This window comes from Dickeya sp. NCPPB 3274 (assembly GCF_000406205.1).
Lineage (GTDB): Bacteria > Pseudomonadota > Gammaproteobacteria > Enterobacterales > Enterobacteriaceae > Dickeya > Dickeya fangzhongdai.
The window spans coordinates 3,266,595-3,324,265 of the sequence record NZ_CM001979.1; the positions used below are offsets into that span (position 1 = coordinate 3,266,595).

46 protein-coding genes and 2 pseudogenes (1 of these 48 only partly in view) are annotated in these 57,671 nt (G+C 56.7%); 25 read left to right on the forward strand and 23 right to left on the reverse strand.

Translation table 11 applies throughout. The features are described 5' to 3' along the window. Positions 1–62 precede the first annotated feature (62 nt). The 14 genes from DXX3274_RS14625 (at position 63) to mobC (ending at position 13,762) form a co-directional block, all read left to right on the forward strand. Entirely contained in the window at positions 63–296 is a 234-nt protein-coding gene (locus DXX3274_RS14625) for a hypothetical protein (protein WP_042860410.1), read from the forward strand. A 69-nt stretch (positions 297–365) separates the two neighbouring features. Then, entirely contained in the window at positions 366–1,013 is a 648-nt protein-coding gene (locus tag DXX3274_RS14630; protein WP_042862138.1) for a lytic transglycosylase domain-containing protein, read from the forward strand. Positions 1,014–1,032: 19 nt separating this feature from the next. Next, on the forward strand, positions 1,033–1,308 hold the full coding sequence (locus DXX3274_RS14635; RefSeq protein WP_035044784.1) for a TrbC/VirB2 family protein: 276 nt from the start codon (positions 1,033–1,035) through the stop codon (positions 1,306–1,308). Positions 1,309–1,318: 10 nt separating this feature from the next. Beyond that, positions 1,319–4,066 (forward strand): VirB3 family type IV secretion system protein, encoded by a 2,748-nt coding sequence (locus tag DXX3274_RS14640; protein WP_042860412.1) that lies wholly within the window; start codon positions 1,319–1,321, stop codon positions 4,064–4,066. A 24-nt stretch (positions 4,067–4,090) separates the two neighbouring features. Further along, entirely contained in the window at positions 4,091–4,810 is a 720-nt protein-coding gene (locus DXX3274_RS14645; RefSeq protein ID WP_042860413.1) for a type IV secretion system protein, read from the forward strand. A 10-nt stretch (positions 4,811–4,820) separates the two neighbouring features. Continuing rightward, positions 4,821–5,096 (forward strand): EexN family lipoprotein, encoded by a 276-nt coding sequence (locus tag DXX3274_RS14650; protein ID WP_042860414.1) that lies wholly within the window; start codon positions 4,821–4,823, stop codon positions 5,094–5,096. A gap of 75 nt (positions 5,097–5,171) precedes the next feature. After that, the gene (locus tag DXX3274_RS14655; RefSeq protein ID WP_042860415.1) at positions 5,172–6,200 is read left to right on the forward strand and encodes a type IV secretion system protein; all 1,029 of its coding nucleotides are present in this window, start codon (positions 5,172–5,174) and stop codon (positions 6,198–6,200) included. Between the two features lie 220 nt (positions 6,201–6,420). Beyond that, entirely contained in the window at positions 6,421–7,104 is a 684-nt protein-coding gene (locus tag DXX3274_RS14660; protein ID WP_042860416.1) for a virB8 family protein, read from the forward strand. Beyond that, positions 7,101–7,994: a P-type conjugative transfer protein VirB9 gene (virB9, locus tag DXX3274_RS14665; RefSeq protein WP_193747036.1), complete on the forward strand. Its 894-nt coding sequence runs from the start codon at positions 7,101–7,103 to the stop codon at positions 7,992–7,994. Before DXX3274_RS14660 ends, virB9 begins: the two co-directional genes overlap by 4 nt. Then, complete coding sequence (virB10, locus tag DXX3274_RS14670; protein ID WP_042860418.1) at positions 7,991–9,199, forward strand: VirB10/TraB/TrbI family type IV secretion system protein; 1,209 nt, start codon at positions 7,991–7,993, stop codon at positions 9,197–9,199. The genes virB9 and virB10 overlap by 4 nt, the downstream gene beginning before the upstream one ends. Next, the gene (gene virB11, locus DXX3274_RS14675; RefSeq protein WP_042860419.1) at positions 9,189–10,205 is read left to right on the forward strand and encodes a P-type DNA transfer ATPase VirB11; all 1,017 of its coding nucleotides are present in this window, start codon (positions 9,189–9,191) and stop codon (positions 10,203–10,205) included. Before virB10 ends, virB11 begins: the two co-directional genes overlap by 11 nt. Positions 10,206–10,245: 40 nt before the next feature. Continuing rightward, positions 10,246–10,548, forward strand: coding sequence for a TrbM/KikA/MpfK family conjugal transfer protein (locus DXX3274_RS14680; RefSeq protein ID WP_042860420.1), 303 nt, complete (start codon positions 10,246–10,248; stop codon positions 10,546–10,548). Positions 10,549–11,243: 695 nt separating this feature from the next. Further along, positions 11,244–13,007, forward strand: coding sequence for a type IV secretory system conjugative DNA transfer family protein (locus tag DXX3274_RS14685; protein WP_084478794.1), 1,764 nt, complete (start codon positions 11,244–11,246; stop codon positions 13,005–13,007). A gap of 8 nt (positions 13,008–13,015) precedes the next feature. Continuing rightward, positions 13,016–13,762: a MobC family replication-relaxation protein gene (gene mobC, locus DXX3274_RS14690; RefSeq protein ID WP_042860421.1), complete on the forward strand. Its 747-nt coding sequence runs from the start codon at positions 13,016–13,018 to the stop codon at positions 13,760–13,762. Between the two features lie 137 nt (positions 13,763–13,899). Here mobC and DXX3274_RS14695 read toward each other — a convergent pair whose 3' ends face one another. Further along, positions 13,900–14,658 (reverse strand): hypothetical protein, encoded by a 759-nt coding sequence (locus DXX3274_RS14695; protein WP_042860422.1) that lies wholly within the window; start codon positions 14,656–14,658, stop codon positions 13,900–13,902. Positions 14,659–14,906: 248 nt separating this feature from the next. Between DXX3274_RS14695 and DXX3274_RS24290 the strand changes: the two are divergent. Continuing rightward, a pseudogene (locus DXX3274_RS24290) lies at positions 14,907–15,050 on the forward strand (mobilization protein mobC); the annotation flags it as partial. Between the two features lie 100 nt (positions 15,051–15,150). On the opposite strand, the gene DXX3274_RS14700 reads toward DXX3274_RS24290, so the two are convergent. The 3 genes from DXX3274_RS14700 to DXX3274_RS14710 all read right to left on the reverse strand — a co-directional run bounded on the left by DXX3274_RS14700 (position 15,151) and on the right by DXX3274_RS14710 (position 16,969). Continuing rightward, complete coding sequence (locus DXX3274_RS14700) at positions 15,151–15,465, reverse strand: CcdB family protein (RefSeq protein ID WP_042860423.1); 315 nt, start codon at positions 15,463–15,465, stop codon at positions 15,151–15,153. Positions 15,466–15,467: 2 nt separating this feature from the next. Continuing rightward, on the reverse strand, positions 15,468–15,704 hold the full coding sequence (locus DXX3274_RS14705; RefSeq protein WP_042860424.1) for a type II toxin-antitoxin system CcdA family antitoxin: 237 nt from the start codon (positions 15,702–15,704) through the stop codon (positions 15,468–15,470). A gap of 320 nt (positions 15,705–16,024) precedes the next feature. After that, positions 16,025–16,969: an ArdC family protein gene (locus DXX3274_RS14710; protein ID WP_042860425.1), complete on the reverse strand. Its 945-nt coding sequence runs from the start codon at positions 16,967–16,969 to the stop codon at positions 16,025–16,027. Between the two features lie 347 nt (positions 16,970–17,316). Between DXX3274_RS14710 and DXX3274_RS23800 the strand changes: the two genes are divergently transcribed. Both DXX3274_RS23800 and DXX3274_RS14715 read left to right on the forward strand, forming a co-directional pair. Continuing rightward, positions 17,317–17,556 (forward strand): sce7726 family protein, encoded by a 240-nt coding sequence (locus DXX3274_RS23800; RefSeq protein ID WP_152495269.1) that lies wholly within the window; start codon positions 17,317–17,319, stop codon positions 17,554–17,556. Positions 17,557–17,686: 130 nt separating this feature from the next. After that, on the forward strand, positions 17,687–17,938 hold the full coding sequence (locus tag DXX3274_RS14715) for a hypothetical protein (protein WP_042860426.1): 252 nt from the start codon (positions 17,687–17,689) through the stop codon (positions 17,936–17,938). Here DXX3274_RS14715 and DXX3274_RS14720 read toward each other — a convergent pair. From DXX3274_RS14720 to DXX3274_RS14730, 3 genes are read right to left on the reverse strand one after another with little or no spacing between them, the layout of a single operon-like run. Next, on the reverse strand, positions 17,921–18,946 hold the full coding sequence (locus DXX3274_RS14720) for a beta family protein (RefSeq protein WP_042860427.1): 1,026 nt from the start codon (positions 18,944–18,946) through the stop codon (positions 17,921–17,923). The genes DXX3274_RS14715 and DXX3274_RS14720 overlap by 18 nt on opposite strands. Beyond that, positions 18,943–19,488, reverse strand: coding sequence for an ImmA/IrrE family metallo-endopeptidase (locus tag DXX3274_RS14725; protein ID WP_042860428.1), 546 nt, complete (start codon positions 19,486–19,488; stop codon positions 18,943–18,945). The genes DXX3274_RS14720 and DXX3274_RS14725 overlap by 4 nt, the downstream gene beginning before the upstream one ends. Before the next feature lies 1 nt (position 19,489). Further along, a complete protein-coding gene (locus DXX3274_RS14730) occupies positions 19,490–20,203 on the reverse strand; it encodes a hypothetical protein (protein ID WP_152495270.1) in 714 nt (237 codons plus the stop codon). A 1,048-nt stretch (positions 20,204–21,251) separates the two neighbouring features. Here DXX3274_RS14730 and DXX3274_RS14735 point away from each other — a divergent pair. Both DXX3274_RS14735 and ggt read left to right on the forward strand, forming a co-directional pair. Then, positions 21,252–22,499: a glycosyltransferase gene (locus DXX3274_RS14735; RefSeq protein WP_042860430.1), complete on the forward strand. Its 1,248-nt coding sequence runs from the start codon at positions 21,252–21,254 to the stop codon at positions 22,497–22,499. 365 nt (positions 22,500–22,864) lie between these two features. Further along, a complete protein-coding gene (gene ggt / locus DXX3274_RS14740; RefSeq protein WP_042860431.1) occupies positions 22,865–24,628 on the forward strand; it encodes a gamma-glutamyltransferase in 1,764 nt (587 codons plus the stop codon). Positions 24,629–24,779: 151 nt separating this feature from the next. Here ggt and DXX3274_RS14745 read toward each other — a convergent pair whose 3' ends face one another. Further along, positions 24,780–26,381, reverse strand: coding sequence for a methyl-accepting chemotaxis protein (locus DXX3274_RS14745; RefSeq protein WP_042860432.1), 1,602 nt, complete (start codon positions 26,379–26,381; stop codon positions 24,780–24,782). Between the two features lie 358 nt (positions 26,382–26,739). Between DXX3274_RS14745 and DXX3274_RS14750 the strand changes: the two genes are divergently transcribed. Further along, the gene (locus tag DXX3274_RS14750; RefSeq protein ID WP_042860433.1) at positions 26,740–27,756 is read left to right on the forward strand and encodes a S66 peptidase family protein; all 1,017 of its coding nucleotides are present in this window, start codon (positions 26,740–26,742) and stop codon (positions 27,754–27,756) included. Here the strand turns inward: DXX3274_RS14750 and DXX3274_RS14755 are convergent. Next, entirely contained in the window at positions 27,747–28,643 is an 897-nt protein-coding gene (locus DXX3274_RS14755) for a LysR substrate-binding domain-containing protein (RefSeq protein WP_042862140.1), read from the reverse strand. The genes DXX3274_RS14750 and DXX3274_RS14755 overlap by 10 nt on opposite strands. A 357-nt stretch (positions 28,644–29,000) precedes the next feature. Between DXX3274_RS14755 and DXX3274_RS14760 the strand changes: the two genes are divergently transcribed. Together DXX3274_RS14760 and DXX3274_RS14765 are read left to right on the forward strand one after the other, a co-directional pair. Then, positions 29,001–30,176 carry a pyridoxal phosphate-dependent aminotransferase gene (locus tag DXX3274_RS14760; protein ID WP_042860434.1) on the forward strand — a complete coding sequence of 392 codons (1,176 nt, stop codon included), beginning with the start codon at positions 29,001–29,003 and terminating at the stop codon, positions 30,174–30,176. A gap of 118 nt (positions 30,177–30,294) precedes the next feature. Continuing rightward, positions 30,295–31,071, forward strand: a complete 777-nt coding sequence (locus DXX3274_RS14765; protein ID WP_038667583.1) for an ABC transporter substrate-binding protein — start codon at positions 30,295–30,297, stop codon at positions 31,069–31,071. 113 nt (positions 31,072–31,184) lie between these two features. On the opposite strand, the gene DXX3274_RS14770 is transcribed toward DXX3274_RS14765, so the two are convergent. Beyond that, positions 31,185–32,303 (reverse strand): hypothetical protein, encoded by a 1,119-nt coding sequence (locus tag DXX3274_RS14770; protein WP_238556045.1) that lies wholly within the window; start codon positions 32,301–32,303, stop codon positions 31,185–31,187. Between the two features lie 263 nt (positions 32,304–32,566). On the opposite strand from DXX3274_RS14770, the gene DXX3274_RS14775 reads away from it, so the two are divergent. Beyond that, complete coding sequence (locus tag DXX3274_RS14775; RefSeq protein WP_042860436.1) at positions 32,567–33,112, forward strand: NADPH-dependent FMN reductase; 546 nt, start codon at positions 32,567–32,569, stop codon at positions 33,110–33,112. 42 nt (positions 33,113–33,154) lie between these two features. Here the strand turns inward: DXX3274_RS14775 and cobA are convergent, their stop codons facing one another. The 11 genes and pseudogenes from cobA to DXX3274_RS14830 form a co-directional block, all read right to left on the reverse strand. After that, positions 33,155–33,985, reverse strand: coding sequence for a uroporphyrinogen-III C-methyltransferase (cobA, locus tag DXX3274_RS14780; RefSeq protein WP_042860437.1), 831 nt, complete (start codon positions 33,983–33,985; stop codon positions 33,155–33,157). A gap of 28 nt (positions 33,986–34,013) precedes the next feature. Then, positions 34,014–36,662, reverse strand: a complete 2,649-nt coding sequence (locus DXX3274_RS14785) for a nitrate reductase (RefSeq protein ID WP_042860438.1) — start codon at positions 36,660–36,662, stop codon at positions 34,014–34,016. After that, on the reverse strand, positions 36,659–40,831 hold the full coding sequence (nirB, locus tag DXX3274_RS14790) for a nitrite reductase large subunit NirB (RefSeq protein ID WP_084478796.1): 4,173 nt from the start codon (positions 40,829–40,831) through the stop codon (positions 36,659–36,661). The genes DXX3274_RS14785 and nirB overlap by 4 nt, the downstream gene beginning before the upstream one ends. 15 nt (positions 40,832–40,846) lie before the next feature. Further along, positions 40,847–41,641, reverse strand: coding sequence for an ABC transporter ATP-binding protein (locus tag DXX3274_RS14795; protein ID WP_042860439.1), 795 nt, complete (start codon positions 41,639–41,641; stop codon positions 40,847–40,849). A 10-nt stretch (positions 41,642–41,651) separates the two neighbouring features. Beyond that, a pseudogene (ntrB, locus tag DXX3274_RS14800) lies at positions 41,652–42,588 on the reverse strand (nitrate ABC transporter permease). Positions 42,589–42,600: 12 nt separating this feature from the next. After that, a complete protein-coding gene (locus DXX3274_RS14805) occupies positions 42,601–43,866 on the reverse strand; it encodes a CmpA/NrtA family ABC transporter substrate-binding protein (RefSeq protein ID WP_042862143.1) in 1,266 nt (421 codons plus the stop codon). A 469-nt stretch (positions 43,867–44,335) separates the two neighbouring features. Further along, positions 44,336–45,622, reverse strand: coding sequence for a nitrate regulatory protein (locus tag DXX3274_RS14810; protein ID WP_042860440.1), 1,287 nt, complete (start codon positions 45,620–45,622; stop codon positions 44,336–44,338). A 293-nt stretch (positions 45,623–45,915) separates the two neighbouring features. Next, entirely contained in the window at positions 45,916–47,478 is a 1,563-nt protein-coding gene (locus DXX3274_RS14815) for a right-handed parallel beta-helix repeat-containing protein (RefSeq protein ID WP_050569884.1), read from the reverse strand. A 374-nt stretch (positions 47,479–47,852) separates the two neighbouring features. After that, positions 47,853–49,247 carry an efflux transporter outer membrane subunit gene (locus DXX3274_RS14820; protein WP_042860441.1) on the reverse strand — a complete coding sequence of 465 codons (1,395 nt, stop codon included), beginning with the start codon at positions 49,245–49,247 and terminating at the stop codon, positions 47,853–47,855. Continuing rightward, complete coding sequence (locus tag DXX3274_RS14825) at positions 49,247–52,414, reverse strand: efflux RND transporter permease subunit (protein WP_042860443.1); 3,168 nt, start codon at positions 52,412–52,414, stop codon at positions 49,247–49,249. The genes DXX3274_RS14820 and DXX3274_RS14825 overlap by 1 nt, the downstream gene beginning before the upstream one ends. 2 nt (positions 52,415–52,416) lie before the next feature. Further along, complete coding sequence (locus tag DXX3274_RS14830; protein WP_042860444.1) at positions 52,417–53,562, reverse strand: efflux RND transporter periplasmic adaptor subunit; 1,146 nt, start codon at positions 53,560–53,562, stop codon at positions 52,417–52,419. A 122-nt stretch (positions 53,563–53,684) separates the two neighbouring features. On the opposite strand from DXX3274_RS14830, the gene DXX3274_RS14835 reads away from it, so the two are divergent. Beyond that, complete coding sequence (locus tag DXX3274_RS14835; protein WP_042860445.1) at positions 53,685–54,281, forward strand: TetR/AcrR family transcriptional regulator; 597 nt, start codon at positions 53,685–53,687, stop codon at positions 54,279–54,281. Further along, a complete protein-coding gene (locus tag DXX3274_RS14840) occupies positions 54,278–55,495 on the forward strand; it encodes a multidrug effflux MFS transporter (RefSeq protein WP_042860446.1) in 1,218 nt (405 codons plus the stop codon). The genes DXX3274_RS14835 and DXX3274_RS14840 overlap by 4 nt, the downstream gene beginning before the upstream one ends. Before the next feature lie 102 nt (positions 55,496–55,597). Here the strand turns inward: DXX3274_RS14840 and DXX3274_RS14845 are convergent, their stop codons facing one another. Further along, positions 55,598–56,581 (reverse strand): alpha/beta hydrolase, encoded by a 984-nt coding sequence (locus DXX3274_RS14845; protein ID WP_042860447.1) that lies wholly within the window; start codon positions 56,579–56,581, stop codon positions 55,598–55,600. A 594-nt stretch (positions 56,582–57,175) separates the two neighbouring features. Then, positions 57,176–57,671: the 3' portion of a formate dehydrogenase accessory protein FdhE gene (gene fdhE / locus DXX3274_RS14855; protein WP_042860449.1), read on the reverse strand. It continues 458 nt past the right edge of the window; only the last 496 of its 954 coding nucleotides appear in the window; the start codon falls outside the window, past its right edge — the gene reads right to left on this strand; its stop codon occupies positions 57,176–57,178.

Below are 57,671 nucleotides of genomic sequence, written 5' to 3' on the forward strand. Positions count from 1 at the left end.
TGCAGAATCGGGATGTGACCTATTAAGTTAATTCACCATGAGTTTTTATTAAAGGAAATACCATGCGAAAACCTACCTATCATGTGTTTGTCACGCAGGAAAGCCCGCCCGACTCACGCGGAGAAAAAAACACATTCTGGACTAAGGTCGGCGTGGCCTTCGCCCATCACGGTAAACCCGGATTGAATATCGTCCTGACACCCGGCCTTGCGGTCTTCGGTAAGCTGGTGCTTCTCGAACCCCGGGATGACAGCGACACACCACCCGAGCCCGGCACGATGAACGCCCAGCCGTAACGCACCGTTCCCCCGCCATCGGACAGACTGATGGCAATCTGTAACCTGAATGACGTCACCGAGGCAACCATGCTTTCCCCGACAGCGTTTCTGGCGGCGGCAATGCAGTGTGCCGCCAGCATTCACCCATCCACCGCGTTCGATGTGGCGAAGGTGGAATCCGGCTTGAATCCTTACGCCATCGCTGAAATCGTGCCAAAGCAAGAGAGAATGCCCGGCAGCGCCGGTGTCATTTCTCATCAGCCCACCCGCCATGAAACGGCCGTCAGTATCATCAACCGGATAGAGGCCAGAGGTCGCCGCTATTCAGTCGGGCTGATGCAAATCACTAGCACCAATTTTCAGCATTACGGCGTGACCGCCCAGGCGTTGTTAGACCCGTGTACCAACCTGTCTGTTTTTGAGCGCATCCTTACCGACTGCTATCAGCGCGGTGGCACGCTGCAACGCGCACTCAGTTGCTACTACGCCGGTAATTTCACTGCTGGTCAGCAGCACGAATCCACTGTCGACCAGACCAGCTATCTCCAGCGTATTGGCTATGCCGTCCCGTCAACGCGGGAAGACCGCGCGCGTAGGCGCGCCAGTCAGACCACGTCAGAGACTCATTATCCAGCCACCGTGCTGCGCGGTGAGCTTGCCGCCCCCTCTACCCCGGTTTCGACCACCCTGCGCTACCCCAACGCCGTCCTTCGCGGCGATGTATCCCCCCTGTGAACCATGAGGAGAGATGACGATGCAAAAACGTAACCACTTACCGGCCTTTTTTCCCGCCTTCATGTCCGGCCAGACGCTGGCGGCAGGCAGCGGATTTACCAAAGCCAACGACACGCTGAGCAACACGTCCACTGGCCTGCTGGGGCTGGCCGCCGTCACCATCACACTGGCCACCATGTGGGTGGGTTACAAGGTGCTGTTTGACGGTAAAAGCCTGCATGACATGCGCAACGTCATTATCGGGGCCATCCTGATCGTCGGCGCATCCGGTTTTGGCGCGTACTGGGCATCCTAGAGGAAAACCGATGACCACCCTGAATAAAGCGCTCACCCGGCCCGCCGCGATCATGGGCATCCCCCTCGTCCCGTTCGTTCTCGTCAGCGGGGCCATCGTCCTGCTGTCGGTCTATGTCAGCTATTACCTGGCGCTATTACTGATCCCGGCCTGGCTGGAAATGCGGGCGAAGGCCCGAGCCGATATCCATCATTTCGGGTTGTTATGGCTGGCGTTTAAAACCCGTGGCCGGTTTGCCACCAATCGCTATTTCGGTGCGACGGCGATGCTGGCAAACCAGTATGACGCCGTCGATATTTCGGAGTTTACCGACAAGATGAAATTAAACGCGCGCATCACGCTGGATAAATACATCCCCTACTCTTCCCACCTTCACCCGCACGTCATCAGAAACCGCCACAGTGACTTCGTCGCTTCTTGGGAGCTGGGCGGCACCCTGTTTGAATGTGAGGATGAACATCATCTGACGCTGATGGCAAGCCATCTCAACAACCTGATCCGCGCCTATGAAGGGCTGCCGGTCACATTCTATATTCACCGTATCCGGGAAACCTATCAGGATGCCTTTGAGGCGGCATCGGGTATTCCGTTTTCCGACGAGGTCACAACGCGCTATTACCGGGCACTCAACGCAAAGCCGCTCTGGCGGCATCGGCTGTTTTTCACCGTCTGTTATGCGCCCTTCTCCGCGCTGGAGAAAAAGGCCATGAAGACACAGCCCGCCGGAAAAAGGCAGGCGGCGCTGGATCAGGCGCTGAGGGTCATGCTGGAGCACCATGCCGCACTCGGCAGCGCACTGTCACGCTATATGGCAACCCCGTTGGGAACCTATGAGGAGAAAGGACGGGTCTACTCCTCGCAACTGGCGTTCTACCATCGCCTGATCACCGGCCAATGGCAGCCGGTGGCGGTGACACGCTCACCGTTTTACCTCACGCTCAGTACACCGGATGTATTTTTTACCACCGACACCGCCGAATGCCAGACCGTCGGCGGCTCCCGTTTCTTTCGCAGTCTGGAAATTAAGGACTATTCGCCGGAGACCGCGACCGGCCTACTGGATGCGCTGTTGTATGCCGAAAGCGAGTACGTACTGACGCAGTCTTTCACCTGCATGGCGCGGGATGAAGCACAACACCATATCCGGCTGGCGGAAAAACGGCTGAATGCAACCGACGATGACGCCCTGTCACAGCGTGAAGAGCTGGTTGTCTTGCGCGACCTGCTCCAGTCCGGGCATGTATCCTGCGGCAAATACCATTTTTCCCTGCTGGTGTCCTCGGCCAGTGCCGATCAGGTGGTCAGGGAGACCCACGCGCTGACCCAGCCGTTTACCGACCTCGGTATCATGACCTCGCTGTCCACGCTGTCGTTGCCTGCTGCGTATCTGGCTCAACTGCCCGGCATGTATACCTTTCGCCCCCGGCTGGTGGTCGTCAGCAGCCAGAATTACGCGGATCTGGGCAGCCTGCATAACTTTCACCCTCACAAGCGCAGCGGCAACCCGTGGGGCGACGCCATCGCCATTCTGACATCGCCTGGCGGCGGAGGTTATTACCTGAACCTGCACGACAGCCAGGTCGGGCGGGATGATTTCAACGAAAAAACGCCGGGGAATACCGCCATCATCGGCAAAACCGGCTCAGGGAAGACCCTGCTGATGACGATGATGCAACACCTGATGCAGAAGTACCGCCACCCGGCGACATTTTCCGCTGCGGCCCCCGGTAAACGGCTGACCACCGTTTACTTCGATAAAGACCGCGCCGCCGAGATGTCGATCCGCCAGATGGGCGGGCGTTACTTTCGCATCCGCACCGGTACGCCTGCCGGGTTCAATCCGTTTTCACTGACGCCAACCCGACGTAACCTCAGCTTTATCAAGCAATTGGTCCGCATGTTGTGCCGTCGCAACGGCAAACCGCTTGACCCACGCGATGAAGCGCGCATCAGCGCCGCCGTGGATACCCTGATGCAGGACTACCCGCCGGAATTGCGCCGTTACGGTATAACCCGGCTGCTGGAGGTGTTGCCCGAGCCGCCGACCCGCGAGGCCAGAACCAACGGGCTGCGCATCCGTCTGAAACAGTGGGCGCAGGGCGGCGAATTCGGCTGGATTTTCGATAACGCGGAGGACAGCTTTAACATCGGCGAGAGCGATAACATCGGCATTGATGGAACCGAATTTCTGGATGACGACGACATACGCGGCCCGATCACCTTTTACCTGCTGTTCCGCGTCACCAGCCTGCTGGACGGTCGCCGGTTGGTGATGTTCATGGATGAATTCTGGAAATGGCTGGCGGATGTCGAGTTTTCTAAATTCTCCCTCAATATGCTTAAGGTGATCCGCAAACTGAACGGCATTTTTATCCCCGCCACCCAGTCCCCCGATGAAATTGTCAGGCATCCCATCGCCCCGGCGATTATTGAGCAGTGCAGCACGCAACTCTTTCTCGCCAATCCCAAAGCCAGCCGGGCGGATTACGTGGAGAAAATGAACATCCCCGACAGCGTGTATGACACCGTCCGTCGTCTGGACCCAGGCGAGCATTATATGGTCATCGTGAAAACACCGCTGCGCGCCGGTGAAACCCGGCCTTTTGTCGCCCTGGCAAGAATGGATTTATCGGGCCTCGGCAACCTCACCACACTTTTGAGCGGGAGCGAAGACAACCTGAAACGGTTTGATGCGCTTTATCAGGAAGGGATGTCCCCTCAGGACTGGAAAGCAGTCTTCCTTGAACAGGCCATCTGAGATTCACTTCGGAGGTAAATCACCATGCAAACCCGCACTCTCTTTCTGGCGCTCTTGCTATGGCTGTCCGCACCGGCGATAAGCGCCGGTATCCCGGTGTTTGATGCCGTCAACAATGCCGAGTCGATTAATCAATGGATGCAAAAACTCAAACAATGGCAGGAAACTGTTACCCACTATAAAGACGAGCTGGATGCCTATAAACAGCAATTGGCGACTGCCACCGGGATACGGGATATTCAGGGGTTTCTCCGCGAGGCGAAAAGCCTGAAAGACGATATCGACGCGCTTCGCAAGAACGGTATTTCACTGGATGACCTGCTGACCAATCCAGACGGTTCCTATTCTTCCGCGCTTCAGGGGTTATATAAAAAATACCAATCGTTTGATAGCTGTAACCCGTCCCGCTCATCCCTGCGTTATCAGGACAGTTGCAAACAGCTGTTACTCAATCAGGCACTGGCGATTGAGAATACCCGCGAGGTTCAGGACAGGATGACGGGCACGTTGAACGACATCGCAGACCTGTCTGATCGCATCGCCAATGCCAAAGACTCGAAAGAGTCACAGGACCTGGCGAATGCCGTTGCGGCCAAAAGCGTGCAACTGAACGCCCTGACCAGCCAGTGGGAGATGTCTGTCCGGCAGACGGAGCAGCGGGCAACACTGCTGGAGCAGCAAAAGCAGAAAGCCTTTGAGCAACAGCAATTAACTGCCCCCGTTGCCGATCTGAACAATATATAGGGAGGTTCGCATGTTAAAACCCGTATTAATCTTATGTGTCATTTCAGCCATTACTACGCTATCCGGCTGTAAAGAGACACGATCCGAAGCCTGGTACAAAGAGCATCCTGATGAAACATATCAAGTCTATACGCGATGCCTCAAGGATGGTGAGGCAAGTGATAATTGCGAGTTCGCCCACCGGGCAGCATTGATGTTTGCCCAGACAGGAAAACCAGGTATCAAGGAAAAATTCGAGACATTGTTCCAGCAGGAAGCCCAAAAGAGAAAAGCCGTCACAGAGTAATATCCCCACCCACGAAAACAGGGATGATTCCCTGTTTTCTTATTTTCTGTCTGTTCCTGTTTCAAGAGAGGCACCATGTCTGGTGGTATTTTCGTTGGTATGGACAAAAACATCATGGATGGGCTCAACGCCGTATTAGCGGGTCAGTCGTCTACATACGGCACCATGATTAGCGTTATTATTGTCAATTCCTTCACGTTATTTATTCTGTATCGTGGTTATCAGACGCTTGGCGGCAAACTCCAGACGCCTGTTGAAGATGTTGTCTGGGATGTGGGTCGCATGTTGCTGATTACTACTTTCGTGTTAAACCTCGATGGCTGGCTGGATATCAGTATTGCAGCTATTGAAGGAATTAAAGATGGTATTAGCGGTAATGATAATATCTGGGCGCTACTTGATACCGTGTGGGCAAAGGCACAGACACTGGGACAAATGCTGTTTAACCTGGATACGTCAACCTACGTCAAACTGAATGGCGGATTGGCCGAAGTATTGGTCTGGGGCGGTGTCATCGTTCTTTTACTGGCCGCGACGTTTGTAAACCTGCTGGCCGAAATCGCCATACTGCTAATGACAACAACCTCCCCAATATTTATTTTCTGCCTGCTCTACGGTTTTCTCAAACCGATGTTTGATAACTGGTTGAAAACTATTTTTACGGCGATATTGACGATAATGTTTTCCGCCTTATCTATCCGAATAGTCATCAACTACCTGAATAAAATACTGGATGCCGCAACAACAACATCCGCCGAAAGCAACATGGTGACATTGGCAGCACAATGTTTACTGGCCGGAATTGCATCTGGTGCCGTCGTCTGGTTTTCCGCAAAGATAGCCAACGCACTGAGCGGTATCGCCGTTCAGGCCGCCTTGCAGGGTGCGGCCATGAGCGGCTTACGCGGTCTGGCGAGCACGTCATCTGAAGCAGCAAAACCGGCGATGAAAACCGGGGCGGCGGCGGCCCGGCTGGCCGCCAAAGGAAGCCATGCCGCCGGGACACTTGTCGCCACAGGCACCGGCAACGCCATCTCCGCATGGCAAAAGCGCGCCGCCGCCATTGAGAGTATGAAGCGCCTTAACCAACTGCGCCCTCGCTAATTTCTTTCTCACTCCCCAACTCGTCACAGGGTGCCGTGGCAATCGCCGTCGGTACGGCATGTCTGTATCCGTTAACAAGGGCTTTCCATGAAATCCAGCATTGTCTTTCTGATGCTGTGCATCCTCACGGGCTGCGCAGGGCATCAACACGATCTTCCGCCGGTATCCGGCGATCCTCAACCGGTCAATTCCCCCGCGATTATTCAGGAGCTGACAACACATGTCTGAAACAGAAAACCTCATTGCGTCATCCCGCACCTTTGAAGCGGTTCTGCTGGAAAAGGATGAACGGGAAAAAAAGCGCGCGTGGCGAATGGCGGCAACCGGGTTTGCGCTGGCGGCGATGGCGATAACCGCGCTGATTATTCTGCTGCCGCTGAAAACCACCGACATCGAATTATGGTCGGTGGATAAACAGACCGGGCGCTATGAATATATGACCCGGCTTAAGGAGAGGGATATCGCGACCGAAGCAGCGCTGGCCCATGCGTTATCCGCCCAGTATATCCGGCTACGCGAAGGCTATAACTATTTTGCGCTTCAGCGCGATTATGACGACGTGCAGCTCTTCAACAGCGACAGCGTGAACCGGGATTACCTTGACGAGTTTAACGGCAATCAGGCCCCCGACGTCATTTTCAATAAAGCGGAATACGTCGTGTCTGTCGAGATTATTTCCAACATCCACGCCCCCGCCACCGCCCCTGACCATCTGGCAACCTTGCGAGTTAAACGCACAATCCGTCGCATTGCGGATAACACGATCAAAACGGATATCTGGAACATCCGCCTGACCTACCGCTACCTCCCCCGCAAGCAATTGACGGACAGCCAGCGAGAAGTGAACCCGCTGGGGTTCATCGTCACCAGCTACCAGCGCGATAAAGAACTGAGGGGGGAATGATGCTGAAAAACACCGTATTGATAGGGCTTATGCTGGCGTCGTGCGCCGTCTGGGGGGCCGCGATACCACGCGGCAGCACGTATGACAGCCGCATCCAGCATGTCACCTATGACAGCCAAAATGCCACCGTCGTCAACACCCGCCCCGGCTACCTCACCACGATCCTGTTCGATGACGATGAAGCGGTGCTCGACGCCCAGACCGGTTTTCCCAAAGGCTGGCGAGTGACCAAAAGCGATAACCGGGTGGACGTCAGCCCCAACCCTGTCATCCAGCCGGTAACGGAGGACAACGGCAATAACGTCAACAAGGTGTTTCTGCCGACCGCCAAAGAGTGGAAAACCAACCTGTTGGTGGTGACATCCAAACGCGATTACAGCCTGGAGCTTAACGTGCTGGATAACGACTCGCCCTCGCAGGCCTTCATTATCCGTTTTCACTATCCCGATGAGGCGCGCAGGCAATCAGCGGCCGCCGATGCCGCCCACCTGCAACGCCTGCGTGAGGCACAGGAAAAGCAACAGATTGCGGCAGCTTTCGAGCAGGCCACCACATCGCGAAACTGGCGCTATACCAAGCGGGTCGCGGCGGGCTCGGCGGCGATTGCACCGGATTTTGCCTACGATGATGGCCGCTTTATCACCCTCGGCTTTTCGTCCACCAAAATCCTGCCGTCACTGTTTCGGGTCGTTAACCAGCAGGAGCAGACCGTCACACCCCGAATCTCCACACACGGTAACTACACCGTGATGGTCGTGCGGGCCATGTCGCCGTATCTGGTGTTGCGTTATGGCCGCGCCGTGGTCGGTATTGAGAATACCGCATTCGGCAACGTCGCCGTCAGCACTGGTGACACCGTTTCGCCCGCCGTCACGCTGGAGGCCAAATGACAGACCATCCCATCCCGGATACAGCGGAAAAAACCGTGGCTGAACGGGAAGATGAAGCCCGCGAACGCGCCAGAGCCGCGAGAGAAAGCCAGACACAGGCGCACAACTCACCGCCCGGTCAGCCGGACGTTACCCGCTTTAAAAAACCTGCCAGTCGCCGAACGCTGCTGGTCAGCCTGCTCAGTCTGGCGGTGCTGATGCTGCTGGCATGGAGTGGGGATCGCTTTTTTGGCGCAGTCAAACACAGCGATGACAAGGCAACAGAGACCCAGCCGTTGCCGCTGACCGGTGTAATACCGCCTGCGCGTAAAAACCTCGGTATGGACCGTCATCCGTTCGGTCTGTTCGAGCAGAACAGACCGGAAACCACAACGGATCATCGCCAAACGCAGGCTGCCCCGCCACCGCCAGCACCGCCCGCGTTAAACAAGGCCGCCGCCCTGGCCGACGGGTTAAGTCAGGCGTCAGATACCGCATCGGCTTCCCACGTCACCGCCTCCGGCACTGACAAGCAAAAGCCCACTATCACGCCTGACCCGGAGATAAAAGACGCCACTCCCGGCGTGGTAACAGTCACCCACGTCCGGCGGCTCGGTCTCGATCCCGATCTCTACCTGCCGGTTGATAGCTACATTCCCTGCTCGATGATGCAGCGCTTTGTTTCCGATGTCGGCGGGCGGATTTCCTGCCTTATCAGCGAGGATGTCTACAGCGCCAGTCATCATGTGAAGCTGCTCCCGGCAGGCACGGTCGCCCGTGGCATCTACCGCACCGGCGCACTGCAACAGGGCCGGAGCCGGATGTTTGTCATCTGGACGGAGTTACGCACACCGGAGCCCGGCAGCCTGCAAATTCCGCTGACCGATACCGAGGCCACCGGCCCGCTTGGAGAGGCTGGGATTAGCGGCAGGATCGATACCCATTTCTGGGAGCGGTTCGGCAACGCGTTAATGCTGAGTACGGTACAGGACGTCGCCGCTGCGGCGGCGAATACAGCGCCGGGGAAAGACCGCAATACCGACTACACCGAGAATACGCGTGCTGCCGCCTCGGAAATGGCGAAAACGGCACTGGAAAACAGCATCAATATCCCGCCCACGATGTACCTCAATCAGGGGGATGTGATCGGCATCATGACCGGTACGGATATCGATTTCTCTTCCGTTTATCAACTGCGTCTAAAAACGAGGTGGTATGAACGCTGAAAACCTGTCGCTGGATTTCATGAAACATCAGCTCTTCGGGCATTATCTCCGGCTGGATGGCCTGACCGAGGTGGCAATTAACCGCCCCGGCGAGATCCACACCAAAATACAGGGGCACTGGCAGAGGCATGAATCGCCGGTCACCTTGCGTCAGTGCCATGCCTTTGCCAACGCGCTGGCCTCATGGCATGACGATAATATTGATGACACGTCGCCGATTCTGTCCGCCACGCTGGAGTCCGGCGAACGCATTCAGGCCATTATTCCCCCAGCCTGCGAACGGAATACCGTATCCATTACGCTGCGCAAGCCGTCATATGCGCAGAAAACGCATCAGTCGTGGATTGAGGCGGGCTTTTATCACCGAGTAACCGGTCAGGAGCAGGCTGAAAGCAAAGACGAGGAACTGACCCGCTATTACAACAACGGGGACATCCCCCACTTTATTGAAAAAGCCGTCGAGTACGGCAAAACGCTCTTTATTGTGGGAGAAACCGGCTCGGGTAAAACCACCTATATGAAGACATTGCTGCACTATATTCCGCCGCATCTCAGGCTGACGACAATTGAAGACAACCCTGAAATCCGGTTTTACCACCACACCAATTATGTGCATCTGTTTTACCCGGCGGAGGCCACCGACGAGGCGATTGTCACCCCCGGCAGGCTGATACGGGCGAATTATCGAATGAACCCAGACAGAATTCTGCTGGCGGAAATTCGCGGGCGGGAAGCCTGGGATGCACTGAAAATTATCGGCTCGGGTCATGAAGGGCTTATCACCTCCCTGCACGCGGGCAGCCCGGAAGAGTGTATTGAGGGACTCATCGACCGCTGCTATGAAAACCCGGACTGCAACAATATCCCGTTCGATGTGCTGTTACGCAAGGTGCTAAAAAGCATTGATGTGATCGTCAGTATTGATATTCATGGCGACGTCCGCCGGATGAGCGATATTTATTTTAAACCGGTACACCTTCATCACATGAAGGAAATATTCAGATAGACGAACCATTTCCCCCGGCCACCCAGTAAAGGTATTCGATATGAAAACCGTCATACTCACCGCCTTTCTTCTCGGCATGAATGTATTATTTCCCACCGCCGTAATGGCCGCTGATGCCTGTGAAGCTGTTTTATGTCTGTACGGTAAAACCACCGGAAACAGCGGTGGAAATACCTGTCAGTCGGCTGAACGCGCCTTCTTTTCTATTGTGAAAAAGAACCGGCACGGTTTTCTCCCCGGCCAGACTGCCGATGCCAGGCAATCCTTTTTAAACGAATGTGATTCGGCTGACCCGGCCGCGATCAGCCAGATTATCGGTCAATATGGCCGCGTTCGTGGCTAATACTAACGAACCGGGCGCAAAGCCGTGACGGTTTTCAGGTTTTTACGGCCCGCCCATTTTTCGCGGATTAAAGCGCGAAGAAATACCGGGCCGTAAAAATGAGGCAGCGGACAGAAATATTTTCGCGGATTCCGGCGCGAAAATATTTCAGGCACCGCGCCTCACCGGCAAACAGCCGCGCCCACGCGGCTTTTGCCGGCCGGGGGGAGCCGCAAAAAATTTGCCGCCCCAGCGAGCAAATAGGCGCGCCCACGCGCCGGTTTTTGTGGGGGGCGTGCCCCGCACACCGTCGCGGCTAAGTCTCCGGCCCAAAGCCGGTAGCGTGGCGCGACCACCCACTTTGAAGGCGTTTTCCCATTTTTTCGCTGGCCGGAACGGACAACAGAAAAAATAGGCGAAAAACGGCGTCTCAAAGGGGGTGGTCGCGCGTAGCGCGCGACGGTGTGCCGCCTTTGACCCTGGGGGTTTTGGCGTGGCGTCCAGCCACGATATTACCCCCATGAGCCAGGCAATAAGGGCGTCCAGCCCGCATGAACTGGCGCACGCCGTTCCGTGCCGGGAAGTGAACTTTCCGGCGCATGGCTGCGAAGAAGCCACCGCATTCGCCTCACCCGATCGCCTCATGACATCGACTCATACGCTGAGGCGAAAGGATGAGGCGATCTCATGAGGCGAGAGCCGACACCGGAGGCACTATGCTGTTAAATAAGCTTGCCGTTTCACTATCACCGATAGTGAACGGAATGCTGGCACTGCTTATGTTTACGCAACAGCATCAACTGATGCTGGCGTTATTATCGGGGCTGACGTTACCGTTTTTCGCATCAATGAAAAGCGACGAACGACAATCAGCCCCGTTCTGGAAAAAGGGAATTATCGCTTTTTCCCTGCTGTGTTTTCTGTTTGGCACCATGGCTCCGGTGATCATCAGGTTCTTTCAGTGGGTCTATCAGACCAGAATAGCCACCCGGTATTCGCTGGCAACCTGGCCGATACTGATTATCCTCACGGCAACAGGGATTATCTTCCATATTATTCTGCGTCGGGCATTAACCCCTGAACTGGATAAAATAAAGAAACGCCTGGTTAAAAAAACCACCCTTGAGCGGGAATTACGCACCGATGTGCGCACGGTAAAATCCCTACTGCCGGAAACGCTGCATTATGACCCGCTGGATTATATTGATCTGAATAACGGTATTTTTCTCGGCATGGACCGGGATACGCAACCGATGTATCTCCCGTTAAACGACTGGCAAAAACAGCACGCGGATATTATCGGCACCACCGGGGCTGGAAAAGGGGTGGCTGCCGGGATATTGCTTTATCAAAGCATCCTGGCGGGTGAAGGGGTATTTATTATGGACCCAAAAGACGATGAATGGGCCCCACACCTTTACCGCAAAGCCTGTGAGGATGCAGGCAAACCGTTTGCCTTAATTGACCTGCGAAAACCGCATTACCAGCTAAACCTGATTGAAGCGATTACCGCCGATGAACTGGAAGAGCTTTTTGTCGCCGGATTTAGTCTGGCGGAGAAAGGCCAGGAATCTGACTTTTACCGTATCGGCGACAGAAAAGCGGCACGTATAGCGGCGCAATTTGTCAGCAACAGCCCTTCTTCGACTATCCGTAATATTTATAACAGCGAGTATGTTCAGAGTATTGCTGAAAAGATCAACGCGTTTTTCGGCAAGCTTGAAGAGCTGGCGTTACTCAATGCCATCAATGCGCCGACAGGGTTTTCACTCCAATCAGTTTTTGATGAAGGTGGCTGCTGTTATGTCATCGGCTCAATGCGCAACAGCAAGATAATTACCGCACAACGCATGTTGCTGGTTCGCCTTTATCAGTTAGCGGAGCGGCGCGACCGGATACACGCCGCGCCGCGCCCTGTGGCTATTTTTCTTGATGAGCTGAAATACCATTTATCCAAACCGGCGCTGGAAGGATTGGGCGCTGCACGGGATAAAGGCGTGCATATTATTATGGCCCACCAGTCCGTGGCCGATTTAAAAGACTGCCCGGCGGATTTAAACGGCGACGCCGTTGTCGGGGCCATCGTTGAAAATGCTAAATTCAAGTTGGTTTACCGCGTTATGGACCCGGATACAGCGGAATGGGTGGCAAGAATGTCCGGCACCATCTTAGTGGATGATGAAATCCGCAAGGCGAAAACCGATGCTGTTCTGACGGAAACCATCGACAGTGAACGCGCCATCAGGCAGGCGGAGCGTTTCTTTATTGACGGCAATATGATCCTCAACCTGCCTGATTTCGTCAGTTTTATCTTCACCACGAAAACACTTCCCTCCGCCTCGCTGATTTCCCCCATCAAGGTGCAAAAACGTGAACTGGAAACGTTCACCGTTTCGCCTGATATCGCTGCATCAGCGGCACCGGTAAAACGGGCGCTGGATTTCAGCGAAGAAGACAACGTGCCTCAGATCGATTTTTAGGAGACGCCATGTTGATATCAACATACCGTGATCGCCACAGGCGTAATAACGAGAAAATAAAGATACTGCTGAATTTCCTGAAAGAAGAAACCTACAGTGACTTTAAAACACTGATGCTGCTTTTTGATTTTAAAAATCACAAACCACTTTATCTGTTGCTTGCCAAAGTCATCAAAATGGGATGGGTACAAAAACATGAATTTGATACCCGCACGGGGAAAATCTCTTTGTGGGGGATCACCAGTGACGGGTTAGCGGTGGTAGTAAAACCCAATGACGATATTTTCCCGGCACGGTTTGAACCGTCCAGACTCACCGGCTGGACGTTAGAGCACCATATGGATAATCAGGCAGCCCGCCTTATTCTGGAGAAAAAAGGCGCTACCGGCTGGATAAACGGTGATCGTTCAACCTTCCTCAGCCAATATCAGGTCAAACACCGCCCTGATGGACTCATCACCCTGCCTGATGGACAAGTCATCGCGGTAGAAACCGAGCGCCGCCTGAAGACCAAAGCCCGCTACCAGTCAATCATCGCCAGCCATTTGCTGGCCCGGACACAAAAGCACTGGATTTACGTCTTTTACATCGTACCGGACCTACAGAAAAAACGGGCACTTGAACTGCTGTTTGGCAGCATCAAACACGTCATCATCAACCATCAGCACATACCACTCGAAGCACGTCATCGGAATGTTTTTCGTATCTATACTCTCGACGAGCTGCGACAACTGGAGCCGAGGCAATATTCATAAGCTGGATCTGGCGTTGCCAAATCTCATGGTCGGCTAAGAGCGAGGAGTGGATGTTGGCGGTTGTTCTAACACTTGTAACGCATGACTAACATTGAGGAGCATTAATTAATGGGAACTGGCCACACTCCCTACGGTTGCTATGACATATTTTTATCAAGCTCGGCTGAAATCCCATCTATGATTTGATTCTTTTCATCCATCCAGTTATGAAAAACCTCCTTTCGTTCATTAATAAAAGGGTGGTCTTTAGCCGATGCACAAAGCAGAAATGCAATAGCCTGCCCAACATCAACACAGAGCAATAAGGCGCCGTTTACCTGATAACTGTTTTCGCCATAAACACCGATGTGCGAAAAAGAGTGAAACTTATCATCCACCAAACCTCTATTATGCAGATGGTGAGATATGGCTTTGATGTTTGGATGTGCACCATACTCAATAGACAAGTCGTAGAGTTTTTTCAGGTAGTCAGACATATCTGGCGAGATGTGCTTTAATTTGGCTACTGTCGCTCCGATAGTAAATGCCTTACGGCAGTTGTCAGTTGCGGTTTTGGATTTATCTCTATTAAACCAGATTTCACCCATCTTGTTATCGGATGATATTAGATAGGCATAACAAGCTGACTCCAGAGCAGCACGGGCTACTGGAAGCACTGCGACCTGGTGACCAGATAGTGCCTGAAAAACTGCATTTGAAAGCATCATATACGAGTTCATCGCCAGCAGCATGGTTGCTGCGTTTGCGTCATATTCGTGGGCGAAAATCTCTTGATGAAAAATCCTGTCCATCTCATGGATCATCCCCATCAGGTCGGGTTCTTCTTTCGCATGATGAACAAGATTTTCAAGGGTTGCTTCGAGATAGTTTGAAAGTGTATCGATTTCAATCTTCACAGCATCATCCAGTATGGTTTTGAAGTGGATGACTTTATCTTCTGGTTTATAACGTGTAAATGATTATCCCAGCGGCTAACTACAAAGACAAAAATCTCCCAAAGCTAACTACGACCAATGGATATTTAAAGTGTTTACCAGCCTGTAGAGAGGATTGTTCAGTACGTAGTGTCGATAATCTGCACCCTGTAAGCCAAGAAAGCGCCGCGCAAACAATGTCTGCTTAGCGGACAGGGAGTAAAGTCACCAAGCACCTTGAACATCGCCGTCTGATGCTGCAATGGTGGGCTAATTTTCTGGGTGCTAACAGCAACGGTCTGGTTAGGCTGTTTGACAGTATCAGAACAGTGGCAAGAAACGGTATTCCGGTTCCGTTTGACGCCAAAAACTGAGAGATGTTTCTGTTCCGCACAATAGATGTTTCTGTTCCGCACAATAGATGTTTCTGTTCCGCACAATAGACGAACTGGAGCAGGCTCCCGACAGCCACGATTAAATGCCGTCGATGAGGAAGTCTATTGCCGCCTTTACCTGAGAACGGTACTGCGACGCATCACAAAACACAGCCCCCAGGGCCTGCACAGGGATACTTGCCAGCTCGTGCGTCATTACGGCGTATTCTTTGCCGTCCGTCAGCCTGACGACGGGGACAAGGCGCTCCGGTCGGCGGCCTGCCGGGTACTTTTCAACCGGGAGTAATGGGATCACTATCCGACGATTCAACTGCCCAATAATATCGCTCGTGACATCGAGTAACAGCGGGTAAATGGTGCTTTTCCCGGTATTACCGTATACGGTGAATTGCATGGTTAAAACGTCCTGTATTCATCACTGAAACAGCCGTTTTCATCATGAAAACGATTTAATGCGTCGATAGCCTCCCTGTTCTCTTCCTGCCATTTTTTCGCTTCATGACGGCGAAGCTCCGCATCCAGGGCGGTTGACAGAGTAGCACTCAGGTTAATCCCCGCTTCACGCGCCCGGACCAGTAAGGCACGCTCTACCGCCATGGTCACGCTCTGCGTGTTGCGTTGTTTCGCTGTCATGATTTCCTTCCTATATGAGATACGTGCGTATTACACGGCACAATACACTTATCATAACACCAAAAACAGGCCCGGCTACCGTTGTAGTTCTGCAAACGTCACCGTCAATCGTCATACCTGAGTCGTCGTTTACAGCAATCACCGGTGTAAAAATGCCATTTGCGGGATGCGCGGGCTCTTTGCCGCCCGCACCCGCAGCCTGAGAATATTCCGGGCATTCAATGCCCAGAATATTCTCAGGGAAATTAAAAACGCCGTCACGCTGGCTGCCCAGATATCAGGTTAACGCCGCCTTCCTTTGCGGCGTCTTGGGCTTCAACTCAAGCCTTATCCATCAGATAGCGATGCGCTTTTGATGCTGCACTAGCCGCTTTGAAAATATAGCGCTTGTCGTTCTTCAACGCTTTCAGCCAGGAAGCGATATAGCTTTCATGCTGAACCTCTCCGACGATCCCCAGATCCGCCATCAGGAATGCGCTTCCCAGCTCGGCGATCAACTCTTCAAACGCGTACCCCTCACTGCCAAACTTCCCTTTCATTTCACGGTTAAGACGCGCTCTTGCTCCGCTCCAGTGAACCAGCTCATGCAGGCCGGTGGCGTAGAAATTAGCAGCATCGGAAAAAAGGTGGCGTTCCGGTAGCCAGATTTCATCCGTGGACGGCTTGAAAAAGGCATTTTGACCTTTCTCTACGACGCGGGCACCACTGCGGCGCAGCAGGTTTTCAGCCTGCGGTAACGGCTCGAACATCTCAGCGGGGCTAACAACCTCAGTTGTCAGCGGAAGGCCATCAATTTGTTCAACATTGAACACGTTGAAGGTTTTCAGCATCGGGATCTGGTCGATTTCACCGTCTTCGTTCTCTTTCTCTAAGGTTGTATAGAAAATGGCTGTCGTGCCGTGCTCGCCTTTGCGAACGTGCCCACCTACTGCCTGTGCCTGTTTGTAGGTCATCCAGCGTGAATCACCGAAGCTCTGTTCTGACGCACTGCACCACAACAGCATGATATTCATTCCGCTATACGCGATGCCGGTTGCGAAGTTGGAAGGTAAACCGGACATGCCCGGCACTCGCTGCCACGGGCACGTCCAGGGCTTCACACCCGCTTCCAGCGCGGCGATGATGCTGTCGGTGACGGTCTGGTAAATATCGGTTTTGGTTTTGGAAAATTTCGTTTTTGAGGAGCCTGACTGCTCCAGCGGGGATACGCTGGTCGCCGCTGCGGTGTTAGGGGTGCTAGTCTGGGTATGCAGGGAAATCGTCATGATTTTTTCTCCGTCAGTAGTGTGAATTTCGTCTTCGTATCGCCTGACGGTTCGCTTTCCCGGCATCGTTCCGGCACGCAAGGGCGCAGAATGCGTGCCATTTACCCTTGCGGGACGGGTTGTGTTGGGAAACGATTAACCGGAAGCGAATACGGGAACGAAAATCACGCAGGAGAAAAAACTGCCCCTGCATAACCGGGCGTAGCACCCCTTAGGCCGCAGTGGTGAAATGGAACTTCAGAGAAAACTTAAGAATATTTAACGTAATATATCTAAATTCATTTAAAGACTGTACATACACTCAGTGCTATAGGATAATTAGGTAGTTTGAGGATTTGGTGATACCGATGAAAGAAATTGAAATAAAGGTACATTTAATAAATTGGTTACTTGATGATCGTCCCTACGGAACATTAATTGGTTCAGAGGTAAGATTTGATTTTGGATCTCGCCGAGTAGATGTAATAACTTTAAATGGAAATATCGCTTGTGCTTATGAGATTAAAGGGATTGGTGATTCATTGAAAAGGTTAAGTCACCAAGTTGATGGATATAAAAAGTATTTTGATGAATGCTATATAGTATGACGAAAAAAACAATGTATCTGCAGTACGTAAAATTATCAGCAGAGATATTGGCATAATTGTTGTTGATGACACCCAAGTTCTACCGATTAGAAGATCTAACCGTTTCAAAAAGCTATCCAAGGTATCTCTAATGAGTACTGTAGACATTTCATATATGAAACAATCATTAAAACTAAATAAAGCCTCCAAGCATGAATTATGCGAGTCGTTCTCAGAAAAATACAGATTAACGGAAGTGAAAGAAATTTCTCGTAAATTCCTTAAAAAGAAACTCGAAATACCTTTCGAAACATTTATGAAAGAAGTTGGACAAGAAATAAATCATGATGACATATCTACTTTGAATAGAATGCCATCGATTGAATTATTTTCCCTGACGTAAATTAACACGTTTGGTCATAAAATAATTCATCCTTACCGCTATCCAAAATGAGGGGCTTATTCCTGATGGTATTCCTTCTGCCGCTGATTTTATTTCAGAGTCTGCCCAAGTAGCTAAAGAGGTATAGCGAATATCAGCAATCATTTTTTTTGCACATAAAGGGTAGCTTCCTTCCGTTCTTCTGTATCTTTTATAAACAAATGTATCATTTAATGATATATCGATGCGGGGTATAAAAGTTCCGCCTTTCATTTCAATTTGTTCAATATTTATCGAAGCATAATCACCATATTTAATAGAAAATTGTGATGATAAAGAAAGGTATAGTTTCTCTTCGAGAATTTCAAAAACCCCTTCATGTTCCCCGAATTGTCCAACAGTTTTAGGAAAGGATGTCCCACTTACAATTGTAATGATCTTTTTATATTCAATTTTATTAATTTCGTTAATTCTATCAATTACCTTACTTTCTATTTCATCTAATGGTAATAACATTTGCCCTAAATCAATAATTACATAGAGGTACGTCCCCATTAGATTATCCGTAATCGGCATGATAAACTTATCTATATCTTCCACATCAAATGGAATTCGCACAGCAAGAGACTTCTCTTTTAAATAAGGAGAAGTAACAAAATTTTCGACTTCCTGAAAGTCATCGTCATCGTAAATGTGTACCATAGGAATGATATTCATATAATTATATGTATTAAGAAAATACACCCATTCATAATAACCATTTTCAGGAGAGAGAAGCGTTTCTATCTGTGGATTTATATAATTCTCATTAGCACAAAGATCTAAAATAAATGGTCTATCCCCTTGAATTCTTTTCAATTCAATCATCTTTTTGTGGATATCACCGTCAGGTGTTATTTTAGACTTTCTTGACTTTGTAAGTTCATAGATAGGTAAAATGAAATCAAATGTAGTCTTATCTAAATAAGACATAGCCTTCAACTCTGCGTCTCTAGTCTTAACTATTGGAAAATAGATAAAATCTTTCATAAATTGTGCCCTTCAAAACCTAATTGTTTAGCTCTTATCCTTACGGCCATCGATGATACGTGGAAAAAGTCAGCAATATCAGAAACTAACGTTGAATTGTCCTTAACGAACTTACGAAATTCAAGTTCTGGCATAAGTAGTTCTGCCGCAAATTTATTTGCTTCAATTTCCAAAAGGTTTGTTTCGCCGTTTCTAAAGAATATTTTATCTTCGAAGAAATCAGACTGAGTGCTATGTTTTATAAAATGTCCAAGCTCGTGCGCAATGGTAAATCGCTGCCTATTAGGATGATGCAGAGAATTAACAGTCATTATCCACTCACCTGTTTTTTTGTCTTTCTTTAAACATCCAGAGTCTTCACCTCTCATTGGTTCATGTCTCATAATTATACCTAAGAGGCTAGTTAATTTTGAGACATCCAATGGATTCAAATTAACGTTATTACGCTCTGCAAAAAATAAAAGCTCTTCAGGGCTAGAAATACCTAATTCATTTAATTCTACTTTGTTTGCATCTGGTTTCTTTTTTCTTATGAACGCCATTTTAGGATACCTCTTTAATACTAAGGTTATTTCCTGAGGTTATTTCTTCTTGATCATTGCTGGATATAGTGTTTATTATTATTTCAAGCTTATTATTTAAAATTATTATCTCATCAGCAAGTTTAGTTACAGTAGCCTCATTTTCAACTTTAGCACTGTTTAATACTTCTGAGTTTGTCATTAACTCTTCAATCCTTGACACTAAGTAATTAAAATCCATCTGCGATGCATTAAATTTTTTGTGAATTGCTCTTTTTACCTTTTTATTAAAAGAATGGCTATTCACATGAACTTTTACTTCTTTTACTGCTTCCTCTCGGGCCACTGAACTTGTAGAATTACGAATCATAAAAAATGAAAGTGTGGCAAGTATTGCATTGATACCTATTAAAAGTGCAATAATTGTTTGGTACAACCCTGTTTGAAAAGTCCATAAATCATTTAGACTTAACACTGTTCCATTTGATATAAAGTTAACTAATTCTTTTTGGTTGTTTTCGGTGATGAGATGAGGATTTGTAAGGAAGTATTTAGAAACAAAACCAAACTTTTGCATTACAGCTGGTTTTAATAAACAAAGCATAATAAACAACCATACCAACATGGTTACAGCAGAAGAGAAAAAAGTAGCACATAACATAGGCTTCCAATGCACATGCTCACCCATCTTATTTTCTTCTGGAGGTACTACAGAGTTACCAGTATCGTTATTCATATAGCCCTCAACTGTAGGATTTTATTAGTCATTTGGCTTAGAAATATTTAATTACATTATGCGCATTTATCTGTCTAAGGGCAACTATTGTTATCTCAAACACCATAAAATTTAACCAATTTATGATTACGTTGGCCTCTTGAGGATCCTTTGCAAGTAACCTTTTGGTATGAGAGCTTATGCAATAGAAACTTCATCTATTGGATGAAAACAGCACTTGCAGTATGCGTAAATGGCGTAGCTGACCACACTTCATTGCTGCGATTATGAGCTCAACTTCCATCGTCTTCTTTCTGAGCAGAAGCTGGAACTGTTTTATGTCATTGGTGTATTCAAAAGGTGGTCATAATGGTGGTCTTGACAAAGATGATTTTCCGTTATAGCTTAATTATCAGCCAGTTACTGGCAAAGGCGATCCCAGTCAGAGGAGCCAAATTCAACGCCTTGCAATTCGAAAGAATCGCGAGGCGTTTTTCTTTGTGGAACGCGAACCCCACTGGCCAATGTTGACTACAGACCAATAATCAACGGCGTCACGATATCAGGATCGCCGCATCGGGCGGTTAACCATCATGTAGCCGGGTCATGGTTTCTTTCCACAATAGTGCATGATGGAAATCAGAGAATAGTCATCCGATTAGTTTTGCTCTCTCTTTCATAATAAAAAAATCAATGTGATAATTTATTGGTGTTACTTTTCAATTTGCTATTTTATTTCTATATAAAAATAACGACCCAACACCAGATTGATATTAAAAACATACGGAGGAAATAATACCTGTACAGTCGTACACCGCCTCCCCTATACTCGCGATAACACACTACCCAACCAATGTTTATTATTGCAGCCGGATGGCGAAAGCGCGGTGCGACGCGACGTCGCGCTGACGTGGCGAGTGTCTTCAGCGCCGCCCGCCGCCCATCGGGTAAGAAAAGCAACGACGGAGACAGGTTAAAAAACATCAATCCGCACCACCATTCATTACCGTAATAAACACAGCTCAAGGATAAGAGCGCACCCGTTATTTCTGGATTCAGGGAGGGAATCATGAGGGTATTTTTGTCCACGCTTGGCTCGGCCGGGGATGTTTATCCCTTCATCAAAATAGGTGAAGCATTAAAGAATGCCGGACTGGATGTTTATCTTTGTACCAATCCTTATTTTGAACAAACAGCCAAGGAAAGAGGGCTTAATTTTATTTCCGTTGGCACCAGCGAAGATTATTTACGAGCCGTCAATTCGCAACGCTTGTGGCATCACCAATCCGCCTTTAGTGAAATGGTCAATTTCATGAATGCGCAGCAGCAACCGGCCTATGACGCGCTAGCGCCCTGGGTAGACAGCTCCTCCGTCATTCTCACCTCGCTGTGGTCCTTCACCGCCAAAATGTTCAGCGAAACCCGTGGATGCTGCGTCATTCCGGTCCGCGTCACGCCGTCGACATTTATCTCCAGCTACGATCCGCCCTACCATCGGCAATTGATGTGGGTTCGCCGATTACCGATGTGCCTACGCCGTCTGTTTTTGTATCTCGCCGAGAAATATCTGGCCGATCGCCAACTGGCGTCTTTTATTAATGCGTTCAGAATCCGGCTGGGGTTGCCGCGTATCGAACGTGTCCTGACGTCATGGACGCATCGCACCGATGCGGCGTTGCTGTGTCTGTTTCCGGAATGGTTCGCCTCGCCATTGCCAGACTGGCCGGCCCATGTTCGTCAGGTTGGTTTTCCGTTGTTCAACCTGCTGGACAATCAGCAGGACGATGACCTGGCCCAATTTATCGCGCGTGAACGCACGGTGATCTTCATGCCCAGTTGGGCGCTCAGCACCAAACGCCCGCTGGCAATCTCGCTGGTGAAAAAAATCCGGCAACGCGGCTACCAGTGCCTGATCGTCGGCAAGCCGTACCATGAGCTGGCGGACGATACGGGAGTTCGCGCCGAGAGTCATATTAATCTGGGCCAATACCTGCATCGATGCGCCGCCATTATCCATCACGGCGGCATTGGCACGATGGCGCAAGCTTTCGCGGCCGGGATCCCCCAATTGGTTATTCCCAGCGCCTTTGATCAATTCGATAACGCCCGCCGGGTAACCGCCATGAAATGCGGCGAGTGGCTGCAGGAAAGCGACATGGACAAGCTGGGAGATAAACTGCAACACCTGTTGAACGACCCTGATATTGCGGCGCACTGTCAGCGTACCCGTCAACAGTTTCCTTCCGAACAGACGGTCTGCGAACAAATCGTCGCTACCGTGCGTGAGGCCTACGCCCGACACATGGCCCAAGGCTGATGCCTACGGCAAACGAACAGTCATTTCTCCCGATTGACGGGTGGCGCGTCTGGCGCGAGCCAGACACCACCTCTCCCATATTATCCCTGTTTCATACCGTGATCCTGTACGGCGCAGAATCGCGGAATGAAGCGTCGCGCGCCGCTCCGGCAGCGATAGAACCATTAGACGCAGACTATGCCAAAACAGCATAAGCCCTTGTTCGATCACACTCCTGATGATTTTCCGGGCATGCCATGCCACAGCGTTTACACTGATAACGCCATGTTACCCAACATGAACAATGGCATGCGGTATGCATGTCAAAAAACACAACAGACAAAACATCAATAACAACAACGCCAATAACACAACAAGGGGGTTTTATGGCATCGGGAAAATGGCTGCTGCCGTTAAGTCTGACTGCATTGCTGGTCAGCGGTGCAGTCCACGCGGTTTCCATACCGGCAGTGGAAGCGAAGAACGGTATGGTGGTCAGCTCGCAATATCTGGCGTCGCAGGTCGGCGTCGATATCCTGAAAATGGGGGGCAACGCCATTGATGCCGCGGTAGCGGTCGGTTACGCACAGGCGGTGGTCAACCCTTGCTGCGGTAACATTGGGGGCGGCGGATTCATGACCATCCATCTGGCGGATGGCAAAGATACCTTCATCAACTTCCGTGAAACGGCGCCGGCCGCCGCGTCCGCCAATATGTATCTGGATGCGGAAGGTAAAGTTAAAAAAGACGCCAGCCTGTATGGCTACCTGGCGGCAGGCGTTCCCGGTACGGTACTGGGGCTGGAAACCGCACGCGAGAAATACGGCAAGCTGACCCGTGAACAGGTCATGACGCCGGCTATCAAGCTGGCGCGGGAAGGTTTTATTCTGACCCGCGGCGACACCGACATTCTTGACACCACCGTCAAACGCTTTAAGCAGGACCCGGAGTCAGCACGTATCTTCCTGCGTCCGGACGGCTCGGCGCTGCAACCGGGCGACCGTCTGGTGCAAACCGATCTGGCCAATACGCTACAGGCGATCGCGGATAAAGGGCCGGACGCGTTCTACCACGGCAAACTCCCGCAAATCATCGAGGACGCAGCCAAAAAAGGCGGCGGCATCCTGACGGCGGCGGACTTCGCCAACTATCGCGTAACCGAAACCCAGCCGATCACCTGTAGTTATCGCGGCTATCGGTTCATCTCGTCACCGCCGCCCAGCTCCGGCGGGGTCACGATGTGTGAAACGCTGAATATTCTCGAAGGCTATGACCTGAAGAGCATGGGATTCAACTCGGCGCAGGCCATCCATGTCATGACGGAGGCCATGCGTCACGCCTACATGGACCGCAACACCTATCTGGGCGACCCGGAGTTTGTCAAAAACCCGGTCGACCGGCTACTGAGCAAAGACTATGCCGCCGAAATCCGCAAAAAAATCGACGACACCCGAGCCACGCCGTCCGAGCAGGTGAAGCCCGGCATGGAGCCGCATGAAAAACCGGAAACCACCCATTATTCGATTGTCGACAGCCTGGGCAACGCCGTCTCCACCACGTACACGGTGAACGGCCGCTTCGGCGCGGTGGTGATCGCTCCCGGCACCGGCTTCTTCCTGAACGACGAGATGGATGACTTCACCGTCAAAGTGGGTGAGAAAAACCTCTACGGGCTGGTACAGGGCGAGCGCAACGCCATCGCGCCGGGCAAACGCCCGCTGTCGTCGATGAGCCCATCGCTGGTGACCAAAGACGGCAAGATCTTCCTGGTGCTTGGTTCGCCGGGCGGCTCGCGCATCATCAGTATCACGTTGCAAAGCGCGCTGAATATCCTCGACTTCGGCATGCTGCCGCAGGAAGCGGTGGACGCGCCGCGTATCCATCATCAATGGCTGCCGGATGAGGTGTATTACGAACAGCGCGGCCTGTCCGCCGATACCCTCACGTTGTTAAAAGAGCGCGGCTATAAGATGGTGGAACAAACGCCGTGGGGCGCAACCGAGCTGATTATGGTCGGATTGCCCGGCGTGGAAGGGGTGATCCCCGCCAACTCCGGCAACGACTCGGCGGTATCCGGTAAGGTGCGTGAAGGGTATCTGTACGGCGCCAACGACTCGCGCCGTCCGGCCGGCGCCGCCATCGGTTACTGATATCTCCCCGCAGAGCGCGGGGATGCCGACTGAGCTCGGTTGTCCGGCCCTGTGGGCCGTTGCAAACGCGGTTCACATCGGTATCCGGCAGAGCTCCCCGGTCATCACATTAATCAATGACCGGGGAGCCTTTTCTGCCGCCGGCATGAATTTACCGGCTATACCCCAGTAACAGTTCGTGTTCGGCAGCATGGATGTCTGGCCGCGCGCCGGGCGCGTTGCCCGATAGACGGAACACGCCGACCGCCTGCACCAGTTCTTCTGCCTGACTATTAAGGCTGCCCGCGGCGGCGGCCATTTCTTCCACCAGCGCCGCGTTTTGTTGGGTGGTGCGTTCCATGCCCGATACCGCCTCGCCCACCTGCGACACCCCGCTGCTCTGCTCGCCGCTGGCGACACTGATCTCGCCCATGATGTCGGTCACCCGGCGAATGCTATCGACCACTTCTTGCATGGTGTGCCCGGCAGTATCCGCCAGTGCGCCGCCGCTTTCGATTCGCCCCACGCTGGCGGAAATCAGCGTTTTGATCTCACGGGCCGACTCGGCGCTGCGCTGCGCCAGCGCACGCACTTCGCCCGCCACCACGGAAAAACCTCGCCCTTGCTCGCCGGCGCGCGCGGCTTCCACAGCGGCATTCAGCGCCAGGATATTGGTCTGGAAGGCGATGCCGTCAATCACGCCGATGATATCGGCAATGCGCTGGGCGCTGTCGTTGATTTCCCGCATGGTGTCCACCACCTGCGTCACCACCTCGCCGCCCTGCTCCGCCACCTGGCTGGCAGTCTGGGCCAGGTGGTTGGCCTGCCGGGCGTTGTCGGCGTTCTGTTTCACCGTGGCGGAAAGTTGCTCCATCGACGCGGCGGTCTGTTCCAGCGCACTGGCCTGAGATTCTGTACGCGCGGACAGATCATGGTTGCCGTGGGCAATTTCGCCGCTGGCCACCCCTACCGACTCGGCGCCATGCCGAACCTGCGTCACGATACGAATCAGGCTCGACTGCATATGCGACAGCGCATTGAGCACGGTGGCGATCTCATCACGCCCGCTGGCGTTGATCGGATAAGTCAGATCGCCGTCCGCTACCGCTTCGGCCGCCGCCTGCGCCTGCGCCAGACTGCGAACAATGCTGCGCACCATCATCCAGCCAAATAGCACCGCGCCGGCAATCCCCGCCAATACCGCCATAATCGCCAGCGCTTTCAGCCACTGGTAACGTTGCACCGAGCCGGTATATTCGTCTTTAGCCACGTTAACCTGCAGCGTCACCAGTTGGCTAAGCAGTGCATGGCCCTGTTTTTCCAGCGTGCTGACCTTCTCATCATAAAGACGCATCGCCTGTTCCATCTGCCCGGCCCGGATCGCCGCATCGGTCGGCTGCACGCCTTCGCGGTTGTAGCGCTGCAGGCTGTCGGCAAACCGGTCCGCCAGTTGTGTCTCTTCCGGTGTCAGGTATGTCGCGCGGTAGTCGGTCCAGGTCCGTTCGATCCGCGCCATATTCTGGCTCAGTTCTTCGATACGCTGCTGTTTGTTGCTGGCGTTCGGCAGCAACAACATGTCCATGATCAGCACCCGGTTACGCTGCACCAGCCATTCCAGTTGCTCCAGATGCGCCAGCACCACCGTGCGATCCTCATACACGGTCTTCAGCGATTGATTAGCCTTTTCGGCGGTAAACATGCCGATCGCGCCCATGATCAGAATGCCCAGCGACAGCATCCCGGTAAAACTCCATAATCGTGTCGAAATCTTCATTGCCTTAAACCCTGTGCGGTGTGTGTCGTCTGTAGTTATGTCACAAGTGAAAATACTGCCAGCAGGCGTCGGTCGATATCCGTATAAAAACCCGCGATGAACTATATAGAAAACCGTGTTATGACAGAAGGTTAGCGATTTTCCCGTTCGGCGCATAAAATAGAATGAAATGGCGTTTCACAAGCAGGATTGCATAGCGAAAATCGATTTTCCGCACGGGAAACGTTATTTCTGCCATCACCGGCAGCCATTTATAAAAAAGTGTCGGAAATTATTTTTTATAGTGATCGCCGATAAAAAAGAAACGCTTATGATTGGAGCATTATCCCCTGCCGCCTTCGTTTGGAGAAAGGAAGCCATGTCCCATGCACTGTTACTGCCCCCGCCATTGCGCCCGGGCGATACCATCGGCTTTTTCTCGCCGTCCTCGCCCGCGACGCACTTTGCCCCGGCACGCTTTGAGCGGGCAAAAGTCTTTCTTGAGCAGCACGGCTACCGGCTGCACGCCGGCGCGCTGACCGGTAAAACCGACCACTACCGCTCCGGCAGCATCGCCGCGCGCGTCGACGAACTGAATACGCTAATTCGCGACCCTGCCGTACGCTGCGTCATGTCGACCATTGGCGGCAGCAACAGCAACTCGCTGCTGCCCTATCTTGATTACGACGCCCTGCGCCGCGATCCGAAAATCATCATCGGCTATTCCGACGTCACCGCGCTCTTGCTTGGCATTTATGCCCGCACCGGACTCGTGACCTTTTACGGCCCGGCGCTGGTGGCGTCGTTTGGCGAATTCCCGCCGCTGGTGAACGACACCTTTGCCGGTTTCGCCGCGCTGACCGGCGCGGCGCAGTCTGAACACGCCTATCGCATGCCATCGGGATGGAGCGACGAGCGGCTGGACTGGAATCAACAATCGCGCGCCAAAATCACCCATCCCAACCAATGGCGCTTCGACGGCAGCGGCGTTTATCAGGGGCGGCTTATCGGCGGCAACCTCAATACTATGGCGGGGATCTGGGGCAGTCCGTTTATGCCGGCGATTGAAGACGGCGATATTCTGCTGCTGGAAGACTCGCTGAAGGACATCGCCACCGTGGAGCGCGCGTTTGCCCACCTGAAGCTATGCGGCGTGTTTGACCGGGTCGCGGCGGTGATGCTGGGCAAACACGAACAGTTCGATGATAAGGGCACCGGCCGTGATTCGCTGACCGTACTGCGCGAAGTGCTTAACGGTCAACCGCTGCCGGTGCTGGCGGATTTTGATTGCTGCCATACTCACCCGATGCTGACCCTGCCGCTCGGTGTGCGTATTACGGTCGATTTTAATGCCGGTCGCGTCGTATTGAACGCCCCCTGGCTGCGTCAGTCCTGACCAGGCGGCAGGCAATCAGTAAAGCTGGCGAGAAAATCCGTCAGCCATTCCGCCTGCGCATGTCCATCCAACCCAGGCCGGTGCGCCAGATAGTAAGCCGCGCCGGTTTTCACCGTTTCGGTAAACGGCATCACCAGCCGTTGCCGCCGGATATCTTCCGCCACCAGCGTCACATCCGCCATCGCGACGCCAAAGCCCTGAATGGCGGCGCTGATGGCGAGATCCATGGTGTCGAACTGCTGATTACGGCGCATCACCTGCTCGCCGATACCGTGGGTTTTCAGCCACAACTTCCAGTCACGCTGATCATGGGTCGGATGCAACAGCGTCAGACGCGCCAGTTGCTCCGGCGACAGCGCTGCTTGCCCGACAGGCAGCAGATGCGGCGCCAGCACCGGCGACAACACCTCGTCGAACAACTTGCCGTCATGCTGGCGCGGCGCGGCATCCGGCGCGAACACCACCGCCACATCGAAATCTTCGTGACGGAAATCGACGCCGTGTTCGGTGGTAGTCGTTAGCGAGACATGGATATCCGGTCGCCGCTGCTCCAGCGTCATCAGGTGCGCCACCAGCCAGCGCATGGCGCAGGTCGGCGCCTTCATGCGAATTGAACGCCCTTCGCGCACCCGGTTCGTCACCCGAAACAGTTGATCAAACACCTCGCGAACCTCCGGCAACAGCTGACTGCCCTGCGGCGTCAACCGTAAACCACGGGCATGGCGCTGAAACAACGCGAAGCCCAGCCAGGCTTCCAGCGACGCGATCTGCCGGCTTACCGCCCCTTGCGTGACAAACAGCTCCGCCGCCGCCCGGGTGAAATTGAGATGACGGGCGGTCACCACAAAAGCGTGCAACGCATTCAGCGGCGGGATGCGGTTATTGATGGTCATACGCGCTCTCCGTCAGGCGGCCATAAGAAAACTGATTACATAACTATGCAGAAAAAACGCTGCGAGCCTGAGTACCGATTCCCGATGCGAGCGGCATCGTCAGCCCCGGTTTCACGGCAAGCAGCGGCTACCATCACCACATCTTATTGCTCTATTGCGATAACTAGTTGCCGCGAGCCATGCGTTTTTCTCATGGCTATTATGACAACAATTCGATTGTAGTACTACCGGCGGCAACGTCTAATGCATGAATAGTTATTCACGTACAACCAATAAATTTTAGCAGACAGGGCTTCTCTATCGTACCGTTCGCACACGTGCGGGTCTGCTATGACACTCAACGGAGACCCCATGCCGATTCAAACCCCGGTGCAATTCAGTTCCAAATTACCGGATGTGGGCACGACTATTTTTACCGTTATCGGTCAGCTATCCAGCCAGCACAACGCCATCAACCTGTCTCAGGGCGCGCCCAGCTTTCCCTGCTCTCCCGAGCTGATCGCCGGGGTGACGCGCGCCATGACCGAGGGTCATAACCAGTACGCGTCGATGTCCGGGCTGGTGTCGCTCAAAGAGGTGGTGGCGGAGAAAGTCAAGCGCCTGCACGGCCAGCACTACGACGCCGGACAGGAAGTCACCATCACCGCCAGCGCCAGTGAAGGGCTGTATTCCGCCATTTCCGCGCTGGTGCATCCGGGCGACGAGGTTATCTATTTTGAGCCGTCGTTCGACAGCTATGCGCCCATCGTCCGGCTACAGGGCGCAACGCCGGTGGCGCTGAAACTCGCCGTACCGAGCTTTGCCATCAACTGGGACGAAGTGCAGGCGGCCATCACCCCGCGCACCCGCATGATCATCATCAACTCGCCGCATAATCCCAGCGGTCAGGTGCTGAGCGCCGACGATCTGGCGCAGCTGGCGCGCCTGACGCGAAACACCGACATCGTGATCCTGTCTGACGAAGTTTACGAACACGTGGTGTTTGACGGCCAACGCCATCACAGCATGGCGACCCACAGCGAACTGGCGGCGCGCAGCGTGATTGTCTCATCGTTCGGCAAAACCTTTCATGTCACCGGCTGGCGCGTCGGTTACTGTCTGGCCCCGGCGGCGCTGATGGATGAGATCCTCAAAATCCACCAGTTTATGATGTTCTCCGCCGACACGCCGATGCAGTACGCCTTTGCCGACTACATGGCGGACCCGGCGACCTACCTGTCGCTCGGCCAGTTCTATCAGCATAAGCGCGATCTACTGGCGAATGCCTTACAGGACGGACCGTTTGAACTGTTGCCCTCCGCCGGCTCGTTCTTCATGCTGGCGAGCTTTGCGCACTTCAGCGACGAAAGCGACAGCGACATGGTCAAACGACTGATTGTCGACCACGGCGTGGCGACCATTCCGCTGTCGGCGTTTTACACCGACGGCACCGACAATAAACTGATTCGTCTGTCGTTCTCCAAAGATGACGAGACGCTGCTGGCCGGCGCGAAAGCCCTGTGTCAGGCCGCAGAGCGCCGACGCTAACCGGCTGCCGTATGCCGATAAATGCGGTTGCGCTCGATTTGTGTTTGATGGCTGTTACTGTGTGATGTTGATTGCAGTTTAAAGACTACTCATTGATTTACCGGAGATCGTTCCCGATATGAAAAAATTAAGCATGTTGATGTTGTCGCTGGGTTTACTGTCCTCCTCCGTCGCACTGGCGCAGACTGAACTGCGTTTTGGGCTGGAAGCGGAATACCCGCCGTTTGAAAGCAAAAACGCCAAGGGCCAGTTGGAAGGATTCGATATCGATCTGGGCAACGCCATTTGTAAAGCAGGCAATTTCAAATGCTCCTGGGTTGAAACCTCGTTTGATGCCCTGATTCCGGCATTGCAAGCCAAAAAGTTCGACGCCATCAACTCCGCGATGAACATCACCGAAAAACGTAAGGAAGCGATCGACTTTACCGCGCCGATCTACCGCATTCCGACCCAACTGGTCGGCAAGCCGGACACCGGTCTGGCGCCGACGCCGGAAGCGCTGAAGGGCAAGAATATCGGCGTGTTGCAGGGATCGATTCAGGAAGTGTACGCCAAGGCGCATTGGGAGCCGAAAGGCGTCACCGTAACCTCTTACAAAGACCAGAATCTGGCGTATGACGACCTGGCGGCAGGCCGTCTGGACGGTACGCTGGTGATGGCGGCGGCCGGTCAGTCCGGTTTCCTCGACAAACCGGAAGGCAAAGGTTTCGCCTTTATCGGCAAAGCGGTGGACGACGCCGCCATTCTGGGCAGCGGTATCGGTTTTGGTCTGCGTAAAAGCGACGCCGCGCTGAAAGCCGAGCTGGATAAAGCCATCAAACAGGTGAAGGACGATGGCACCGTTGAGAAACTGGCGAAAAAATACTTCCCCGGTTTCGACGTGCGGGTGCAGTAACCGCCGCTTCCCGCCGTTCCGCACCCTGAACGGCGGCGAAGAAACGACAAGGCCCGCGCCAGATGGCGACGGGCCTTGTTTTTGGCACAGGCGATTAGCCGGGGAAGCACCTGTTACGGCAACGGCAAATCCTTCAGCCGACCGGGGTGTTGTTTGACCAGGTCCCAGGGAAGGATTTCCCAGCCGGAGCCTTTGCACAGCGACATCAGATTGGGAGTCATTGTCTGGAAATAGATGCCTTTGGGCGTCAGGCTCCAGGGTGCGTTCGCCCACACTTCTGGCGACGTGTAATCACAGGCATCCTCGCTCTCGTCATCCATCGCCTTTGTCTGTTCCGGGTAGAGCCGGGCAAACTGTGCGGCCAGCCATGTCGGCAAGGTTTCCCGCAAATAGTCATCAGGGATAGCGAAGGCATCCGGCACCGGCGATTCGTCGACCCACATCAAATCAGAAAGCCTCAACTCGCTCGCATTGGAGACACGCAGCACCCGAGGCGACACGTCCATATAACCGTGTGCGCCGCCGCAGCTTCTGTCGCCAGATATCACATAGCTGATCACATTCGCCGACAGCAGGCTGATTTTTACCTTGTCATCCGAATGCTCACACTGCGCAACGGCCAGAACCGTGCGCCAGAAGCTGTCTCGCAGCGCCGCGTTTAGGGCAGCGAGTCGTTCCGCCGGGTAGCCCGAGGTCAACTGAAATATCGACAGTTTAGTGTTCGGTTCCTGCCACCATTCCACGTTATAACCGTTAACGACACCTTGTTTGACCATCGCCGGTTCAGCTGTTGCACGCAGCAGATATTCATAAGGCGAGAGCGGGTAGAGCGATTGCATAAAGGGCGACAATCCGGCTGTCGCTATCGGCATCATCTGTGACAGTTTAACGGTGAGCGGCGTACCCTGCCCCTGACGCCACTCGCCCTGCCAGCCATTATTATCGGCAGGACGTAACGTGATGACTGGGCTGCTCGCCGGCTTTGCGTCTGCCTCGTCGTCACTCTCCAATGCATCCACATCAATATTCAGCGTCACCTGCCCCTGCTTGCTGCGCTGGCCGTTAATATGGTGAGTCACACGTTCCGATGCAACAAAATAGCGGCTCTCCACTCGCCCATCCAGCTGAACATCCAGTTCCATCACCACCGGCGTCGTCCCCAACGTGCCGCCATATACCACTGGTTTTGCCTGAGCGATGCCCACCAAACAAACGAAACCCAGCACCAACATCCTTGAGGTCAATTTTAATAAGTTCATGTTAAGTAAACAGATAAGAAAAGGAGCGGATACTATAGTTGAACTGATGTATTTTCACTAACCCACCGGTATTGAATCTATCGTGGATAAAGGCGCACAGCGATAGCTCAACCCATCGGGCTAATGGCATTTTCCCACCCACGCTCTATGCTATGACGAGTCAGGGACAAACGGAGACGCGGTGTGCGCCGACGTGATCCCGGTGATTTTCTTTTCATACAAAAAAGGACAACACCATGAGTCATATCAAACTGTTAGGTATTGCCGGCAGCCTGCGTAAAGCCTCTGCCAACCGGGGATTGCTGCGCGCCGCGCAGTCCGTGCTGCCGGCGGGCGTCACGCTTGAGATCGCCGACCTGCTGGATGTGCCGTTCTATAACGCCGACCTGACCGAGGTTCCCGCCTCGGTGCAGCGTATCGCACGTCAGGCCAGCGAGGCGGACGGCTTCGTATTCGCCTGTACGGAATACAACTATTCGATGGCACCGGCGCTGAAAAACATTCTTGATTGGATCTCCCGCCTGCCGGACACCACCATCCTGAACGACAAACCGGCCGCGCTGATGGGTGCGGGCGGCGGTATGGGCACCTCCCGCGCGCAGTACCACTTGCGACAGAGCTGTATCTACCTGAATATCCATCCGCTGAATAAACCGGAAGTGTTCGCCAACGCCTTTGCCGGCGGTTTTGACGATCAGGGCAACCTGAAAGACGAAAAAATCACCGCGCTGATCGCCGATCAGATGAACGCGCTCGCCGATGCGATTGCACGCGGAAAATAAACCTCGCCTGCAAGCTGCCGCCCGTGATTGGGCGGCAGTCGTTTACGCCGCCACCGTTCCCACCTTCATCATCGCCTCGCTGGCGACCGTCAGCGCCGGGTGACGGCAGAAACGCACCACCTCCCCCACCACCAGCAGGCTGGGTGACTGCGGCTGATAACGCGCCATCAGCGTCGGCAGGGTCGCCAGCGTGGCGGTCAGCAAACGTTGTTCCGACTGGGTGCCGCGCTCGATAATCGCCAGCGGCGTACTGGCGGGCAGCCCATTGGCGATCAATTTCTGGCACAGGCGGCTGGCATGACTCAGCCCCATGTAAAACACCAGCGTCTGCTGGCCGGCGCCGAGCGTTTCCCAATCCAGTTGCGGTTCGCCGTCGCGGGCATGGCCGGTGATAAAACGCACCGACTGAGCACAGTCCCGATGGGTTAATGGCAGCCCCACCGCCGCGGCGCAGCCGGTGGCGGCAGTGATGCCGGGCACCACATGGCAGGTCACGCCCTGCTGCTGTAGATAATCCATTTCCTCGCCGCCGCGGCCGAAAATGAACGGATCGCCGCCTTTAAGCCGCACCACCCGCTGCCCGGCCTGCGCCAGCTCCATCAGCAACTGGTTGATTTGCGGTTGCGGCAGCGCGTGGTGCCCCTGCTGCTTGCCGACGTCAATGCGCAACGTTTCCGGTTGCACCAACGCCATGATATCGGCACAGACCAGTCGGTCATGCACCACCACATCCGCCTGCTGAATCGCCCGCAGCGCCTTGATAGTCAGCAGCTCGACGTCGCCCGGGCCGGCGCCCACCAGCCAGACATCGCCGGCCAGCAGCGGCTGGCGTTGATGGCCCTGCGCCATCAGTGTGTTCAGAGTAGGGTTCATGTTGATGACTCCTTAATCCGGGCGCGGCTCAACCCGCCCGGCGTAATGTGTCCGACGTGGCATAGTGTTGCAGCAACGCCTTCAATTCCGGCACGCAGGACCCGCAGTTGGTCCCGCATTGTAGTTGTTCGCCCAGTTGCGCCACGCTGTGGCACCCCTGACGGATGGCGTCGATAATGCGCTGTTCTCCCACCGCGAAGCAGCTGCAAATAGTCGCCCCTTGCGGCGCTTCGCCCTGCGGCGCGCACCCGGCCAGCAACGCCAGCCGGTCCGACGGCTGTTGCGGCGGCGCGGCAAATGCCGTCAGGATGGTCTCGCGCGCCAGAACCGGCCGGCGCGCGTCGACATACAGCGCCACCGCTACCTGCCCCGATAGCCAGCCAACCGCGTGAAACAGGCCGCCGTCCCCCTGCGCCTGTTGATAGTCGACGCCGTCCAGCCCGTACTGGCGGGCCAGCCAGTCAAGCCAGTGCTCCGGCGTCTGTTCGCCGGCGATCGTGTAATGGGACACACCGTCGGCGGCAATACGGCTCCAGTAGCCGCAATCCGGCGCCGTCACGTCGCCGCGCACAAACAGTTCGCCGAACCAGACGGCAGGCCAGCGCTGGATGCGCACCCGCGCCTGCTTGCTTTCCGGCTGACCGGAATAGGGGTCGGTCACCGCCGCTACCAGACTATCCGCCCGCGCCTGCGCGCTAAACTGCCGGTTCCAGTGCATGGGGACAAAAATGCTGCCGCGTTGCTGTCCGCGCTGGACCTGCGCCCGCGCCAGCATCCAGCCCGACTCGGCGCTGATACGCACCAGTTCGCCGTCGTGGACGCCGGCATTGAGCGCATCCTGCGGGTGAAGATCGCAATAGGGTTCCGGCAGATGGCGCATCAGGCGCGGCGCCTTGCCGGTGCGGGTCATGGTGTGCCACTGGTCGCGTACCCGGCCGGTATTGAGCACCAGTGGATACGCGGGCGACGGCGGATTGGCGGGCAGTTGCGGCGTGATCGCCAGCAAGCGCGCTTTACCGTCCGGGTGCCAGCAGCGCCCGTCGGTATACAATCGCGCGGTACCGTCGCTGACGGCACTGGTGACCGGCCACTGCACCGGCGTCAGTTGCTGCCATTGTTCATTGCTGAGCGTTGCCAGCGCGCTGATGTTGAACGCACGCTGTCCCTGATTCTCAAATCCGGACAAGGCGGCGTGCTCACGGAAGATCTGCGCCGGGTGGCGATAATCGAACGCCGCGCCAAATCCCATGCGTTGCGCCACCTGCGACAGGATCCACCAGTCGGCTTTCGCTTCGCCCGGCGCGGGCAGAAAGGCGCGCTGACGGGAAACGCGGCGCTCGGAGTTGGTAACCGTGCCGTCCTTTTCCCCCCACGCCAGCGCCGGCAGCAGGACATGCGCGCAGTCGGCGGTATCGGTGTGGCGCATCACGTCGGAGACGATCACCAGCGGGCAGCGCAACAGCGCCTGCCGCACCCGATCTGCCTCCGGCATGGAAACCACCGGGTTGGTGCCCATGATCCACACCGCCTTGACCTGCCCGGCTTCAATCGCGCGGAACAGATCCACCGCCATCAATCCCGGCGCCGGCGCCACCCGGTCGCTGCCCCAGAAACGGCCGACCCGGTCCACTTCCTGCGGGCTGAAGCCCATGTGCGCCGCCAGCTGATTCGCCAGCCCGCCCACTTCGCGCCCGCCCATCGCATTCGGTTGACCGGTAATCGAAAAGGGGCCGCACCCGGTCCGGCCGATACGGCCGCTGAACAGATGCACGTTGATGATGGCGTTGCATTTGTCGCTGCCGGAAGAGGACTGGTTGATGCCCTGCGAATAAAGCGTCACCACGTTATCGGTGTCGCTAAACCACTGGTAAAAACAGGCGACGTCCTCGCGGTCCAGTTGGCAGAATTCCGCCACCCGCTCCACCGTCCAGTCATCGGCGGCCGCCAGCGCCGCCTCCACGCCGCTCAGCCCGTCGGGAACCGGAGCGTTCCGCTGCGCCAGCCAGCGCAGCAGCCCGTTGAACAACCCGGCATCGCTGCCGGGCGCCAGCGGCAAGTGCAACTCCGCCGCATCGCAGGTGGCGGTCTGACGCGGATCGATCACCACCACCCGCATGTGCGGGCGCTGCTGTTTGGCCTGCATCAGCCGCTGATACACCACCGGGTGCGCCCAGGCGGTGTTGGACCCGACCAGCACCACCAAATCGGCCTGTTCGATGTCCTCGTAGTTACAAGGTACCGCATCGGCGCCCAGCGCCCGCTTGTACCCGACCACCGCCGATGCCATACACAGCCGGGAATTGGTATCCATGTTGGCGCTGCCGATGAATCCTTTCATCAGCTTGTTGGCGACGTAATAGTCTTCGGTCAGCAGTTGCCCCGAACCGTAAAACGCCACCGCCTGCGGGCCATGCTGCGCAATAATGTCGCCGAGCGACTGCGCTACCCGATCCAGAGCCTGATCCCAGCTGACGCGATGACCGTCAACCAGCGGCCACAGCAGCCGCCCTTGCAGATCCAACGTATCGCCCAATGCCGAGCCTTTGACGCACAACCGCCCCAGATTGGCCGGGTGCTGGCGATCGCCTTCAATGGTCACCCTCCCGTCCGGCTGCGGGGTGGCGATCACCCCGCAGCCCACGCCGCAGTAAGGACAGGTGGTGCGGCAGCCGCTCATAACGCCTCCGCCATGTCGGCCGCCGCCACCGCCATCGGTTCGTTCGCCACCCAGATACGATCCTGTACCACACGCACCGGCCAGGCGCGCACCCGCAGTTGGCTGTCATCCGGGCTAACGCCGTCACGCAGACGCAGACGCTTTTTGTACAACGGCGAAATCACCACCGGCTCGCCCGCCACGTCGCCGACAAGGCCGCGCGACAGCACGTTGGCGCCGCTGCCCGGTTCCTGATTATCGAGCGCGAACACGTGTCCCGCCTGCCCCGGCTGGGCGGCAGGCAGATGAAACAGTGCCACCTGCTGATGTCCGACCCGCGCCGCCATGCCGGCATTCGCCGGAATATCGCAGAGGAAGCCGACGCACTGCCAGCCTTCCACGCCAGCCGCCTCTGATGCTGCCGTCGTCTTCTCCTCCAGACGGGCGGGGCGAGGCTGACCGCGCTCCGGCACCATCACTACCGCTTCATCCGGCGTGTCGCTGTTAAGGAAGGCGCGGAACAACGCCCGGTGTTCGTCATGCGCCAGCGTGGTCTGCCATTCGCACTGATAGCTGTCGATAACCTGGCGCATGTCGTTTTCCAGCTCGTCGGCAATTCCCAGACTGTCGTCGATTACCACCTGCCGCAGGTAGTCGATGCCGCCTTCCAGGTTATCCAGCCAAACGCTGGTGCGCTGCAGGCGGTCGCCGGTACGGATGTAGAACATCAGCAGGCGGTCGATCAGCCGGAACAGGGTATCGGTGTCCAGATCGCTGGCGAACAGGTCGGCATGACGCGGTTTCATGCCGCCATTGCCGCACACATACAGGTTCCAGCCCTTGTCGGTGGCGATCACGCCGATGTCTTTGCCCTGCGCTTCGGCGCATTCGCGGGTGCAACCGGAAACCGCCATCTTGAGCTTGTGCGGCGAGCGCAGCCCTTTGTAACGGTGCTCCAGCGCAATCGCCAGCGAGGTGGAATCCTGCACGCCGTAGCGGCACCAGGTGGAGCCGACGCACGATTTGACGGTACGCAGCGACTTGCCGTAGGCATGACCGGTTTCAAACCCGGCGTCGATCAGCTCCTGCCAGATAGCAGGCAGTTGCTCCAGCCGCGCGCCGAACAGATCGACCCGCTGGCCGCCGGTAATCTTGGTATACAGGTGATAACGTTCGGCCACCTGACCGATGGCGATCAATCCCTGCGGGGTAATCTCGCCGCCGGGAATACGCGGCACTACCGAGTAGGTACCGTCTTTCTGGATATTGGCCAGGAAACGGTCGTTGGTATCCTGCAACGGTACGTGTTCGGGTTTCAGCACATAATCGTTCCAGCAGGACGCCAGCATCGATCCGGCCAGCGGTTTACAGATTTCACAACCCAACCCGTGACCGTGGCGGGCGATCAGCTCGCCAAAACTGCGGATGCGGTTGACGCGGATCAGGTGGTACAGCTCCTGACGCGAATAGGCGAAATGCTCGCAAATGTCTTTTTTTACCTCGATGCCCGACTGCTGCAACTGGTACTCCATCACCTGCTTGAGCAGCGGTACGCAGCCGCCGCAGCCGGTGCCCGCCTTGGTGCAGGCCTTGAGCGACGCCAGATCGGTGCAGCCGTTGTCCACCGCCGCACAGATGTCCGCTTTGCTGACGTTATGGCAGGAGCAGATCTGGGCGCTGTCCGGCAACGCCGCCCCCCCCAGCCCTTTCGGCGCAGCGCCGTCCAGCGCCGGCAGAATCAGGCTTTCCGGGTGCGCAGGTAAGGTCATGTCGTTGAGTTTCATCTGCAACAGCGTGCTGTAATCGCTGCTGTCGCCCACCAGCACCGCCCCCAGCAGCCGTTTGCCGTCCGCCGAAACAATGATTTTTTTATAGACCTGATTCGGTTCGTCGTTCCACTGATAGCTCAGGCTGCCCTCGGTTTTACCGTGAGCATCGCCGATCGACGCCACGTCCACCCCCAGCAGCTTAAGCTTGGTGCTCATGTCGGCGCCGGTGAACGTCTGCTCCTGCTGCGCCAGCCGGGCGGCGACGGTGCGGGCCATCTGATAACCCGGCGCCACCAGCCCGAACATCTGCCCCTGCCATAACGCACACTCGCCAATGGCGAAAATAGCGTCATCTGAAGTCCGGCAATAGTCGTCGATCACGATGCCGCCGCGGGCGCCGATCTCCAGCGCGGCGTCACGCGCCAGCTGATCGCGCGGGCGGATACCGGCGGAAAACAGCACCAGATCGGTTTCCAGCGCCGTGCCGTCGGCGAAATTCATCCGGTGGCGCGCCTGCTCGCCCGCCGTAATCGCGCGGGTTTCCTTGCCGGTGTGCACCTGCAGGCCCAGCGCCTCAATCTTGCGCTTGAGCAGTTGCGCGCCGCCGTCGTCCAGTTGCACCGCCATCAGTCTGGGGGCGAATTCCACCACATGGGTTTCCAGCCCCAGTTGGCGCAGCGCGTTGGCGGCTTCCAGCCCCAGCAGACCGCCGCCCACCACTACGCCGCTGCGCGATTCTCGCGCTTCGGCGGCAATGGCGTCCAGATCCTCCAGCGTGCGATACACCAGACAGCCGGGGCGATCGTTGCCCGTCATCGGCGGCACGAACGGATAGGAACCGGTCGCCAGCACCAGCCGGTCGTACGGGGTTTCCTGGCCGTTCGCGTCGCGCACGCAGCGGCGTTGACGGTCAATCTTCGTCACCTGGCAACCGGTGCGCAATTCAATGTCGTGCTGTTCGAAAAAGCCCTCGCTGACCATTGACAGGGATTCGGCGCTGCGACCGGCAAAATACTCGGACAAATGTACCCGGTCATAGGCCGGATGGCGTTCCTCGCCAAACACCACCACGTGATACTGTTGGTGCAGGCTGCGTTCCACCAGTTGCTCCAGAAAGTGGTGCCCGACCATGCCGTGCCCCACTACCACCAATACGGGTTTACTCATGACAGAAATCCTTACGGCCGCAGGCCGTATGTCTACTTCAGGAAAAGACAGACCAAACAAAAGCGACGACGGTGCCGATGGCAGCCTGGTCTCCATGGCCGCCAGCAGTTGCGGACTGTCGCTGACATGACCGAACAGCAGCGCACCGCATAACCGGTCGTCGCGGAATATCAGGCGGCGATAATGGCCGCCGAGCGGGTCTGACAGCGAGTGGAGTCGATCGCCCTCCTGCGGGTGCAACTCCCCCGCGCTCACCACGTCAATCCCGGTAACTTTCAATCGGGTGGCCAGCGCCGCCGGCGCGTAATCCGCCGCCGGTTGCCCCGCCAGCCGGGCGGCCAGCACATCGGCCTGCGCCAGACAGGGCGCCACCAGCCCGACCGTTTCACCCTTCACTTCAGCGCACTCGCCGAATGCGCTGACGTATTCATCGGCGGTGCGCAACTGGCCGTCCGCCAGAATGCCGCGCCCGCATGCCAGGCCGCTGTCGCGAGCCAGCTCACACACCGGCTGCACCCCGGTCGCCACCACCACCAGACCGGCAGGCAAGCGGGTACCGTCAGCCAGTTCGACCGCCTCCACCTGCTCGTCGCCGGACGATTCATTACCGGACAATTCGTTACCGGATAATGCCTGAATCTGCACGCCGGTCAGGCAACGGATGCCGCGCTCATGCAGCCGGGCGCACAACAGGTCGCTGGCGGTGGCGTCGAGCTGACGCTCCATCAGCCGGGCGTGGCGGTGCAGCAGCGTCACCGCGGCGCCCTGCAGTCGCAGCGCGGCGGCGGCTTCAATCCCCAGTAATCCGCCGCCGATCACCACCGCCGGCTTTCCCTGTCGCACCGCCGCCCACATCCGCTCGACGTCATCCAACGTGCGAAAGCCCATCACGCCCGGCAGGTCGATGCCCGGCAACGGCGGCATAAACGGGCGGGAACCGGTGGCGAACACCAGTTGGTCATAGGTCAGGCGACGGCGATCGGTAATCACTTCCCGCGTAGCCCGATCAATACGTAGCGCCGACTCGCCGGTCAGTATGGTCACGTCCATCGTTGCCGGCGCCGGCTCTAACTGCGTGTCCTCAAAGGTTTTTTCGCCCCCCAGCACCGAGGAAAGCAGCACGCGGTTATAGCTGTCGCGCGGCTCGCGATCGATGACGGTGACGCGGTAGCGTTGCGGTGCCAGTTGCCCCAGTCGCTTTACCAGCCGCGCGCTGGACAGACCGTTGCCGATAATCACCAGATGCGCGCTCATCGCTGCTTCCTCCCGTCAGGCCGCGTGCGGCTGCTTCTCATACAGGAAATGCAGCACCTGCTGACGGTACTGGTGATAACGCGGGTCATCCGCCAGCGCGACGCGAGCGCGCGGGCGTTCCAGCGCCACCGTCATGATCTCGCCCACCGTGGCCGCCGGGCCGTTGGTCATCATCAGCACCCGGTCGGAGAGCAACACCGCCTCATCCACGTCATGGGTTATCAGCACGATGGTGGTGTTCAGCCGCAGCTGGATTTCCATCACCGCGTCCTGCAAATGGGCGCGGGTCAGCGCATCCAGCGCGCCGAACGGTTCGTCCATCAGCAGCACCTTGGGTTTCATCGACAGCGCGCGGGCGATGCCCACCCGCTGCTTCATACCGCCGGAAATCTCGTGCGGGCGCTGGTTCAGCGCGTGCCCCATGTGCACCAGCTCCAGGTTATGGACGATCCACTCGTGCATCTCCGCCTTGTTCATCTGGCCGCGGAATACCTGCTTCACCGCCAGCGCGACGTTGTCGTAGGTGGTGAGCCACGGCAGCAGCGAATGGTTCTGAAATACCACCGCCCGCTCCGGCCCCGGACCGTCGATTTCGCGGTTGTCGCACAGCAGGCCGCCGCTGGTCGGCAGCGTCAGCCCGGCAATCAGGTTGAGCAGCGTTGATTTGCCGCAGCCGGAGTGCCCGATCAAACTTATGGTTTCCCCGGTATGGATATCGAAACTCACGTTATCGAGCGCCAGAAACGAACCGCCGGCGGTGGAAAAACGCTGACTGACCTGCTGAATACGGATAATCGGTTGATCGCGCATACGTTTCTCCTTAACGGGTTTCATAGCTGAAGCGTCTGGCCAGCAACATCAGCCCTTGCTCAAGTAACAGCCCGACCACGCCAATCACCAGAATGGCGATGATGATGTTGGGCACGTTGAGGTTGTTCCACTCGTTCCAGATCCAGAAGCCGATACCGATGCCGCCGGTCAGCATTTCCGCCGCCACGATCACCAGCCAGGCGATGCCGATCGACAGCCGCACCCCGGTCAGCACGCTCGGCAGCACCGCCGGCAGCAGGATCTTGCGCATGATGGTGAATTCGGACAGCTTCAGCACCCGCGCCACGTTGAGATAATCCTGCGGAATCTGGCGCACCCCCTCGGCGGTGTTGAGGATCATCGGCCAGATGGAGCAGATAAAAATGGTCCAGCTGGAAGCCGGCTCGGCGCGCTGGAACAGCAGCAGGCCGATGGGCAGCCACGCCAGCGGGCTGACCGGACGCAACAGCGAAATAATCGGGTTGAACATCGCCGCCATAAACCGGAAGCGGCCAATCAGGAAACCGGCGGGAATCCCCACCAGCGCCGCCAGCCCGAAACCGATGCCGACGCGCTCAAGCGACGCCAGCACGTTCCAGCCGATGCCCTGATCGTTGGGGCCGGCCACGTAAAAGGGGTCGGCAAAAATGCTCTGCGCCGCCAGCCAGGTCTGCCACGGCGTCGGGAAACCTTTGCTGCTCAGCGCCGCGAGCTGCCAGACCGCCAGCAGCAGGATCATGCCGACGCCGCCCGGCAGCAGCCGGGACAGCCATCGGCTCAGGCGCGGCCGCCAGACGGCGCGCGGCGAGGCGACGGTCGGCGCCGGTGCAGCGACGCCGACGGTTTCAGGTAAGGCGAGTAATGGTAGCGTCGGTCGCGACCGCGTTGTGGTGCGGCGTGTCAGTCGGCTCCGGCACGATCGAAAGAATCTGGGCTTGCGTTTTCATGGTCGCTCTCCGTTACTTTTTCACGCTGAAGCTGTTGGCATAACCGGCCGGATCGCTGCCGTCCCAACGCTTGCCGTCAATCAATACGCTGCTGCGCATCTCGCCGGACGGCAGCGGCACGTTGCCGACCGCACTGGCCGCCTGCTTGTAGATATCGATGCGGTTGACCTGGCGGGCCACCGCCTGATAGTCCGGCTCCTGCGCCAGCAGGCCCCAGCGTTTGTGCTGGGTGAGGAACCACATCCCGTCCGACAGATACGGGAAGTTCACTTCGCCGTCGTGGTAGAAGCGCATAGCGTGCGCGTCCTGCCAGCTTTTGCCCGCGCCGTTGTCGTATTGCCCCAGCATACGGCCGACAATCGTCTCCTCCTGGGTGTTGACATACGCCCGCCCGGCGATGACGCGGGCGGTTTCGCGCCGGTTGTCGTCCGAGCTATCGATCCAACGCGAGGCTTCCAGCACCGCCGCCGTCAGCGCGCGGGCGGTATTGGGGTTGGCGTTAACCCACTCGGCGCTGGTGCCGAGAACCTTCTCCGGATGATCCGGCCAGATATCCTGCGAGGTGGCGGCGGTAAAGCCGAGGCCGTCGGTAATCGCGCGCTGGTTCCAGGGTTCGCCGACGCAGAAACCGCTCATGTTGCCGATCTTCATGTTCACCACCATCTGCGGCGGCGGCACTACCACGGTGCGCACGTCGTCAAACGGATTGATGCCGGCTGCGCCCAGCCAGTAATAGAGCCACATGGCGTGGGTGCCGGTAGGAAACGTCTGGGCGAAGGTGTAAGTCCCCGCCGGGCTGGCCGCAATAAACCGCTTCAGGCTGGCGGCATCGCTCACGCCGGCTTCGCGCAGCTTATTGGACAGGGTGATAGCCTGACCGTTGTTGTTCAGCGTCATCAGCGCCGCCATATTGTGCTGCGGCCCCGACGCGCCGGCCTGCAGGCCGTACAGCAGCCCGTAAAGCACGTGCGCCGCGTCCAGTTCGCCGGACACCAGCTTGTCGCGCACCGCGGCCCAGCTCGCTTCCTTACTCGGCACAATGGTGATGCCGTATTTCTTGTCAAAACCTTTTACCGACGCCATCACCACCGATGCGCAGTCGGTCAACGGAATAAAGCCGATGCGCACCTCTTTCTTCTCCGGGGCATCGGAACCGGCCGCCCAGGCGCGGTTCATTATTCCCGGCAGCAGCATGGCGCCGCCCAGCGCGGCGCTCCCCACCAGAAACTGGCGACGGGAAAACGTATTGGTTTTGTTATCGGTTGTGGGATCACTCATCAACGACACCTCGGCAACCCGCCGTTTCGGCGGCAAAAACAAAAAGGCGTCCATAAGCCATGCGAAAATTCGCACGCTTATGGACGCCTTTGCCCAGCGCTTTCCCGTACCGCCATTAGCACGAAAAAGTCGCAGTGAATTGTTACCGGAGATGAAGCAAGGTGTGTGCCAACCTGTCAGATATCCCTGTGACCTGACAGCACATTGGGTGGACCGTCCATGCCGCGCCGGATAACCGACACGTCCCGATGGGGCTATTTTGCTCGCCGCAAGCGCGGCTAATATTGAGCTGGATCAATTCAGCCGGGATATCAGGCCGATGGCGAAAACGAACCACTGCCGCTATGCACGTCAGAGCGGTGGGAAGAGAGCGGCTTCGGCTGCACCGTTATCTGGCAAATCACGCACGCTTTATGTGCATTCATGACCAGCGTATTCAGTTAGCGCCATGCGAACTCGCCGCTTTCCATCAGGGGTTATTCTGAAACACATCCGCCACCGCCAGCATGGCGTTGGCAATCTCGATCAGTTTCTTGTTCTGGTTCATCGCCATACGACGCAGGGTTTTATACGCCTCTTCTTCGCTTAAGCCCCGGTGCTGCATCAGCACCCCTTTGGCCCGGTCGATTTGGCGCCGTTCATCCAGCGTCGCGCGCATCGCCGCCAGTTCATGATCCAGCGCCTGCAAACGCCGCGCCTGCTGTTGCACCAGCGACAGCAGCGAACGCCCTAGCTGCGGCCGCACGCCGTCGCTGTCGAGCCAGCTGTGCGCCGCCGCGCCCTGCTCCATCTCCGAGCGGGCGATAAACACCGAATAGCTGTGGTCTTCGCCCTGCTGCGCCGCCATCAGGCCGGCGACATCCGCCTGCTGGTCAAGGCAAGCCTGCTCGGCGGCGGCGATGCGATCGCGGCACAGTTGCATCAGCGTCTGCTCCAGCCGATCCTCGATTTGCTTCATGGCGTCGATGCGCGCCGTCGCCAGCGCGAACCATTGCAGGCTGCCTTCCAGCGGCAGGTTGTCCGGCGCGCGGGTGCAGGCCACGCGCCGCAGTCGTTCAAATTCCCGATCGGTCGCCAGCGATAGCCAGCGCTCACGGCTGACGTCATCGGCGAAATTGGCGAAGGTATCGAAGCAACGCTCCTGACGTTCGATCAGATCCAGCAATGTCTGCTGAGTACTGACCGGAAATTCGCCGGCGGCAAACGCAGCGGCGCCGACTGCTCGCTCCTGACCAGCCAATTCCTTGCCCTGCATGAAACTGAACATCGCCACCAGCGCGCGGGCGATCACCGGTTCCGCCGCGGTATCCGACACTTCGAACACCAACGTCAATAGATGGCGGATAATGTCGTTAAACACCGTCATCGCGTCCGACTGCGGCAACGCGCGCTGACGCACCTGCTGGCGCAGCGACGGCAGCAATCCCAGCGTGTAGACCACGCTGGCGGCACGGCTGAACAGCCGGCTGGCCTGCGGTAACGACCCGGCGCGCTGCGCCAGGTCATCCAGTTGCTCCATAAATTGCGACTCGGCCTGTCGCACATCCTGCTCACGCTGCGGCAGTTCATCCACGCACAGCCGCCCGTCCGAACACAGGAACAGGTTGGAGGTACCGCGTTCGCGTTGCAGCATGTGCACCAGTTGGCTGATGCGCCCTACCAGCTCGCCGCTTTGCAGCAGCCCGCGCAGGCTATTCAGTTCACACTGACGCGAAGCCATCAGAAAACGAATTGTCGTTGAAGGGTCCGCCACCATTCTCTCTTCTCTCTACACCGCTGATTGCCACATTATGCAATACTCATGCAAATAGTGCGCCTGACGCAAATAGTGCACCTGAAGCAAGTAGCGCACCGGCAAATAGTGCGCCAGCTCAGGCGGTTGTGCAACCAACGGGCTGACCGGCGCCAAACCGGCGCGTGACACTCGGTGCGGCAGGGGAAAACGTTCGGGGAAATGATACCGCCCGACGTACGCCGGGCGGTGGTGGTATGAGAGAGCGCCCGTATCAATGTCACAGCGACATGGCACGCACGCATCGTCTGATGAGATTACCGATCCAGGTTGCTCTGCGGCCCGACGTTATTCTCCACCATCGATTTCACCTGTGAGTAGCCGACCGGCGTCACGCTGCCCAGCGCTGTCTTCACGGACTCCGACACCTTGATATCGCTCATTACGTCCGGGTTAACGATAAATTTGTCGATATTCGCTGTTGCGAAATTACTGACGCAGTCGCGTCCCAGCACCGAACGGCAGGTTGATTGCTGTGCGCCGATATTGGCATCCAACGTAGCGAACATCTTATTTTTGTCCGGGGTATCGCCATACAGGAAGATGGGGAGGAAATAACGATTGCCGGGAACGAAATAATTGCCTTCCACAAAGGCAATCGCATCGTCATGACCGCGGATGCCCATGTAATAGTTCGAGTCGAACAGGTTATTCACCAGATGCACAATACCGCCGTTTGCGGCGCTACTTTGCTTGCCAATCTCCGGAGAACGACCGGCAGAATTATAAATCCGGTTGCCAATCAGCGTAATGCTCTGATTTTCCGCTACCAGCAACATCATCCAGTAATGACGGTTGTCGCAATAATGCCCGGCTTCGGTAGTGCCATCCAGGAAATTATTGGAAATGGTCACATTAGCGGCAGTGCCCCAGCCGGTCACAATCATCTGACGGCCAATACGGGAAATATAGTTGTGGTCAATCCAGATGCGGCTGGCGTTATCAATGCTAATCGCATCGCCGGCCCAAATAACGCTTTCGTTAATATCGGTAATCGACAGATTGCGGACAATAATATTGGACACGCCGCCGCGCATAATCACCCCTTTGCCTTTGATGCCGGCATCTTTGCCGACGCCAATCAGGGTTTTGTTCGAGCCGATCAGCAGCGGCGTTTTACCGGCCGCATCATAGGTGATGTTGTAGGTCGGCTTTCCATCGCAATAGTTGGCGACCGACAGGATACGCTCCATTTTACCGTTCACTGCACAGCTATTATTGGAGTAAGTACAGCCGAGGTCGGTGCGGGTGCCTTCCAGACTACTGAAATCGATGACCGACTTCAGTTGGATCACGCGCGGGGTCGTGTCTTTACAAACGCCGTCGACCACGTTATCACACAGCGCCCGTTTCAATTCATCCGGCGTGGTTACCGTCACGACATCGCCGCCCGCGCCGCCGGTCACACCGGCGCCAAAACCGACCGGCGCACTTTTGAATTCCAGCCCCACCGTTTTCTTGTCGTCCATGGTCAGGGTGCAGGTATCGCTGCCGCCGCACGCGGCGGCATCGCCGGTCCAGGTTTTCACGCCGTAGCTGCCGTATGGGCTGGCTTTCAGCGTCAGTTGGGTACCGGCAGGATAACTGCTGCCGGAGGCCGCGCCGGTAATGGCGCCCTGGGGCGAGGCATTGAGCGTCAGTGTGTAAGTCGTCGCCGCCGTCGACCAGGTCGGCAACGCCGCCAGCAGAGACATCGACAGCGCCATGATGCCGACGCGCCCGCGGCGGATTGCCGCATACGGACGGCCGGTCACGCCTTTTCCGATTGCCGGTGTCGGGTTAGCGGAAAACACTATCCGCTGAGTATTATTATTATTCATGAGATATTCTCCTTGCATTTATATTTCTTATCCTGATAGGCAGGTTTTAGTTTTCTCTGAAACGCCATCCAAATTCATTACAAAATGTTATTCCGGCGTCCACATAAACAGACACCAAACCTATTATTCAACAACGAATCAGGAATGAGCGCAGCGGAGTATTACAAAATCCACACTGGCATGCATTATTAACGACACTGTTCATACCAGAAAATAATGACAGAAAAATGATAATAAAAACATATTGGACGTAGCGTTGCCATTGTTGTATTAAGTCACAATGCCCGACTTGTAAAAATAAAAACAGCAATCAAAATATAACCAAAAATTAAGAAGGCAGAGCCGGGAAATAATACCCGCTCTGCCGAAAAATATTATTTCACCCCGCCACCCAATACATTATACAGCGTAATCAAATTATCCAGCCGCGACTGTTCCAGGCTGAGCAACGACTGACGGGCGCTGTACAGCGTACGCTGGGCATCCAGTACGTTGAGATAGGTATCGACTCCGGCGCGGTAGCGGTTGCTGGCCAGTTGATAACTGCGCTCGGCCGCCGCCACGTAATCGCGTTGCGCCGCCTGCTGCTCATCAATCGTGCCTTTGCGCGCCAGCGCGTCGGCCACTTCGCGAAACGCGGTCTGCAGCGTTTTCTCGTAACTGGCGACATAGCCCTGTTTTTCCGCCTCGGCGTAGCGCAGCGCCGACAGGTTGGCGCCGCCGTCGAAGACAGGCAGGCTGACGGCCGGCGCCAGCGACCAGACGTGCGCGCCGCCGCTAAACAGCGACGACAGCGCCTCGCTGCTCAGGCCGTTGCTGGCGGTCAGAGTAATGCTGGGGAAGAACGCCGCCCGCGCCGCACCGATATTGGCGTTGGCCGATTTCAGGGTATGTTCCGCCGCCTGCACATCCGGACGGCGCAACAGCGCGGCGGACGAAATACCGGCGGCTACCGGTTTCACCGCCTGCGCCAGCGACGCCACATCCGCAGGCAACAGCGCCTCCGGCACCGGGCGCCCGGCCAGCAGATCCAGCGCATTCTTATCCTGCGCTTCGGTGGTCTGCGCGCTGGCGACGTCCGCCCGCGCCTGCTGGTAGACGGTTTCCGCCTGCGCTACATCCACCGCCGACGCCACGCCGTTACGCAACCGGCCGCGGGTCACCGCCAGCGACTGCCCGGCGCTCTCCATCGTCTGACGAGCCAGCGCCAAATTGCTGCGAGCGGTCGCCAGCGCCACCCAGGCGGTGGACGTATCGGCGATCAGCGTCAGCCGGGTACTGGCGGCGGTGGCGGCGCTGGACAGATATGCCTCCCGCGCCGCGCCGGTCAGGCTGCGGTTTTTACCAAACAAATCCAGCGTAAAGGCGCTGGTGGACAGGCTGGCGCCGTAGCTGCTGCTCAATACCGTACCGTTGCCGCTGCTGCTGAGCGAACGGCTGCGATCGCCATCTATCCCGGCGTTGATGGTCGGCAGCAACGCCGCGCGCTTTTCGCCCAGCTGCGCGCGCGCCGCTTCCACATCGGCAATCGCTTTGCGCAGATCACGGTTGTCCGACAACGCCATGTCGATAACCTGACGCAGGCGATCGTCCACCAGCACCTCGCGCCACGGGATATCATCCGCCGGCTGGCGGGCCGCCGCCGCATGATAGGCCGCCCCTTGCGGCCAGGCGTCAGGCACCGGCGCGGACGGCCGCTGATAGTGCGGATCCAGCGAACAGCCGGATAACAGCATAGCGCCGGTCAGTAAGGTCATGATAACGCGCATCAGTTTTCTCCCTGCGTAGGCGTAGGCATCGAGGTTGATGGCGATGTTTGCGTGTGGCGGCCGGGGAATACCCGTCTGACCAGCACAAAGAACATCGGCACCAGAAAAATCGCCAGCACGGTGGCGGTCAGCGTACCGCCGACAATACCGCTGCCGATGGAGATACGGCTGTTGGCGCCTGCGCCGGTCGCCACCGCCAGCGGGAATACCCCGGCGATAAACGCCATCGACGTCATCAGCACCGGCCGCAGACGCGTACGCGCCCCTTCCAGCGCCGCTTCATACAGCGTGGCGCCGCGCCGGTAAGCGGCCTCGGCGAACTCCACGATCAGAATGGCGTTCTTGGCCGACAGGCCGATGGTGGTGAGCAACGCCACCTGAAAATAGACGTCGTTTTCCAGCCCGCGCAATGTCGCGGCCAGCACCGCGCCCACCACCCCGAGCGGGATTACCATCATCACCGAGAACGGAATACTCCAGCTTTCATACAGCGCCGCCAGACACAGGAACACCACCAGAATCGACATGGCGTAGAGCGATATCGCCTGCCCGCTGGCCAGCCGTTCCTGATAGGAGAGCTCGCTCCAGGCAAAGGTGGTGCCGGCAGGCAGCGCGCGCGCCAGCGCTTCCATTTCGTCCATCGCCTTGCCGGAGCTGACGCCGGGCGCGCCGGTGCCCTGAATTTCGTAAGACGCCAGCCCGTTATAACGCGACAGGCTTTCCGGGCCGTAGCTCCAGCGGGTGGCGGCAAAGGCGGAGAACGGCGTCATCACGCTGTTGCCGCTGCTGTCGCTGCCGCGTACGAACCATTTGTCGAGATCCGACGGCTGGCCGCGCGAGCCGGCATCGCCCTGAATGTAGACTTTCTTCACCCGACCGCGATCGATGAAGTCGTTGACGTAGGTGCCGCCCCAGGCGCTGCTCAACGTGCTGGTGACATCGCTGATCGACAGCCCTAACGCACGGATTTTGGCGTAGTCGAGGTCCACCTGTAGCTGCGGCATCTGTACCAGATCGTTGGGGCGTACTGCGGACAGCCGCGGATTCTTCGCCGCCTCCGCCAGCAGTTGATCGCGCAACTCCAGTAAACGACCGCGGTCGGTATTGCCGGTAGCCTGCAATTCAAAGGTAAAGCCGTCAGACTGGCCCAGCCCCTGCACCGCCGGCGGCGACATGGTGAACACCTGCGCGTCGCGAATGGCGGACAGCGCCTGCATGGCGCGATGGGCGATGGCGTCGGAACTGTTCGCGCTGCCGGGGCGCTGGCTCCAGTTCTTCAGCGCCACAAACGCCATCCCGGCATTCTGGCCGCTGCCGCTGAAGTTGAAGCCGGAAATCACGAAAATGGCTTCAACATTGTTTTTTTCCTCGGTGAGGAAATAGTGCTCGATGCGCTCCCCCACCTTACTGGTGCGGGCTTCGGTGGCGCCAGCCGGCAACGTAAACTGCACCATCACGTCGCCCTGATCCTCGTTAGGCAGGAAGCCGCCCGGCAGCCGCAGGAACAGTAAGCCCAACGCCACGATCAGCAGACCGTACAGCGCCAGATAGCGCCACGGTCCGGTAATGACATGCGCCACTCGCCCGGTATAGCGCTGCTGCAAACGGTCATACCCGCGGTTGAAACGGGCGAAGAAACCGTTGCCGTCCGGCGACGAATGTGCCGCCGGTTTCAGCAACGCCGCGCACAGCGCCGGCGTCAGCGTCAACGCCACCACCACCGACAGCAGCATGGAAGACACGATGGTGATGGAGAACTGCCGATAGATCACCCCGGTCGATCCGCCGAAGAATGCCATCGGCAGAAACACCGCGCTCAACACCAGCGCCACCCCGACCAGCGCGCTGGAAATCTCGCGCATCGACTGTTCCGTGGCCGCCACCGGCGACAGCCCCTGATCGCGCATCAACCGCTCGACGTTTTCCACCACCACGATGGCGTCATCCACCAGCAGGCCGATCGCCAGCACCATGCCGAACAGCGTCAGGGTATTGATGGAGTACCCGAACACCGCCAGCACGCCGAACGTCCCCAGCAATACCACCGGTACCGCCACCGCCGGGATCAGCGTGGCGCGCAGGTTCTGCAGGAACAGAAACATCACCAGCACCACCAGGGCGATGGCTTCAAACAGGGTCTGCACCACCTCTTCCACCGACACCTTGATAAAGTCGGTGCTGTCTTTCGGGTAGGACACCTCGTAGCCTTGCTGCATCTGCGGGGTGAACTCCGCCACTTTGGCTTTCACCCGCTCCGCCGTCGCCAGCGCATTGGCGCCGGACGACAGCATCACCGCGATACCGGCGGCGGGGTGACCGTTCAGCCGGGTGGTGGTGGTGTAGTCCTCGTTGCCCAGTTCGACCCGCGCCACGTCGCCGAGACGCACCAGCGCGCCGCTGGATTCGCTTTTGACGATGATGTCGCGGAACTGCGCCGGGGTTTTCAGCCGCGATTGCGCGGTGACGGTCGCGGTCAATTGCTGATCGCTGCTGGCGGGCTGCGCGCCGATTTTCCCGGCCGACACCTGAGTGTTCTGCGCTTCGATCGCGGAGGAAATATCCGACGGCATCAGGCTATAAGCCGCCAGTTTGGTCGGGTCCAGCCAGATGCGCATCGCGTACTGGGAACCGAACACCTGTACGCTGCCGACGCCTTCCACCCTGGAGAGCGGGTCCTGTAGGTTGCTGACCATGTAGTCGGCGATGTCGGCGGCGGTGCTTTTATCCGTGGTGTCGTATAACGCCATGATCAGCAGGAAATCCTGCTGGGACTTGGTCACCGTGATGCCTTGCTGTTGCACTTCAGTGGGCAGGCGGCTGGTGGCCTGTTGCACCTTGTTTTGCACCTGCACCTGCGCGGTATCCGGGTTGGTGCCCTGCGTAAACGTGGCGGTGATGCGCACATCGCCGCTCGAATCGCTGGAGGAAGAAAAATAGAGCAACCCGTCCAGCCCGGTGAGCTGCTGCTCAATCACCTGGGTCACGCTGTTTTCCAGCGTGTCGGCGGAAGCGCCGGGGTAACTGGCTTTGATGGCGACGGAGGGCGGCGCCACATTCGGGTACTGCGCCACCGGCAGCGATTCAATCGACAACGCGCCCGCCAGCATGATGACAATGGCGATCACCCAGGCAAACACCGGGCGATGAATAAAGAAACGGGAGAACATGATCAGCGAGCCTCCGTAGCGCGCGGCGTCGCCGTATCCGACTGGGCGCTCTCCTCAACGGCGGCGACTTTATCGCCCGTACGTACCTTGTCGGTGCCTTCGGTAATTAACCGATCGCCCGCGTTCAGCCCCTGAGTGATCAGCCAGCGGCTGCCCATCGCTTCGCCGGTTTCCACCTCGCGTCGTTCCACCACTTGCTGGTTGTTGACCACCAGCGCATAGGCATTGCCTTTGGTGTCGCGCAGGATGCCTTGCTGCGGCGCCAGAATGGCGTCAGGCACGCTGGCGGTTTCCACCGTGGCGCGCACAAACATGCCCGGCAACAGCATATGGTCGGCGTTAGGGAACTCGGCGCGCAGCGTCACTGAACCGGTGGCTTCATCCACCGCCACTTCCGCCAGTTTCAGCACGCCCGGCTGGCGGTAAGGCTGGCCGTTTTCCAGCGTCAGCGTTACCGCCGCCTGCTGCTGTTTCTGGTGCGCCAGCAGCGCCAGCCGCTGACTGCTGGACTGGGTAAGGTCGACGTAGATCGGGTCCAGTTGGCGAATGGTGGCCAGCGCGGTGCTCTGACTGGCGGTAACCAACGCGCCCGGCGTGACCGACGAAATACCGATGCGCCCGGAAATCGGCGCGGTAATGCGGGTATACGCCAGGTTGATCTGCGCGGTTTTCAGGGCGGCGGTCTTTTCCGCGACGCTGGCGACATCCTGCTCATAGGTGGCCTGCGCGTCGTCCGCGTCCTGCTGCGACACCCCCTCTTCTTTCAACAGCCGGGCGTAACGTTCGGCTTTCAGTTTGGCCGAACGCACGGTGGACTGGGCGTTTTTCAGCGCGGCGGCTGCCTGATCCGCCGCCGCCTGATAACTGGCCGGGTCTATCTGATACAGCATCTGCCCGGCTTTCACTTCGCTGCCTTCGGTAAATAACCGTTGCTGGATAATGCCATCCACCTGCGGGCGAACCTCGGATACCATCGCCGCCGTCACGCGGCCGGTCAGTTCACTGTGCAGCGTGACGGGTGCGCCATGCAGCGTCTGCACGGTTACCGCCACCGGTTGTGACGACGCCGGTGAAACAGCGCTGCGATCGCATCCCGTCAACAGCGCGGCGCACGTAGCCACTGTTACAATAAAGTTGTTACTTCGCATCAAGTCCTGTCCTAGAATTGAGAATGAACGTTCATTCTCAATATAAAAAATTTGACGTCAGACTTCTTATAAAATTTGCAAGGATAGCGTTAGCAACGTTATCCAGGCATTGGAGCAATGCTATGCCATCACCCCATCATGAAGACAAAGCGCAGGCCCGGCGTGATCAGATCATCGCCGCCGCTCGCCGCTGCTTTCGCCAGTCCGGCTTTCACGGCGCCAGCATGGCGGAGATCGCCGCGCAGGCCCAGCTTAGCGTCGGGCAGATTTACCGCTATTTCGTCAACAAAGACGACATCATTGAGGAGATCGTGCGGCGTATCGTCGATATCCGGCTACAGCGCATGACGCCGGAAAATGAAGAACCCCGGCGTTTTGCGCCGCTGCTGGCCCGCCGCCAGTTGCCGATCGCCGGAGACAGCGACGACGATGATAACCTGCTGATGCTGGAAGTGGCATCCGAAGCCACCCGTAACCCGCGGGTGGCGAGCATCATGCAGGAAGCCGATCGGCACATGTTTACCCGCGCCAGTACGCTGATGAAATACCGCTTTCCGCATTTTTCGGATGAGGAAATCGCCGCGCGTACCGAACTGATGGCGGTATTGTGCGAAGGCACGACATTCCGCAGCGTGATTCCGCAGCGCGCCCCGGTCGCGGTGCTGGAGCCGCTGTACCAATCCCTGTTTGACTCACTGTTCCCTGATAAGACGCCATGACTGAAAAATCATCCCGTTCACGACTCGAATACGCCCTGATTCTGGGTACGCTGGCCGCGCTCGGCCCGCTATGTACCGACCTCTACCTCCCCGCGCTGCCGCAGATGACCGGCGCGCTCGCCACCTCGACGGCCGCCACCCAACTTAGCCTGACCGCCGGCCTGCTCGGGCTGGGCGCCGGTCAGTTGATCTTCGGCCCGCTGAGCGACAAGCTGGGCCGACGCCTGCCGTTGTTGCTGTCGCTGGCGATGCTGCTGTTGACTTCGGTCTGGTGCGCGCTGGCGCAGGATATCGGCCAGCTGATCGTCGCCCGGTTGTTGCAGGGCATCGCCGGCGCGGGCGGCGCGGTGTTGTCCCGGGCCGTCGCGCGGGATCTGTATGTGGGCCATGCCCTGACCCGTTTTTTCTCGTTGCTGATGCTGATCAACGGCCTGGCGCCGATCCTCTCGCCGGTACTGGGCGGTTTACTGCTGGGCGTGACCGACTGGCGCGGCATTTTTGTGCTGCTGGCGGTGATTGCTTTTCTGTTGCTGGCGATGTGTCTGCTGCGGCTAAACGAGACGCTGCCCGCCGAGCGGCGCATCGCCGGCGGGGTCGGTTCGATGCTGTCGTCGTTGGGAAGCCTGCTGCGGGAGCGAACATTCATGGGATTGTGTCTGGCGCAGGGGCTGTGCGGCGCCGGCATGTTCGCCTACATCGGCGCCTCGCCGTTCGTGCTGCAGGAAGTATACGGGCTAAGCCCGCAGGCGTTCAGCCTGTGTTTTGCGGTCAACGGCATCGGGCTGATCGCCGCCGGACAGCTGGCCTCCCACTTTAGCCTGCGCTTTGGCGAGCAGCGCGTGCTGCACGCCGGGCTGGCTGTCGCGGTCATCTCGGCGCTGGTGCTGACGGTGGCCGGATTGCTGCACGCGCCGCTTATCGGCATTCTGATCCCGCTGTTTTTCGCCATCGCCATGATCGGGATTGTCGGCCCCTGCGCGTCATCGCTGGCGATGCAGAGCCAGGGCAGCAAGGCCGGCAGCGCTTCGGCGCTGATTGGTCTGAGCATGTTCGCGCTCGGCGCACTGAGCGTGCCGTTTACCGGGCTGACCGGCAGCACCAGCGCGCTGTCGATGGCGCTGGTGATCCTGGGATGCTACCTGCTGGCGGTCATCGCCTATCTGCTGTTATCCCTGAAATCCACCGCTCAGGGAGACCAACCGGAAAAGGGATGAACCGGCACGCGGCGATGAGAAGTCGGTCATCGCGCTGAATACCGAGATTCCCCGGCGCGCACAGCCCGTGCCAGCAAGATTCACGGCACGGGCTTATCCCGCTTACAAACGGCCTTCAGTGAGATCATCGCCGCCAGACAAGGCAGGGTCCGGGATTGATTCACCCAGCGTTTGTTTAAACCAACTCACGACTTTGCTGATGATCACCGGCTGGAACCAGTAAATATCGCCATGCCCGGCCCCTTCCAGCAGCACATATTCCGCCCGGTTGCCGCCTGCAACCAATGCCTCGTAGAGCTGCTTGCTTTGCAGCGGCGAAACGATATTGTCGGTGCTGCCGTGCATGATCAGAAACGGCGGTTTTCTTCCGCTGAGCTGACCCATCGGGCTGGCGTTAAGCGCTTTGACCGGATCGCTGGTAATGCTGGCGCCGGGGAAATCCATAAACGCAGTGCCATTCACCAGCAGGGCTTCCGGCACCGCGGGCGATTCGTGGACTTTGCGCATATTTTCCGGAAAGCCCTCGCCAATATTCAGCAAACTGGAAATCCCATACAGGGTGGCTACCGCCTGCACATCGGACGATTTGTCCAGAAACTGTCCTTTGTCAAAGTTTCGCTGCCCGTTCGTCGCTCCCGCCATTTGCGCGACATAGCCACCGGCGGAATCGCCCAGTACGCCGATTCTGGTCGGGTCAATGCCGTATTCCGCCGCGTGTTCACGCAGGTAACGAACCGCTGATTTGGCATCCTCGATCAACGCCGGGTATTGGTCGGCAATAACGCGGTATTCCGCCGCCGCGACAACAAATCCGGATTCCGCCAGCGCCATGCGCATTTCAATCAATTTCTCATAGAAAGCCGAACGGAATCCGCCACCGGGAAAATAGACAATCGCCGGTTTCAGGGCGGTTGTACGGGGGACGAGCAAGGACATTTCCAACTGACGGACTTGTTGCAGGCTTTTAATCTGGGAATAAACGATGCCATTAATAGCATCAATTTGTTGACGTACTTTTTTAACACGAATAACCTGTGCGCCCTGAGTGTATCCCGGCAGGCGATTAACGTTAGTAGCAGTATTCATAATAAATACAGTCCTTAAAATGATTAAAAAAACATTTTATAATCGCCTGTCAGACGATTATTTCTGATGAAATAAACCCTGAATAATTCGAGCTGCAGAAAGGCGGCAACCGAGTGAATCCCTGGGAGCTTACTCAAGTAAGTGACCAGGGTGAGCGACAAATTGGCGTAAGCCGATTTGAACGCTGCTGGCAGCGGCCCCGAAGGGGCGAGGCCCATGAAATGGGCCGAGTAACGCAGCCAACGCCCCTGCAACTTGAAGTATGACGGGTATAACTGGATAATTACCTTGAGACAGCGCCACTATAATTGTTATTCAGGGTATAAAAAAATCGTGTTTGTCTGTTGGCTGGGGAAAAAACGAGCCGGTCAATCTGGTGAAGAAAAAACCATTTAAGAATAATTTCCGGGCAATAAAAGAGATAAAAAAATAGCTTCACGCCAATTATTCGATTAGTTTTTTTATAAAAAATTACTGCCGTAAAAAATAATGCAGCATCGACTGGAATAAAAGAAGAAGAGAGAAATACCAAATCAACAACAACGGCGTTGGCTCCCGTGAGTCAACGCCGTTCCAGCGGGCGACCTATTCCGCTTACTGACTACTGTCCGGGAACAGGAACGGGTTGATGCTGCTGCGGGAAAAACCTTCGTCTTCCATTTTCACATCCAGCACCAGCGAGGCCAGATCGTCCGCCACCGCTTCCACCCGGTGATCCTTTTCCTGATACAACAGCTTCAGGTAGGTGCCGCAGTCGTCGCAGCTTTCCGCCTTGATGGCGGAATTCTCATCATCCAGCGACCAGTAGTTCAGTTTGCCCGCCTGCTCGCAGTTACTGCATTTGACGCGCACCATATGCCATTCGGTTTCGCACAGGTTACAGTGCAGGTAGCGCAGGCCGCTGGTGGTGCCAATCTGTATCACGCCGGAGACCGGCATGCTGCCGCACACCGGACAAAACTGGCGATGCTCGCCCTGCTCGGCGTGCGCCCGCCCCGGCAACTGGGTCGCCATTTGCGCCCAGTACAGCGACAACGCCGCCCAGACGAACGGCGCCTTATCGTTGTTTTCCGGCGTGAATTGCTGCGCG

What these genes read in the sequence shown, in the direction of transcription:
- virB11 (WP_042860419.1), top strand. Translation starts at nt 9,189, where the DNA reads ATGAACGCTGAAAACCTGTCGCTGGATTTCATGAAACATCAGCTCTTC.
- DXX3274_RS14845 (WP_042860447.1), bottom strand. Translation starts at nt 56,581, where the DNA reads ATGAATACTGCTACTAACGTTAATCGCCTGCCGGGATACACTCAGGGC.
- DXX3274_RS14810 (WP_042860440.1), bottom strand. Translation starts at nt 45,622, where the DNA reads ATGGTGGCGGACCCTTCAACGACAATTCGTTTTCTGATGGCTTCGCGT.
- DXX3274_RS14820 (WP_042860441.1), bottom strand. Translation starts at nt 49,247, where the DNA reads ATGCGCGTTATCATGACCTTACTGACCGGCGCTATGCTGTTATCCGGC.
- DXX3274_RS23800 (WP_152495269.1), top strand. Translation starts at nt 17,317, where the DNA reads ATGAAAGAAATTGAAATAAAGGTACATTTAATAAATTGGTTACTTGAT.
- DXX3274_RS14775 (WP_042860436.1), top strand. Translation starts at nt 32,567, where the DNA reads ATGAGTCATATCAAACTGTTAGGTATTGCCGGCAGCCTGCGTAAAGCC.
- DXX3274_RS14840 (WP_042860446.1), top strand. Translation starts at nt 54,278, where the DNA reads ATGACTGAAAAATCATCCCGTTCACGACTCGAATACGCCCTGATTCTG.
- DXX3274_RS14725 (WP_042860428.1), bottom strand. Translation starts at nt 19,488, where the DNA reads ATGGCGTTCATAAGAAAAAAGAAACCAGATGCAAACAAAGTAGAATTA.
- ggt (WP_042860431.1), top strand. Translation starts at nt 22,865, where the DNA reads ATGGCATCGGGAAAATGGCTGCTGCCGTTAAGTCTGACTGCATTGCTG.
- virB9 (WP_193747036.1), top strand. Translation starts at nt 7,101, where the DNA reads ATGATGCTGAAAAACACCGTATTGATAGGGCTTATGCTGGCGTCGTGC.
- DXX3274_RS14660 (WP_042860416.1), top strand. Translation starts at nt 6,421, where the DNA reads ATGTCTGAAACAGAAAACCTCATTGCGTCATCCCGCACCTTTGAAGCG.
- mobC (WP_042860421.1), top strand. Translation starts at nt 13,016, where the DNA reads ATGTTGATATCAACATACCGTGATCGCCACAGGCGTAATAACGAGAAA.
- DXX3274_RS14815 (WP_050569884.1), bottom strand. Translation starts at nt 47,478, where the DNA reads ATGAATAATAATAATACTCAGCGGATAGTGTTTTCCGCTAACCCGACA.
- DXX3274_RS14705 (WP_042860424.1), bottom strand. Translation starts at nt 15,704, where the DNA reads ATGACAGCGAAACAACGCAACACGCAGAGCGTGACCATGGCGGTAGAG.
- DXX3274_RS14735 (WP_042860430.1), top strand. Translation starts at nt 21,252, where the DNA reads ATGAGGGTATTTTTGTCCACGCTTGGCTCGGCCGGGGATGTTTATCCC.
- virB10 (WP_042860418.1), top strand. Translation starts at nt 7,991, where the DNA reads ATGACAGACCATCCCATCCCGGATACAGCGGAAAAAACCGTGGCTGAA.
- cobA (WP_042860437.1), bottom strand. Translation starts at nt 33,985, where the DNA reads ATGAACCCTACTCTGAACACACTGATGGCGCAGGGCCATCAACGCCAG.
- DXX3274_RS14745 (WP_042860432.1), bottom strand. Translation starts at nt 26,381, where the DNA reads ATGAAGATTTCGACACGATTATGGAGTTTTACCGGGATGCTGTCGCTG.
- DXX3274_RS14685 (WP_084478794.1), top strand. Translation starts at nt 11,244, where the DNA reads ATGCTGTTAAATAAGCTTGCCGTTTCACTATCACCGATAGTGAACGGA.
- DXX3274_RS14835 (WP_042860445.1), top strand. Translation starts at nt 53,685, where the DNA reads ATGCCATCACCCCATCATGAAGACAAAGCGCAGGCCCGGCGTGATCAG.
- DXX3274_RS14680 (WP_042860420.1), top strand. Translation starts at nt 10,246, where the DNA reads ATGAAAACCGTCATACTCACCGCCTTTCTTCTCGGCATGAATGTATTA.
- DXX3274_RS14650 (WP_042860414.1), top strand. Translation starts at nt 4,821, where the DNA reads ATGTTAAAACCCGTATTAATCTTATGTGTCATTTCAGCCATTACTACG.
- DXX3274_RS14795 (WP_042860439.1), bottom strand. Translation starts at nt 41,641, where the DNA reads ATGCGCGATCAACCGATTATCCGTATTCAGCAGGTCAGTCAGCGTTTT.
- DXX3274_RS14645 (WP_042860413.1), top strand. Translation starts at nt 4,091, where the DNA reads ATGCAAACCCGCACTCTCTTTCTGGCGCTCTTGCTATGGCTGTCCGCA.
- DXX3274_RS14750 (WP_042860433.1), top strand. Translation starts at nt 26,740, where the DNA reads ATGTCCCATGCACTGTTACTGCCCCCGCCATTGCGCCCGGGCGATACC.
- DXX3274_RS14825 (WP_042860443.1), bottom strand. Translation starts at nt 52,414, where the DNA reads ATGTTCTCCCGTTTCTTTATTCATCGCCCGGTGTTTGCCTGGGTGATC.
- nirB (WP_084478796.1), bottom strand. Translation starts at nt 40,831, where the DNA reads ATGAGCGCGCATCTGGTGATTATCGGCAACGGTCTGTCCAGCGCGCGG.
- DXX3274_RS14805 (WP_042862143.1), bottom strand. Translation starts at nt 43,866, where the DNA reads ATGAGTGATCCCACAACCGATAACAAAACCAATACGTTTTCCCGTCGC.
- DXX3274_RS14760 (WP_042860434.1), top strand. Translation starts at nt 29,001, where the DNA reads ATGCCGATTCAAACCCCGGTGCAATTCAGTTCCAAATTACCGGATGTG.
- DXX3274_RS14655 (WP_042860415.1), top strand. Translation starts at nt 5,172, where the DNA reads ATGTCTGGTGGTATTTTCGTTGGTATGGACAAAAACATCATGGATGGG.
- DXX3274_RS14715 (WP_042860426.1), top strand. Translation starts at nt 17,687, where the DNA reads ATGAGTACTGTAGACATTTCATATATGAAACAATCATTAAAACTAAAT.
- DXX3274_RS14730 (WP_152495270.1), bottom strand. Translation starts at nt 20,203, where the DNA reads ATGAATAACGATACTGGTAACTCTGTAGTACCTCCAGAAGAAAATAAG.
- DXX3274_RS14765 (WP_038667583.1), top strand. Translation starts at nt 30,295, where the DNA reads ATGAAAAAATTAAGCATGTTGATGTTGTCGCTGGGTTTACTGTCCTCC.
- DXX3274_RS14625 (WP_042860410.1), top strand. Translation starts at nt 63, where the DNA reads ATGCGAAAACCTACCTATCATGTGTTTGTCACGCAGGAAAGCCCGCCC.
- DXX3274_RS14770 (WP_238556045.1), bottom strand. Translation starts at nt 32,303, where the DNA reads ATGTTGGTGCTGGGTTTCGTTTGTTTGGTGGGCATCGCTCAGGCAAAA.
- DXX3274_RS14710 (WP_042860425.1), bottom strand. Translation starts at nt 16,969, where the DNA reads ATGACGATTTCCCTGCATACCCAGACTAGCACCCCTAACACCGCAGCG.
- DXX3274_RS14830 (WP_042860444.1), bottom strand. Translation starts at nt 53,562, where the DNA reads ATGCGAAGTAACAACTTTATTGTAACAGTGGCTACGTGCGCCGCGCTG.
- DXX3274_RS14700 (WP_042860423.1), bottom strand. Translation starts at nt 15,465, where the DNA reads ATGCAATTCACCGTATACGGTAATACCGGGAAAAGCACCATTTACCCG.
- DXX3274_RS14630 (WP_042862138.1), top strand. Translation starts at nt 366, where the DNA reads ATGCTTTCCCCGACAGCGTTTCTGGCGGCGGCAATGCAGTGTGCCGCC.
- DXX3274_RS14635 (WP_035044784.1), top strand. Translation starts at nt 1,033, where the DNA reads ATGCAAAAACGTAACCACTTACCGGCCTTTTTTCCCGCCTTCATGTCC.
- DXX3274_RS14785 (WP_042860438.1), bottom strand. Translation starts at nt 36,662, where the DNA reads ATGAGCGGCTGCCGCACCACCTGTCCTTACTGCGGCGTGGGCTGCGGG.
- DXX3274_RS14640 (WP_042860412.1), top strand. Translation starts at nt 1,319, where the DNA reads ATGACCACCCTGAATAAAGCGCTCACCCGGCCCGCCGCGATCATGGGC.
- DXX3274_RS14720 (WP_042860427.1), bottom strand. Translation starts at nt 18,946, where the DNA reads ATGAAAGATTTTATCTATTTTCCAATAGTTAAGACTAGAGACGCAGAG.